Raw genomic sequence first — 56,771 nt, 5'->3', positions numbered from 1 at the left:
TGCGCGCGCGTCGGACGCCCGAGTTGCTCGGCCACCACCTGGTCGTGCGCGTAGTAGAAGCGCAGGTAGTAGGAGGGCACGACGCCCAGAGCGGTGATCAGCTCGGTGGGCAGCTCGCACTCCCCGGCCAGCTCGGCGACGTGCCGCTCGATCAGTCCGGGCAGCACGTCCACCCCGTCCACCCATGCGGAACGCTCCCACGACAGGTGATTGAGCCCGACATGTCCCAGCGTGAGCTCCGACGGCGCGCATCCGTGCAGCCGGGCGAAGAGCCGCTGGAACCCGATGGCCACGTTGCACAGCCCGACGGCACGGTGACCGGCGTCGAGCAGGGCACGGGTGACGAGGCCGACGGGGTTCGTGAAGTCGATCAACCAGGCGTCGGGGGCGAGGACGCGGACCCGTTCGGCGATGCGGAGCACTTCGGGGATGGTCCGCAGGGCTTTGGCCAGGCCGCCCGCGCCCGTGGTCTCCTGGCCGACGCAGCCGCACTCCAGCGGCCAGGTCTCGTCACCGTGCCGCGCGCGTTGCCCGCCGACCCGCAGTTGCAGCAGCACGGCGTCGGCGCCTTCGACGGCGTCGTCGAGGCGCCTGGTGAGCCTGACGCGGCCCGTCCTGCCGCGCAGCATCCGGGTGGCGAGGCCGCCGACGATGTCGAGGCGTTCTCTGTCGGGGTCCATGAGGACGAGTTCGTCGAGCTCCAGCTCGGCGAGGCCCCCGGCGAGCTCGGGCGTGTACGTGGAGCCGCCCCCGACGACGGTGACCTTCATCGCCCCTCCGTCCCGGAACCTGTGACGATGGCCTTCGCCGTGCCGGAACCCGTGGCAGAGCCCTTCGCCGTGCCGGAACCCGCGGCGGTGGCCTTCGCCGTGCCGGACCCCTTGGCCGCGGCCGAGATGCGGCGGGTGGCGACGGACTCCCTGAGCAGGCGGGTGCCGTGCGCCAGGCCGCCGGTCAGCACGGGGGCGTTGCCGAGCGCCGAGATCTCGACGTCCGGCGGGTGCCGCAGCATGCCCGCCAGCGCGGCGTTGATCTCGGGCAGGATGCTCTCGCAGGCCAGCCCGATGCCACCGCCGAGCACGACCAGCTCGACGTCGACGACCCGGGAGACGGTGGCGATCCGCAACGCGATCCGCCGGGCCTCCTCGGCGACGATGGCCGAGGCCAGCCCGTCTCCCCGGGAGGCGGCGGCGAAGATGGCCTCCGGCGTGGCGTCGAGCCGCAGCACGGTGTCACCGTCACGCAGGCCCGCGGCGATCCAGGCGCGAGCCAGGTTCATCAGGGCGTCCCCGGAGGGGCTGTCGGGCAGCTCGTCCTCCCCGGGCGCGGGATCGTCGACCTCGCCCGCCGCCCCGCGGTGCCCCCGATGCGCCCGGTTCCCCAGGATCAGCCCGGCCCCGACGCCGGCGCCGATGGAGAGGAACGCGAAGTCGGCGATGCCCCGCCCGGCCCCGAGCGCGTGCTCGCCGATGACCGCCAGGTTGGCGTCGGTCTCGACCTCGGCGGGCACTCCCAGCGCGGCCTCCAGCCCGGTCCGGATCGCCATGCCCTCCAGCGCGGGCCGGTTGCTCTGCCGGATGACCCCTTCCTCGGGATCCACGACGCCCGGCACCCCGGCCGCGACCAGCTCGATCCCCCCGCCTTCCGCCGTCAGGCCCCCCGCGCCCCCACCCGAGAGCCCCCCAGGGGCCAGGGCGTCGCGGACGGCCACGGCGGCGCGCAGGATCGTCGCCGGATGGGAGTCGTCGATGCGTTCGTCGTGCCTGGCCAGCATCGTGCCGCTCAGGTCGCACAGCGCGCCGCGGACGAAACGGGTGCCGATGTCCAGGGCCAGGACGTGGGCCAACGAGTGCACCGGCTCGAAGTAGACCGCGCCGTAATGCATCTCGCCCGGTGGTTCGGCCTGGCGGACCAGGCCGGCGGACACCAGGAGGTCGAGGGCGTTGGCCACGGTCGGCTTGGTCATGCCGGTGCGGCGGCTCACCTCGGCCCGCGAGATCGGCGGGTCGGCCCGGATGGCCTCCAGGACCACGGAGGCGTTGATCTCGCGCAGGGTGGTGAGCGTCGCATGCTGGGACATGACGCGAATTCTAGTAAAGACTCTTGCCCGAATGCAATAAAGACTCTTTACTGTATCTCGCAGCCCCCTGATCCGGAGGAACCCCATGGCACGACTCCACAACCTCCTGCTCGCCGCGGCCGTCACGCTCTCCCTCGGACCGGCCGCCACGGCCGTGCCCGCGGAGGCCGCCACGGTCGTCGATCCCTTCGTCCTCCAGGTCGGCGCCACGCTGCCCGCCCTGCAAGGCAGGATCGCCGCACTGGCCGCCGGCCCCGGCGGCGTGGTCGCCGCCGCCCACGACAAGGGCCTCGCCCTGTACGCCGCGGGCGCCTGGACCTCCCTGTCCGCCACGGCCGCCTACAAGGTCGTCTGGCGCGGCGACGACCTCGTCGCCCTCACCGCCAACGGCCTGCTGACGATCAGGAACGCGGCGAAGGACTCCGCCCCGAAGGCGGGGGAGGGCGAGCCGGCCGACGCCGCCAAGGGAGCGGCCGACCGGCTTCCGTCCGGGGTCGACCCGGCCACGGCCCTGCTGGTCGGCGGCGACGACCTGATCCTCGTCCACGGCGACCGCCTCTACCGCAAGGGCCCCGGCGGCTCGTGGCGCCCCGACCGGCTCCCCGGCCAGGCCACCGCCGTGGCGCGCGCCAGGTCCGGCGCCATCGCCGTCGCCACCGCCACCGCCGTCTTCGAGCAGACCGGCCGGTCGTGGACCCAGATCTCGCCCGCCGTCGGCACCACCCACCTGGCCTACGACTCCAAGGGCCGCCTCTGGCTGGCCGGCGCCACCGGCCTCGGGCTCAGGGACGGCGCCACGCTCAAGCAGTACGGCCCCGCCGAAGGTCTGCCCATGCTCGGCTTCACCGCGATCGCCCCCGGCGCCGGCGGCGACGTCTGGCTCGGCACGGCCAAGGGCGCCGTGCACTTCGACGGCACCACCTGGGAGTACCGCCAGGGCCGCCGCTGGCTGCCGGACGACGCGGTCGCCGCCATCGCCGTGGACGGGAACGCCAACGCCTACTTCGGCACCGCCACGGCCGCCGGCGTCATCGAGGCCCGCCGGACGACGCTGGCGGAGAAGGCGGCCGTCTACGAGCAGGCCATCCAGGCCAGGCACAAGCGCACCCCGTACGGCTTCGTCGAGGGCATCGGGCTGGCCAAGCCGGGCGATCTGACCCAGTACGGCCAGGGCGCCAGCGACAACGACGGCCTCTGGACAGGCATGTACGGCGCCGCCGAGGTGTTCAAGTACGCCGCCACCAAGGACGCCACGGCCAAGGCCAACGCGCGGAAGGCGTTCGAGGCCCTGAAGTTCCTCGGCGACGTCACCCAGAGCGGCACCAACCCGGCGCCCAAGGGCTTCATCGCCCGCACGATCCTGGAGACCACGGCCACCGACCCCAACATCAAGGACAACGAGCAGCACGACCGCGACAAGCAGAAGGGCGACGCGTACTGGAAGATCCTGGTCCCGCGCTGGCCCAAGAGCGCCGACGGCAAGTGGTTCTGGAAGACCGACGCCAGCTCCGACGAACTGGTCGGCCACTACTTCCTCTACGCGCTCTACTACGACCTGGTCGCGACCGGAGCGGAGAAGGACGAGGTCGCGGGCGTCGTCACCCGGCTCACCGACCACCTGATCGACCACGACTTCTCCCTGGTCGACCATGACGGCAAGCCCACCCGCTGGGGCTTCTTCAACCCGAAGGAGCTCAACGGCAACCCGTGGCGGAGGGAGGAACGCGGCCTCAACAGCCAGACGATCATCACCTTCCTCACGATCGCCGAGCACGTCGCGAAGGACCCGCAGAAATACGCGCAGGCCAAGGCCAAGCTCATCGACGAACACGGCTACGACCTGAACACCCAGGTGCCCAAGGTCACCGCGGGGGTCGGCGGCGGCAACCAGTCCGACGACGAGATGGCCTTCATGAACTACTACCACCTGCTCCGCTACGAGAAGGACGCCGGCCTCAAGGCCACCTGGGCCCGCTCCCTCTACGACTACTGGCAGTTGGAGCAGTACGAGCTCAACCCGTTCTTCAACTTCATCGCCGGCGTCACCCTGAAGGACCAGGTCTGGACCGACGCCTACGGCCCGTTCCCGCTGGAGATGAACGGCCCCTGGATCCAGCAGTCGATCGACACCCTCAAGCGCTTCCCGATCAACATGATCGACTGGAAGCAGAGCAACAGCCAGCGCCTCGACATCGTCAACCTCAGCCAGCACATCCGCCCGGACGCCGACCCCAAGAAGCTCGGCATGCTGCGCAGCGGCACCGTGCTGCCGATCGACGAGCGGGTGATCAGCCACTGGAACCACGACCCGTACAAGCTGGACCAGGGCGGTGACGGTTACGGCGAGAACGACGGAACGTCGTACCTGCTCCCGTACTGGATGGGCCGGTACCACGACTTCATCACCGAGAAGTAACCCCCCCGCAGCACGCCGGCGAACTCCCCGGGCCGCGAGCCGAACCTCTCGCGATCCCCGGGGAACGCCTCGCGACCACAGACCCGCGGTACGGCAGCCCAGCACTAGTGAGGACCGGCAGGGGACCCAGGGGACCGGTATGCCGTCGCGGCTGAACGGCGCCGACTCAACCCATGAGGCTTTCTCCCCCGATCCCCGCAGCCGCGAGCATGGCGGAAACGGAAACGATGGCGAGCAGGACGAAAGCGCACCCACTCGAAGCTGCCCCCGAGGAAGATTTCGGCGCGTTCATTTTGGCGGCGGTCTCGTGGTAAAGCTTCACAGCGGGGTCGTTCTCGTCGTCGTAGTCCCCGTTGTGGTAGCTGACCATCTTCGCGGCGCACAACGCGCAGAGCTTTCCCTCCGACACCTCATTGCCGCAACCGTTGCACTTCGCCATGCTCTCAACCTCCGTGTGGTCCGATCGTCGGAGCGTATCGATCTGTGCGAAGCCGTACACCGCATATGCCCTTCGCATATAAGTGACCGGGCCCGACGTCGATGGTTGGGGCGTCCGACTTGGAGCTCGGGGACGATCAGGACGAATCAGATCACCCGCGGCCACCCACTGGAAAGAAGTACGAGCGGATCCCCCGGCTCCGCGGCCGCCCGCCGAGACCGGGCGCCGTGGAGAGCCCAGCCGGCCGCGACGGACGTCATCCGAGTTGCTGGGCCAGGGCGACGATGATGCCCTCCGGGCCACGGACGTAGCAGAGCCGGTAGCTGTCCTCGTACTGCTCCAGCGTGCCGACCAGTTCGGCGCCGTGGGGCCGCAGGCGGGCAATGACGTCCTCGATGTCGTCGACGACGAACATGACCCGGCGAATTCCCAGGGTGTTCGCCGGCGCGACCTTCGGCTCGGCGCTGATCGCCTTCGGCGTGTGGAACATCGCCAGCTCGATCCCGCCGACGCCACCCGGGATCCGCAACATCGCGACCTCCTGCCGAACCCCGCTGAGCCCGATCACCCGCTCCGCCCAACGCCCCTCGATCGGCCCCCGCCCCTCCAGTTCCAAACCGAGTTCGACGAAGAACGCGACCGCGGCGTCAAGGTCCTCGACAACGATGAGAACGTTGTCCATCCGCTGAACCGTCATACTGCATCCCCTTCATCACACGGCCGGTTCTCGGCCACCGTCACCCCTGGGACGAAGCCGCCAACGCATTCTCGACAATCTCCACGCCTCACGTTCCGGCTCCCGGTCCGAGCCCGGCGAAGAACTCTGCCGCGAGCTTCAAATCGTCAACGACGAACCCACCTTGTCCCCTGCTCCGGCCGCCCAACAGATGCGAATGTCATCATGCGGGCGATGAACTCTGAATTCCCCGGAACCAGGCCGAATGAGGGACGCTGATTCCGCTGCCCCCAGCGCGGAGGCGGGCGGAGAGGTGGGCCGCGTCAACGCCGCCATGCGCTCCTCGCCAAGATATCTCGCACTCTCCGCTAACGACACAGGTCACCCGGCGTCGCAGGATTGCCTCTCGAACGAATCGACTTGATCGGGACAGGTGTGTGCGTGGGCGCGGTTGCCAGAGCCAGGACGCCCGGGTTCCCCGTCGCCCCGCTGGTCGTGTCGATCGCCGCGTTCGGCGGTCAGACGCGGTTCGACCCGGATGACTGAGATGACCCTGGTGGAGCGGTGGAGCGAGCGGCGCCGTACGAACGCGGGCCACGCCTCTGTGCTGACCCGGAACTCGGGAGCACGACCTACGGAGCCGGGGCACGGCGGTCGAAGACGCGCCGGCGGGAGGGACGTGCGGGCGCGATCGGCCGGGTGCTGCTCTCCGCCGTGCTGGGACTCGGCGTCGCCGCCGCTCCGGCGGCCGCCACGCCCGCGGACGCCGAGTGCAGCCTCGAACCGGGCGTGGTGAAGCTGCCCGGCGGAGAGCCCTGGGCGCAGACGCGGCTCGACATCAAGACGGCATGGCGGCTGAGCACCGGCGCCGGCGTCCGGGTGGCGATCATCGACAGCGGCCTCGACGTCAAGCACCCGCAACTGCCCTGGCTCTCCGACTACGTCGACTTCACCGGGACCGGTTACACCGACTGCGTCGGTCACGGCACCGCCGTCACGGGGATCATCGCCGGGCGCGTCTATCCAGGCGTCGCCTTCCACGGCGTGGCCCCGCGGGCGACCGTCATGGTGCTCAAGCAGAGCAGCCAGGCCGAGGGCCACGTCGCCACCCTGGCGGCGGCCATCGACAAGGCGGTCCAGCTCAAGGCCGACGTCATCAACATCTCGATCAAGGCGGCCGACAACCCCGCGCTCAAGGCGGCCGTCCGGAACGCCCTGGCGAGGGACGTCGTGATCGTCGCCGCCGCGGGCAACATCACCGACAAGAAGGAGGACGTGCCCGCCTATCCGGGCTCCTACGAGGGCGTGCTGGCCGTGGGTTCGGCCACTCCCGACGGGCGACGCGCCGACTCCTCCAACACGGCCACGCCCGTCGGCGTCCTGGGGCCGGGGGTCGGCATCATCGCCCCGTGGCCGGGGAGGTCGTACAAGCTGGACCTCGAGGGTTCCAGCTTCGGCGCCGCCTACGTGTCCGGGACCGCCGCACTGGTGCGCGCCCGCTTCCCGCACCTGGACCAGGAGCAGGTACGGCGGCGCATCATCGCCACGGCCGACGGCTCCATCGGCGAGGGCACGGGTGCGGGCATGGTGAACCCGGTGCAGGCGGTCAGCGCCGTGCTGCCCTTCGAGCCCGCGGGCCGCCCCTTGGTGGCCGCGCCGCCGCCCGATCCCATCGAGGCGGACGCGATCGCCAAGGTCCCCCCGGAGAACCTCGCGGCCCGGAACACCGCGCTGGCCGTGACAGCGGGAGCGCTGATCCTCACCGCCGTGGCCGGCACCCTCGCGCTGGTGCTGCCGCTCGGCAGAAGCCGTGGATGGCGCACGGGCCCACCGCCCCATGACGTCAGTTGACCGCTGATGCAGGCGCTGCCCGCAGCGCAGCGCCTGGATACGAAGGGAACCTACGATGCACCCGTTACAGCCAGACGATCCACCGAGGCTGGGCGACCACGACCTGTTGGAACGCCTGCCGGAGGGGCCGCGCGGGGCGGCCTTCCTCGGCCGCGAGTCAGAGGACGCGCCCCTCCGGGTGATCAAACTGCTGGCCGCGAAGCCGGACGCCGACGCGGAAGGCGTCGCGCGCTTCGCCAAGGTCCGGCGCCTTTCCAGCTCGTCCATCGCGCGGACGCTGGACGCCGGTCTGCACGAGGGCCACCTCTACGTCGTACGTGAGCACGTCGAGGGACGCAGCCTGGCCGAGACCGTCGCCGCCGACGGGCCGCTCGACCCCGACGGGGTGGAGCGGATGGCCGTCGGGACGTTGACCGCGCTGACCGCCGCGCACCTGGCGGGCGTCACGCACCGGGGACTGACCCCCGACAACGTCATCATGGGCGCCGACGGCGTCCGGGTGACCGACCTGGACCTCGGCGAGGCCGCCGGCGAGATCGGCTACCGCTCGCCCGAGCAGCTGAGAGGCGAGCCGTACGGCCCCTCCGCCGACCTGTTCGCCTGGGCCGCCACGGTGGTCTTCGCGGCCACCGGTAAGGCGCCGTTCGGTCAGGACGCCGACGAGGTGCTGACCGGCGCGCCCGAGCTGGGCACACTGGCGGAGCCGCTGCGGAACGTGGTGTCCGCGGCGCTGTCGAAGGACGCCAAGCAGCGGCCTGCCACGGACGCGGCGCTGTTGCGCCTGCTCGGCGGCCCGTCGGCGGACCAGGAGGTCACGGCGAAGCTGCCGTCGCCGGACGCCTCGGCTCACACCCCGGCGTTCGTTCCTCCGGCTCTGGCGGCGGCGGAAGGCGCCGCACCGCTCGAAGGCGTGCCGGTCCAGCCGCCCCAGCCCCAGCCCCAGCCCCAGCAGACGCAGCCCCAGCAGACATGGGAGCCGCCCAGGGCGCAGCAGCCCATGCGGGAGACGCCGCATCGGCCCAAGGTGTGGCAGGCGTCGGTCGTCGATCCGGCTGCCCCGCGCCGGAAGTTCCCGGTCGGCCTGACGGCGTCGGTCGCCGCGCTCATGGTGCTGTCAGGGGTGGGCCTGTGGGGCGCCAGCCGCTACACGGACACGAACCGGATCGACTCGGTCGGTGTCGCGGCCGAGGGCAAGTCCACCGACGGAGCCAGCGGGTCCGCCGACGCGGCCGGGAACGGGACGACCGGCCCCGGTGACGGGACGGTTCCGCAGCAGGGCGAGCCGGGCACCGACCAGGCCGACGTGGCCGTGCCGTGGGCCACGCCGTCCGACGCCGACCCGTACGGGGTGGGCCCGCTCATCCTGCCCACCGAGGAGCCGTCCGGCGTCCCGACCGCGCCCGTGTACAGCACGGTGCCGACGCCTTCGCCGCTGTTCACCCAGCCGGTCACCACGCCGCAGCCGACCACCCCGCAGCCGACGGCCTCACAGCCGAAGAGCCCCCAGGCGACCAAGACGGTCACGGCGACGCCGACGGCCAGGGACACCAGGACGCCGGAGCAGTCCCAGGAGCCGACCCCGACCCCCAAGAAGAGCACCGAACCCCCGACGCCGACCCCTCAGAAGAGCACCGAGGCCCCCACCCCGGCCCCCAAGAAGAGCACGGAGGCTCCGGCCCCCACCAAGAGCACCCAGCAGGCGCCCACTCCGCCGCCCACGACGGAGGCCCCGGCGCCGGAGCCGCCCGAGAGCGAGGCGCCGGCGGCGGCGCAGCCGGAGCCGAAGAACCCCTACACGCCCACCCAGGTGTGCGGGTCCGGCTTCTACGTGCAGCGTTCGCAGTCGTTCAACGGCGGTGAGACCTTCCAGCTGTACAACAGCGGCACCCAGCAGAACTGCGTGGTGACGATGAAGTACGCGGGCGTGGGCAAGGAGAGCCCGGTGAGCGCGACGCTCGACGTCCAGAACGGGGACAGCGCGACCGACAGCGGCGACTACAAGTACTACGCGGGGCCGGTCAAGCTGGCCGCCCCGGGCAGGTGCGTGAAGTTCTCCGGCAGCGTCGGTGCCGGGAGCACCGCCGCGGGCTGGGCCAACTGCGGCTGACCCGGTCCAGTAGGCACCCTGCTCGGACGGTTCCGGGCAGGGTGCGTCGCCGTTCCCCGAGGGGCGCCGCCGGTCAGTAGGGCCGGTAGCCGCCGCCTCGCTCCAGGGACGAGATGCCGGGGTGGCCGGCGAGGTTGCCGTACCGGCTGTAGGTGTACAGGACGCCCGCGATGATGTTGTCGACCGGGTCGAGGATCCTCTCGTGGCCGGGCAGGGCGTGCGCGTTGAACGTCGGCGGGACGGTCTGCATCAGGCCCTGGGACGGGACGCCGTTCTTGGCGTTGATGTCCCAGTTGTTGATGGCGTTGGGATTGCCGCCGGACTCGTGGTAGATGATCGTCCAGATGCGCTCGACATCCTTGGGGTCGTTCGGGTCCAGGTCGCTGACGTCGATGCCGCGCTGGCGCATGACCTCCGCCATCTCGGGCGACCTGATGACGGAGAGCGCCTGCTTGATCCACTCGACCACCTCGGCCTTGGGCGCGGGCGTGCTCGTCGCCGCCGAACCCCCGCCAGCCCCGGAGCCCCCGCCCGACCCGGACCCGCTGCCGGCCCCCGAGTCGCCGCCACCTGACACCTGCGTCCCGTCCTGGGAGGCCGCCCTCGTCCAGACGACCTTCTTGTCGCCCGGGTCGAAGTCCGGCCCTCCGGGCTCCGGGATCCCGGTGAAGAAGCCGAACCCGGCGTTCTCGCCGGGCCGGACGTGGCTGCCCAGCGTGGAACCGGCGGTCTTGACGGCCTCCTGGACCGTTCTGACCAGCCCCCTGGCCTGCTCAAGATTGGCGTTCACGATGCCGGTGAAGCACGGGTCCGCGAACATCACGGCCCTCGCGTCGGCCTCATCACTGTTGGGATGGTTGATCAGGTGGTTCACCATGTACCGCTGCGCGTAGCCGACCGTGTCGTCGCGAAGCCTCGCGATCTCCGGAGCGGCCCTCTCCAGCGCCGTGGCGACGTTCTTGAGCGCCGCGGCGCAGGCGTGGAGCGCGGTGTTGAACTCGCCGCCCGCCTTGGGGAACTGGGGCATGTAGCGCTTGAAGGCGTCCGCGGAGTCGCCGTCCCACCTCAGGTCGACCTCGTTGACGTTCTTGACGAGCGCGGAGGTCTCGATGGCGGCGTGGGACGCGCACGACTCCCAGGTGTAGGCGAGGTCCCTGATGACCTGAGGCTCGCCCGTGACCCACGCGAGCAGCTGCAGGAACTCCGCCCCGCCGGGAATCTCGGTGATGTCCGGCGCGAGGACGGCGATGACGTCGCTCATGCGCCCGAGGCCGTCGCCGCCGTGCGAAGGTTGGTCTCCACCTCGTCGAGCGCCCGCTCCACGCTCTCCAGCCTGCGCTGAGCGGTGCCCAGCTCGACGCGGACGGCGGCCCAGACGGCATCGACCTTGGCAGCCAGGTCGGTCACGCCCTCGACCATGCCGAACAGCCGCGGTTCCGTCACCGCGGCGGGCGTCTTGGACTTGCTGACCTTGAGGATCTCGTCGAGGGCGAAGTCCTTCGACGCCAGATGGATGCGCGTCCGGCACTCGTCGAGAGCTGTGTAGGAAACATCAACGACGCCTTTGCTCATGAAGATCGAGCATAGTGGAGATCATCACGGTTGGTCAGGCCCGATTTACTCCGCTTCCAAGGACGCCGTCTGGATCAGCCGGTCTCCCGATCTCCTGTCCACGAAGAAGCCACGTCCGGGCGGGAGAGGCTGCGGTCTCACCTTGCCGAACAGCACGCCCTCCTCCCGGTTGCCCGACATGATCAGCGCAGGGCTGGCCATCTCCTTGAGCCGCTGCACCGCCTGGTCGTACATGGCGCGGTTGGCGCCGCCCATCTGCCGCGCCATGATCAGGTGCAGGCCGATGTCCCGCGCCTGCGGCAGCAGTTCGGCCAGCGGTTGCAGGGGGTTGTTCGAGGTGGCGACCAGGTCGTAGTCGTCCACCACGATGTAGAGGTCCGACCCCTGCCACCAGCTGCGGTCGCGAAGCTGGTCGGGGGTCAGGTCGGCGGGCGGCAGGCGCTTGAGGAGCGCGAAGCGCACCTCCTGCACCAGCTCCGCGGCCGCCGCGCTGGAGACGGCGTAACCGATGCGATGCTCGGTGGCCGCGGTGTCCAGTAGCGACCGCCGGTAGTCGATCACGACCAGCCGGGCTTCCTTGAGGGTCTTGCGCGCGACGAGCCCCTCCATGATCAGCTTCAGCACGTTCGACTTGCCGGACCCGGTGTCGCCGAAGACGACGAAGTGCGGATCGGCCTCGAAGTCGAGCGCGACGGGGGAGAGCGTCGCCTCGTCGATGCCGATGGCGATGCGGTTCCCGCCGGTCTCCTCCGGGCCGGGCAGGGCGGCCGCCGGAAGCAGGGACGGCAGCAGCCGGACCGGCTTGGCCGCCGGGCCCTGCCACGACTCGCGGACGACCTCCACGAGCGAACGCAGCCCGTCGGCCAGGTCGTCGGCGCCACGCACCCCGTCGATGCGCGGCAGGGCGGACAGGAAGTGCATGCCGTCCTTCGTGAGGCCGCGCCCCGGCGTGCCCTCGGGCACCGCGAGCGACGCGCTGCGGCTGACCTCCGACTCGTAGGCGTCGCCGAGCTTGAGCTCGATCCTGGTGCCGAACAGGTCGCGGATGCCCGGCCGGAACTCCGACCACTTGTTGGTGGTCGCCATGACGTGCACGCCGTAGCCGAGCCCGCGCGCGGCGAGGTCGGTGATCACCTGCTCCAGGTTCTCGTACTCCTGCCGGATCGTCAGCCAGCCGTCCACCACCAGGAACACGTCGCCCCAGCCGTCGCCCTGGACGCTGCCGTCGGCCACCCTCTTGCGGTACGTGGCGATCGAGTCGATGCCGTGGTCGGCGAAGTCCCGCTCGCGTTGCTGGAGGATGCCCGAGATCTCGGCGATCGTACGGCGGACCCGGTCGGCGTTCTGCCGGTTGGCCACGCCGCCCACGTGCGGCAGCCCCTCCAGGGCCGACAGCGTGCCGCCGCCGAAGTCCAGGCAGTAGAACTGCACCTCCCGAGGCGTGTGCGTGAGCGCCATGCTGGCGATCAGCGAGCGCAGCACCGTGCTCTTGCCGCTCTGCGTGCCGCCCGCGATGCCGACGTGCCCGGCCGCGCCGGACAGGTTCAGCCAGTACGGATCGCGGCGCTGGTCGAAGGGCCGGTCGATGATGCCGATGACGGCGTGCAGCCGGCCCCGGCCGTCCCAGCCGGGCGTGGACAGCCCGAGCTCCGGCGTCACCGACAGGGCGGGCAGCAGGTGAGCCAGGGTCGGCGGCTCGGCCAGCGGCGGCAGCCAGATGCGGTGCGCCGCGGGGCCGCGTCCCTTCAGCCGGCCGACCACGATGTCGAGCAGGCTCGACTGGGCGCCGCTCTCCTCCGCCTCCGCCGGCGCCTCCTCCGCAGGCGTCTCGGCGGCGGGCAGCGGCGCGTAGGCGTGGCCGTACTCGATGACCTCGCGCGCCGCGGGCTGCCCGCTGTCGGTCACGTGCCGGGGGTCGGGCTGGTAGGCGGCGGAGACATACGCGGCCTTGAACCGGGTCATGCCGGTCGTCTCGAACTTCAGGTAGCCGTTGCCCGGCGCCGAGGGCAGCTCGTACGCGTCGGCCACGCCCAGCACGGCCCGGCTCTCCATGGCCGAGAACGTGCGCAACCCGATCCGGTACGAAAGGTGCGTGTCGAGCCCCCGCAGCCGGCCCTCGTCCAGCCGCTGGGAGGCCAGCAGCAGGTGCACGCCCAGCGAGCGGCCGAGCCGGCCGATCATCACGAACAGGTCGATGAACTCCGGTTTGGTGGACAGCAGCTCGCTGAACTCGTCGAGCACGACGAACAGCGTGGGCAGCGGCGACAGGTTGGCGCCCTGCTCGCGGGCCCGTTCGTAGTCGCGCAGCGAGGCGTGGTTGCCCGTCGCCCGCAGGAGTTCCTGCCTGCGTACCATCTCGCCGTGCAGCGCGTCGTGCATGCGGTCGACCAGGGGGAGCTCGTCCTCCAGGTTGGTGATGACGGCCGAGACGTGGGGGAGGGAGTCGAGGCCGAGAAAGGTCGCGCCGCCCTTGAAGTCGACCAGGACGAAGTTGAGGATCTCCGAGGAGTGGGTGACGGCGAGCCCGAGCACCAGGGTGCGCAGCAGCTCCGACTTGCCGGAGCCGGTGGCTCCGATCAGCAGGCCGTGCGGGCCCATGCCGCCCTGGGCCGACTCCTTGATGTCGAGCTCGACCATGCGGCCGTCCGCCCCGAGCCCGATGGGCACGCGCAGCCGGTTGCGTCCGGCGCGCGGGCGCCACGTGACGGCCGGGTCCAGGCCGCGAGGGTCGCTGATGCCGAGCAGGTCGGTGAGCGTCGTGTTGATCGACAGCATGTCCTCGCCGTCGCCGCCGCTCCTGGACGAGGCGCGCAGCGGGGAGAGCTGCCTGGCCAGCCCTTCCATCCACACGAAGGAGAGCCTGTCCGGCGCGCCCAGCCGCGTCCTGCGCTCCTTGCCCGCATGGTCGATCTTGACCATGTGCAGGTCGTCCTGCTGGACCTCCAGCCGCAGCGTGTTGCCCTCCTCGACGGCTCCGGTGGAGCCGGTCAGGTCGATGACGGTCACGCCCTGGATGGCGTCGCTGCCGAGCTGCGAGTCGTGCGGCATGTGCCCGCCGTCCACGATCACCACGTGGTACGGCAGCTCGTCCGACGGCGAGCCCGGCTGGAACCTGGGCCGCTCCTTGAGGTCGCCGCCGACGAGCCGGTCCAGCTCGCCCAGGTTCTCGGCCATCAGCCGGACGGGCCCGGAGGCGTCGGCCAGGTCGGGGTGGTGGACGTGCGGGAGCCACTTGACCCATTCCCAGTGGGGCATGCGCTCCTGGTCGGCGCAGACCATGATGCGCATGTCGTCGGGGGAGTGGAAGGTGACGATCTGGCCGATCATGGCACGTACGAGATCCCGCGTCGCCGCGAGGTCGCCGCTCAGCCGGATCCGGGCGAAGGAGGCCAGGGCGACGGCCACGGGCAGCCGGGCGAGGGTGGAGTGCGTGCGCATGAACCTGCGCAGCGCGCCGGAGGAGAGCGCGTCCAGGTCCTCGACGGGCTTGGAGTCGGGCGGGAAGAGCTGGATGGCCAGCTTCTGCACGCCGGTGCCGAGGCGGATCGTGCTGAAGTCCTCGTCGCGGGGGCGGCGTTCCCACAGGCGGGGGCCCATGGCGATCCACCACAAGGAGTCCGGCTCGGGTCCGCTCCACTCCAGGGCCTCGCGCTGCTGCTTGGCGGCCCGCCTGGCCTTCCTGCGGATCTGGCCGAGGTAGCGGAAGTAGTCGCGGCGGGCGCCGTTCAGCCGGTGCTTGCGTTCGCCCGACTGGCGTCCCATCTGGCCGATGCTCATGCCGACCATCGAGACGGCGAACAGGCCGCTGGCCACGTACATGACCGGGCTGGCGTTGGCGCCTCCCGCGGTGAACATCAGCGCCATCGCCGCGGCCCCGGCCACCATGGGCAGGTAGGTGAGTACCACCATGAAACCCTGGCCCTGAACCTCGGGGATCTCCGGCGGAGACTCCAGCATGACTTCTCCGCGAGGTGGCTTCGGGCCGGGGCGACGCTCCGGGCGCCGGACAACCACTTTGCTCACGCGACGTTCTTACCAGAAGTGACCCGCTATGGTCTGTGCTGTCCGTGATCCTTTTGGGACGGAGTGGACCGTGGGATCGATGGTTCAGAAGCCGCCGCTGCCCGAATCCCGGCCCCCCGCCGGGGAAGCCGCCGAGCCCGCTCAGGCGCCGTCGGGGCCGGTTCAGCAGGGCGCGCTCGCGCAACTGCCGTTGCCGCTGCCGACGTTGTGCAACGTCACGATCGTGGGGCCGAGCCGCAAGGCCGACCTGACGCTGCCGGCCGACATCCCCCTGCCGCACGTGCTGCCGGGGCTGCTGCGCATGCTCGGCGAGGTGGGCGGCGACGCGACGTCGTCGCCGGGATGGACGCTGCAGCGGCTCGGCGGCGCGCCGCTGGACCTGGAGCAGAGCCTCAGCGCGCTCGGCGTGCTCGACGCCGAGATCCTCTACCTGCGCCCCCGTGAGTCGATCCTGCCGGCCGCGATCTTCGACGACGTCGCCGACGTCGTGGCCACCGGCGTGCGCGAGGGGCCGGGCAAGTGGACGGCGGCCCACACCACGGCTGTCGGCGCGGCCGGAGCCACGGGGCTGCTGGTCCTCGGGGCCGTCGGCCTGGCCCTGGCGGGCCTGCCCCCGCTGGTCGGGCCGGTCGTCTTCGGAACGCTCGCGCTGCTGCTCATCGCCGCCGGAACCGTGTTGTCGCGGGCCATGGGCGACTCCATGGCGAGCGCGCTGATCGGTCACGCGGCGCTGCCGTACGCCTTCCTGGCCGGGCTGTTCACGCCCGCCGGGACCGGCAGCTTGGCCGGTGTCGGCGCTCCTCACCTGCTCGCCGCGTTCGCCTGCACCGCGCTCGCCGCCGCCGTCGCCGGGATGATGATTTCGCACGGCATTCCCGGCTTTCTCGGTACGTCCATCGCCGCGACCTGTGGCGCGGTCTGTGCTGCGGTGGTCATGTTGACCGGAACCGTCCCCGCGGGGGTGGCGGCCGTGGCCATCGCCGTGCTGCTGGCGCTGAGCCCGCTGGTGCCGACGTTGTCGTTCCGGCTGGCCCGGGTGCCGCTGCCGGCCATGCCCACGACGGCCGAGGAACTGCGCGCCGACAACCAGCGGCTCGACGCGGCGGCGATCCAGGAGCGCACCGTGATCGCCCAGCGTTACGCCACGGCGCAGATCGTCGCCGTCGGGCTGGCCGCGCTGGTCGCCCAGGCGCTGCTGGTGCTGCACGACGGCCTGATCGCGTACATCATGACCGTCGCGATCTCGCTGACGCTCATCATGCGCGCCCGCGTGTTCTCCGGCGTCGGCCAGCGGCTCTGGCTGCTCGGGCCGGGCATGGCGGGGCTCGCCATGACGGCCTTCGCGCTCAGCTCCAAGGGCGGGGTCATCGGCGCGCTGGCGGTGGCGGTCTGCGTGTTGTGGGCGTCCCTGCTGATGGTGGGCGTCGGGAGGGGGCTGGCCTCGGGCAAGCCGTCGCCGTTCTGGGGACGGGCCGGGGACATCCTGGACCTGCTGCTGATCGTCGAGCTCTTCCCGCTCGCGGCCGGCGTGCTGGAGCTCTACACCTGGGTACGCGGGTTGTCGGGCTGATACTTTGCTGGCCGTTTCGAGCGGAGGAGTGAGGCTGTGCAGGAATTCGGAGACTTCGCGAACATCGACATCGAGAAGCTGCTCAAGGGGGCCGACCAGCAGTTCGCCCGCATGGAGGAGTTCCAGAAGAAGATGGACTCCTTCGTCGGACGGGCCCAGGACGAGCAGGGGCTGGTCACCGTCGAGTGCGGCCACGAGGGCGTCCGCGAGTTGCAACTGCACCCCAAGGGCCTGCGGTTGTCGTCCGGCGAGCTGGCCGACCTCATCAAGACGGCGCTGAACGACGCCACCGCCGACCTGCAGCGGCAGGTCGCCGAGGGCATGAGCGAGACGTTCGGCGACTCCGAGGACAGCCCCATGACGTACCTCAGGAACCCGGACGCCGCGCTGAACCAGATCAAGGAGGCGGAGTCCGCTTACAACCGCACGTTCGAGGACGTGATGGGCGAACTCGACCGCATCCGGCGGCGGCTGGAGTTGTGAGCTAGGCCTGGCGCTGCGTGGGCAGGTCGGCGATACCGAGAGGCTCAGCAACAACCCGCCCAGGGCGGCGGACGACACCGCACCCGTGTGGGACATCTTCGCGAGCTGGTCGAGGGTGTGGGCCAGCTCCTTGTACACGCCGCCGGTCTTGGCCACCTCAAGGGTGAACTTCTCGGCCACCTTCTCCATCTCGGGCCGCGCCCGCGTTGCAGGAGGCCACGGCCATCGTGTACAGGGTCGTGCCGTTGCGGTAATGATCCATGGTTGCTACTTCTTCAGCGTGCTCTTGTCGGTGGCGTCCCTGATGACCTTGGCGCCTTCGTTGAGCTGGGTCTGCCAGCGGCCGAGCTGGTTCTTGGCGTGCTTGAGGTAGTCGGCGGCGGAGTTGCGGGCCGCGTCGTAGGCGCCGTCGAAGGCGAACTTGCCGACCAGGCCGAAGCCCTGGGTTCCCCGGCTCCACGGCGCCGTCGTCCGGCCGGTGCTCGCCGTCGTCCGCGACCTCCTGGACGTACGGCTCCTGGCCGAGTCCGGCGACGGCCGTCGTCGGAGCCTGCGACCTGCCCAGACGATCAGAAACACTAACCGCGTGAACGGTCAGCCGTACAGGTCGGCCGTCGCGGGCCCGCCGCGGGTCTCAGCCGATGCGTTCGTACGCGCCGCCGGAGTCGGCGGTCTTGACGCCGCCGGAGAACCTCACCCAGGACCCGGTCGGCGCGGCGTGGTAGACCGGCACGGTGTGCAGAGGGGTGATCTCCTCGTTCTTCACCACGCCCGCGCCCTTCACGTCCACCGCGGACCAGACCATGCCGCGCGTGCCCACGTCCTTGGTCTTGAACGTCACCGCGCAGGCGTTCTGCTTGCCGGGGTTGTGGAGCAGGTAGGCGACGCCGCCGGCGAACGCGGCCTGGCGCTGGACGGTGTAACCCGGGCCGCAGACGACGGCGGGCGTCTCGGGCGTCTCGGCCGCCTGGCGGGACGCCGAGGCGGTGGTGGCGGTGAAGACCGCCGTCGTGCCGAGCACGGTCGCGATGACCGCACCGGCCGTCCTCTTCGTGATTCTCAAGTTCTTCATCTCCGAAAGAGCGAAAAGGTGATTTGTCCGAGGGGCAATCCTGTGATGCCGGGTTCTTCGCGTCTTTAGCACAGAGCGCAGAATGTTTTGGCATTGAGCGCAGATTTCTTCTCGTCGACCGGACGGTTGTGATCGCTGGGACGGGTGGTGGTTAACATGCGAGTCGATGTTGTTTCGCAAGGGTTCGCCCTATTCATGTCGGCCAACCGGTATGCGAGACAAGGAAATGTCCACTTGGAGGTCCAGTGGCACTGTACGGAGCAAGTCCGACGCAGCTGACCAACGCCGCCGGGTACTGCGAGGACACCGCGCAGTACATCGAAGGCATGCGCCAGCGCGTTCAGACGATCAAGGGCGACCTGACCACCCAGGGGTGGCGGGGCGGCGCGGCCCAGAAGTTCAGCCACGCCCTCGACGAGTGGGACGTCGAGTTCAAGGCCGTGATCAAGATCCTTGAGGACATCCACGACCGGCTCAACATGGGCGCCGGGGTCTACCGGAACGCCGCAGACCAGAACTTGGATCTGTCGGGGTCCCTGGCCAGGGACGGCTTCACGGGCCGGATCGACAACGTCATCAACAGCAACTAGCCGGCCGACGCCACGGAGATCCCAGTGACCGTTCCCGATGATCACACATACGTCAAGTTCGGCAGCATGGAGCAGGCCTACGAGGAGCTCAAGAAGGTCGTGACCGAGCTCGACAAGGTCACCGACGACCTGTTCGCCGACATCAAGAAGGAGCTCGCCGCCAGCTGGGAGGGCGAGGCCGAGCAGTTCTTCAACACCAAGAAGGACCAGTGGGACGCCCACGAACGGGCCATGGGCAGGCAGCTCTTCGAGGCCGCCACCGCCGTCAACATCGCCAAGGGCAACTACGAGGCCGCCGAGCGGCGCAACATCGCCATCTGGACGGACTGACGCGCCTCCGCCTCCCGGTCGCCGCGGCTGAGCGGGCGCGCCCTGGCCGACGTCCAGCCCGGCGCCGCCCAGCCGTGGTGACCGGGGTCTCGTATCAGCAGGGGGGAGCCGATGGGCAACCAGGAACCCGAACCACGAACCGACCCGCTGGGCATCCCGCCGCACACGGCCGACAAGTTCCAGGGCGACGGCAGGGTGCACGAACCCTCCGTGATGCGGTCGATCGCCGAGGCCATGTCGAAGAATCTGCAGGCCATGGAGAGGCCGGGCGTCAGCGGGCGCGCCCTGGCCGACGTCCAGCCCGGCGCCGCCCAGTTCGGCGAGTGGATCGACGCCAAGGTGTTCGGCTCGACCGCGGGCAGGGACGGCGCGGGGCAGAAGTTCGGCCAGGTCTACGCCGAGTTCGTGAAGGCGTACAAGAGCGTCATCGCCGCGATCGAGGCGAGCGCCGCCAACCACGCCGAGGCGGACACCCGGAACGAGGGCGGGTGACCATGGCCGGCGTCGGCACCAAGCGTGAGACGCTCGTCATCCGGGGCGACCAGGTCCCCTCCGGCGAGACGGAGGTCCATCCGAAGGCGGAGATCCAGCGCCTGCTGGCGACGTCACAGCCGGACCTGGTCAAACTCGCCGGATCCACCTACATCAGCACGGCCGAGGCGGTCCTCAACGCGGTCGTCGGGATCGAGGACGACGCGGGCCGGATCCTCACCATCTGGAAGGGACCGGACGCCGATCGGGCCCGCATCGCGCTTGAGCTCCTGTACGCCACCGGCAACGAGCTGGCGCGCAAGCTCGCGGAGATGGGCCGCAGCCTGGAAGGCTACGCCGCCTCCATCCCCGTGGCCATCGCCGAGGTCGAAGGCATCAAACTGGACAAGAACGACCCGGACGTCCAGGAGGTCGTACGGGTCCAGCGGGCGCTGTACGGGCTCGACCGGCAGGGCGACGACGAGGCCAACGCCGTCGCCCTGCTGGAGAACATGCGGGCGCAGGCGGCGCTGCGGAAGCTCAACGAGAAGATCCGCGACCTGCATCTCGGCTCGGTCCCGTACGACATCACCTACGAGCTGCCGGCCGTCACGGTCCCGGGCGGCCCGCTCGCCACGACGAACGTCGTCTACGGCGGAACGGGCCGGAGCGACGGTCCCACGACCGGCGCGGGCGACCCGGGCGGGACGGGCACGGGCGAGGGGCGCACGACCGGCGCCGGCGACCCGGGCGCGCAGGACCAGATCCCCCGAGACGGTGAGGACGACGCCGCTCCGGGGACGCCCCCGGACAACCAGCCGGCCGGCGGTGACCAGCCCGCCGGCGGTGACACACCCGGACAACAACCCGGCGACCAGGCCGACAACACCGGCGCGGGCGCAGGGACGGGCACAGGCACGGAGGACGGCACCACCCCGCCGGTGATCGGCGCCCAGGACAGGACCGAGCTCGACGACGCCACTCCCGAGGCCGACCCGGTCCGGACCGAGAGCTCGGCCTACCAGCCCACGATCGGCGAGCGTCCACCCCTCGCGGTGACCCCCGACACGGCTGCGGCGCCGGTCGCCACGAACCAGCCCGTACCGTCGGTGATCGGTTCGCCGAACAGCGCGTACACACCCGGCGGGCGACTCGGGGTGATGCGCGGCGGCAGTGCGGCGGGCCTGTCCGGCACGCCGTTCCTCCCGATGACGGGTGGCGCGGGCCCGGCCGGGGACGCGGGCGGAGACCTGGAGCGCACCACCTACCTGTCGGAGGACAGGTCGGCCTGGAACGGCAACCATGACGTGACGGATCCGGTGATCAGGTGAGCGACCAGCAGAAGAACGGCGCCGGCGCGCAGCCGACCGGGCAGCAGCCCTACGGCCAGTACGGCATCCCGATGAGCACCCAGGTGCCGCTGCCGTCGTCGGGCATCGCCTTCACGGACGGCGCGCTCAACGCGGCGAGCGGCCAGATCAACGGACAGACGGCGATCATCGACACGCTGCGGGCCAAGTCCGGCCACATGGGGGTGCCCTTCCCCGCTTTCGGCGTGATCGGCTACGGGCTCACCACGGCCCATGACGGGGCGATCGCGGCCCAGTCCACCGCTCTGGAGCGAGGCAAGAAGGCGCTGCAGAGCTGGCAGGCCGCGCTGAAGGCGGCCGACGCCAACTACCACGAGGCCGAGGAGGAGAACGCCAACCTGTACCGCAAGGACGAGGACTACGACCCAACCGGCGGCGGAGTGCCGACCCCGAAGATGCCCGAATCGCCGGAGCTCAACATGCCGGACGCCGACCCGCCCGGTGGCGACCTCCCGGACGCCGACCTGCCCGTCACGGACCGGCCGGACACCGACCTGCCCGGCACGGACCCGCCGAACGGCGACCTGCCGGACGCCGACCGGCCCGGGAGCGACCTCCCCGGCACCGACCTGCCGGGGATCGACCGGCCGGACTCCGGCCTGTCCGGCGCAGGCGACCCGAACATGAAGGTCCCCGACATCGACTCGGCGATCAACTCGCCGCGGGACACGACCGGCCTTTCGTCGTACGACCCCAGGGCCCTGAACGGGACGCCGAACCCGAACCTGACCGACCTGAGCACCCGGCCGGGGACCACCTGGGGGTCGCCGACCGGCAACGGCGCGGGCTCGGGCGGTGGCGCCGCCGCCGGTCCGAGGGTTCCCGGCATGGGCACGTCCGGGGGGATGGGCAGCGGCATGCCGATGATGCCGATGATGCCGATGGGCGGCTCGGGCAACGGCCTCGACGAACGCGACCGGAAGGAAGGCTCGCTGCTGTCGGAGGACGAAGGCGTCTGGGAGGACGACGAGGACATCGCTCCCGAGATCATCGGCAAGGAGACGTAGATGAGTTACGAGGCGGACAAGGGCCTTTACTGGAAAGCGGCCGCCACCGCCTCGGGCGCGGCACTCCTGATCAGGCGTCCCTGGGCCTTCTACATAGTGCTCATGATCGGGCTCATGATCTCCGACCCGGGTCAGATGTCGGAGTCGTCCAAGACCTGGCGCACCACTGACCAGGGCGGGACGACGTCCGAACTGGACGCGCTGGAGGCGCAGCTCAAAGAGCTGCGGGCCACGCTCACCGGCTCGGGGGCCACCTGGGAGGGCACGGCACGGGAGCAGTTCGATCAGGCGTACGACGACTTCACCAAATCCTTGAACACTCTCAGGTCAACGCGGAACAGCGCCGGCGAGGCCGTCGACCAGACCGCGAAGTTGTACCACGTGGGGGCGCTCACCTGCGTCTGCGTCGCCGGATACCTGGTGCTCTACGCCATGACGCTGTTGGTGCTTCGCCACAGCGTCTACGGCAACTTCATCGCGTACGCGCTCGACCTCAAGGTCAGCAGGACCACCACCACGTCGATGAAAAAGGTGCTGATCAAGCACGGCATCGCGGTCACCATCCTCGGCACCCTGTTCTACCAGGCCGTCCAGGTGTCCGAGTCCAGCGGGAAGATGTTCCCCACGATGAAGGGCATACCGAACGAGCTCGACACCCTGAAGTCCGGCGACCTGCCGGAGTTCAGCACCGCCGCGCTCGAGTACAGCGTGGAGAGCCACTCGCTGATGCCCAAGCAGGACACGCAGGCCGGTCTCCCCCGTACCTGAGCGGACGGGCTTCAGGGCCGGCCGGGGAGGCGCTCGGACGACGTCTCCCCGACGGGCTTCCGCGCGGCGGCGGGGTCCAGGAGCGGGCCCTCCGGGATGAGCCGCAGCAGATGCGCGGGCACCGGCGCCACCTGGGCGGCGTCGTAGCCCAGCGTGCCGACGAGGTCGGGGGAGGCCAGCCGGAATCGTCTGCCCTCGTCGGTGATGAGGGAGTACTCGTGGATGGCGTCGGTCCGGCCTTCGCCCGAGAGCTGGCCGGCCAGCGCCGCGCCGCCCGGCGGCAGCAGCACCTGGTCGACGCGGTCGGGGTTGCCGCTGCTCGGCGGCTTCGGGATGGCCGGCGTCGCCCCGGTCGTCAGCCGTGCCCGGACCGAGCCCCTGACCGTGTCGGCGTACACCGCGCACAAGGGGGCGTCCGCCGCCGGGGCGCGGAAGCGCGGCATGGTGACCGGCAGCCCGCCGCCCAGGAGGCGAAGGGCCGACATCTTGGCGGCGTTGACGGTGGCGGCGTCCACGGTGATCGGGCGTACCCGGCCGCCGCCGTAGGCGATCTTGGTGTCCGGGTCCTGGAGCAGGAGCGTCGCCTGCGTGTGGGTGACGGGCGTGAGGCCGTCGGCGAGCAGCACGTACCAGCGTTCCGGCACGCCGGGCACGGCGGCCGGCGTGAAGACCTGCCCCACCCGCGCGGGCGAGCCGCCGGGGCCCGGCACCCGCTTGCCGCGCTGCGCGATCGCCGGCGCGGCGAAGTCCGGACCCGCGGGGATGGAGTTCACCCAGGAGATCGGCACGCGGCGCGGCGCCTGGTCGGTGAGCCGGCGCGGGCTCCTGACCAGCATGCGGTAGTTGTTCCACAACACCCAGTTCTGCTGCCCGTCGTCGACGAGCAGCGCGTCGGTGCCCACCGGCGTGCCGCCGACGTCGATCCCGCCCAGCAGCGTGACGTACGGGCGGCGGACCCCGGTCGCGTCCTGCTGTTCGACCACGCAGACCGTCCACGGAGATCTGACCAGCTTCTGGGGCTTCGGCAGCGAGTCGGGCGCGCCCGAGATGCCGACCTTCTGCCCCCGTGCGAAGCCGGCCAGCGACTCGGCCGACACCGTACGGACCTTGATCTCCTGGCTGTCCAGCAGGAGCCTGGCGGAGACGTAGTTCTCCACCGGCTGGAGCTTGCCTTCGGTCTGGTTGTAGACGTAGGAGGCGCCGGTCTCCTCCTCGACGAGCAACTGCCCCGCCTCCTTGAGCTTGGTGGCCCCTCCTGGGCTGAGCATGCCCCAGATCCCGAACCCGGCCGTGATCAGCACCAGCAGGATGATGCCGGCGAAGGTCGCCACGTTGTACCGCCGCATGGGGGACTCGGGCAGATCGGGCTCGCCCTGCAGCAGCGCCAAACCCAGGCGCTGGGTCATCAGTTTGTGCGCCTGGTAAAGATCCTTCCGGGTCTGCATGACGGATAATGTTACGCAGGTTGCGAAAGAAACTTAATGATGATGGATATCACGCTTTTATACGGCATGGCCGCCTAGTAGGCTTCTTGATCAACCACATGTGGGAGGCTGTCATGGCACCAACCGACAATGGTTGGCATTTGGAGCAGAGCTGGCCGGGTCTGGTCGCCGACAGGGACGGTGTCGAGTACGCTCCGGCGGAGCTGGTAAAAGTCGCCAACGCCCTTTGGGCGAAATTTCCCGAACTGTACGGCAGCGATCCGAACGCCCGGCTGACCACCGCCACGAAGCCAGCTCAGGGCTCCCACCCCGACGTGGAGGCACAGGGCGGATCGGTGCAGGTGTTCGCCGATCACCTCGCGGAGGTGAATCGCTGGGACGGCGGCAAGAGCTTCGGAGCGGCGCTGGTGCAGGGCCACAAGGAGTTGACCGCGGTCTACGAGCAGGTCAACGAGAAGCTCAGGATCGCGTTCGCGCTCATCGACGCCGGCGCGGGCAACTACAAGCGCGCCGACGCCGCGAACGGGGGCTGGAGATGGCCGTAGACGTGTCCGGTGACCACCCGATCCGCCCCAGCGGGGGCGCGTCCTTTGCCGTCGACGACGACGGCCGGAGCGTGAAGGGGGTCAAACGCGCGATCACAGGGATCGACGTGCCGTCCCTCCAGCAGGTGGCGGCGTCCTACCTGTCGGCCGCCGATCGGCTCACCTCGATGAACGAGGCCCTGGTGTCGGGCGCGACCGCGATGGCCAAGGTCTGGGAAGGGCCCTCGTCGGTGGAGTCGCAGCAGTCGCTGCGCACGCTGCACGCCACCATCCGGGAGCTGGCGGAGAAGTTCAGGGCGGTGGGCGGGCCGCTGGAGGCGCTCTGCAAGCGGCTGCTGGCCCACCAGGACTTCGTGGAGCACAAGGGCCAGGCGTGGAGCGACAACGACGAGACCTGGGACGACAGCATCCCCGGCTGGTACAGGACGATGAACGCCGGGTACGAGTGGGGCTCCTCGGACGAGCTGGCCGGCCAGCATCTCCGGCTGCTCAACAACGACCTGCGCCATGCCTACGAGCAGTGGCCGTTCAGCATCCACAAGGTCGTGCCCGACCTCAAGGACCCGACGGCTCCGACCCCTCCGGCGGAGACGCCCGACCGCACCGAGGGCGACGGCATCGATCCGGACTCCTTCACCCGTCCCGACGACCACTTCCAGGACGAGGACTTCGACGCCATCGACGATGCCTCGCCCGGCGGCCCGTCCGCGCCCGGCCTGCCCGGCGACCCCCTCAGCTCGGACGGCTATCCCGGCGGGATCACTCCCGACGGTTCCGGCACGGACACCGACCCCGGCGGAACCCACCCCGGCACCGGCACCCCCGGTGGCAGGGATCCCGGCAGCGCCGACCGCGCCGCGTACCCCGGCGGCGGCACCGGCCCGGACACCGGCGCCGGCCTGCCGGGTACGGGCGGCCTGCCGGACACCTCAGGCTCGACCACCCTTGAGGATTTCCGGCGCCCGGCCGGCTGGACCCCGGACGCCTCCACCTCCTTCCCGAACGGGAGCATCCCTCCCGCAGGCAGCGGCAACGGCGTCGGCGGCACCATGACCGGCGTCGGCGCCCTCCCGCTCAACGCCAGATCCGCGTCCGCGACCGGCAACGGCTTCCCGTACATGCCGATGGGCGGCGCGGGGGCGGCCGGCGAGCAGGAGGAGACGGAGAACAGCACCTGGCTGCACGAGGACGACGACGTCTGGGGCAACGACGCGGACGACGCCGTCTCCGGCAGAATCGGCTGACCGGACCGCTCGGGGACCGGCCCGGCTTCATGACGCGTCTTTCGCGTCGAGAACGTCCTGGCGGCGTTCAGCTCATTCGGGCTGTTCGAACCGCCCGTCGAGGCGTCCTTCCTCGTACGCCCGCAACGCGTCCTCCTCGGAGTAGAACGTGGGAAGGACGACGACCTGGCCGTCTTCCCGCAGCACCAGCAGCGGACCGGCCCCGAGCAGGGCGTCCTCCCAGTCGCGGGTGCGCAGGAACGCGGCTGTGGTGAAGACGAACAGCCATCCGTACGGCTTCTCGATGGCCGCCTCGTCGTTGAGGACGATCTCTTCCCGGTCGTACTGGGGCATGAGCTCGCGGGCGAACTCGAGGGCGATGCGTTCGGCTTCACTTCTGTCGATCACTGCGGTTCTTTCGTCAGGCGGTCTGGTAGAGCACGTAGGACGCGTATCCGCGATTATTTCGATTGACGGCGCTCATCCATCCGGACTGTCCGTCTATGTAGAGCAGGCCGGCATCGGTGTTGACGATGTTCCAGGCATGCCCCGAAGCGCTGGTGCGATGACCCACCAGTATTCCGCGGGAGCCGGGGATCTGCCGGATGAGGTCCTCCGCTTCCTCCAGTGAGGAGGTCATGCGCAACGGACCGCGTATGGCGCGGCCGGTGTAGAGGCGAGACCAGGTGCCGGCGTGCTCACCGATCAGTCCGGCGACGGCGGGCCGGCCGCCGAGGATGTCGTCGACCGCGAGAGCCACCTCAGCGCAGTTGATCAGGCCCCTCGGGTTGCGCTTCAGGGGGTTGATGTACGGCAGCAGGCGCTCGATCTCAGAGGCGCGAAGTGCGCGTCCGCCAGCCTGCTCAAGGACCGTTCTGACCATAATGTAGCCCGAACGCATCCAGCCTTTTTCCTCCTCCGTGAACGACTGGGGCACATAGAGCCTGCCCGTGTTGCGAGGGCGGAGCTCGGCGAGTGGAAGACGTTCGCTCCCGGCCCAGCCGCCGGGCGTGCGCAGATCCAAGGGCTCGTCCATCTTCGGGATCTCGGAGCGGAGCCAGGCCCGGAGTCGGGCCGCCGCGATGCCCGAGGTGTCGGCGGGGAGGAAGATCTTGAATCGCGCCGGTGACCCGATGGCGTTCTGGACGGACCGGTCGCCCTCCGTCGTGTTCTCCGCCGGACCGTCCGCGGCCAGCACCACCCGGTCGGTGAATAGAGCGAGCTCCTGCGCGAAGCCCGTCGTGCCGTCATGGGGACCGGCGAGCAGAATCGTCGCGCCCGGCGGCAGATCCGCGAAGATCAGCAGCATCGCCGCGACCGCCTCGGCCCGCAGGCGCCGGCCGCCGACCATCATGCCCCGCTCCACGTAACGCCCCTCGACCACGAAGACGCCCTGGTGGGCGGGCGTCGTGGAAGGCGCGGTGTCATGAGCCGGACCGCTGCTGACGCGAACGCCTGCGGCGGTCCTGTTGAGCATGTTCTGGAAGAGGGCCGCCAGATCCTGTGCCAGCTGGCTGGAGAATCTGATCGCCGGCGTGACCATGGTGCCCGACCGGGGCCGGGCGGACGTCTGGGTGAGAAAGTAGTGCGGGCCGTCGGGCGTCGGCAGCACGGCCGTCACGGTGAACGGGGCGTCAGTCCTGAGGGTGACATGATGCGGCTTGCCCGACAGATCCCCGACCGGCACGTAGTCGGTCGACAGGACGGTGACCCGTACGCCGGTGGGGCGTTCGGCCAGCAGGTCGGCGTCGTCGACGCCATCGAGAAGGTGTCGCATGAAGAACCCGTCGCCGGGCGCGGTATTCGGGGGGATCAGCACGCCGGGCACCCAGGCGAACACGTGCCCGGCGGCGGTGGGCCGTCCCGCCAGTTCGGCTTGGGCCTGCGCGATGAGGCTGAACAGCCCACGCTCGTACGCCTGTGCCAGATGGTCGTTCTGCAGGAGCTCGGCCGGCAGGGAATCCGATCCCAGCGGAGGCTGCCACGCGGGCACGCGGTACTCCGGCGTGGTCAGGTCCTCGGAGAACGCCAGCGGGATCAGCCCGGCCTCGTCGGAGCCGGTGAGGCTGTTCAGCGTGTTCAGGAGCCACTCGTGCCGGGCGTCGAGGCCGAGCGCTGCGAAGACGGCGCGTAACTCTTCCAGCTTGGCGGTCAGGTCGGCGACGACACGGGTCGGCAACACCGGCGCGCCCGGTTGGAACCGCCCGTCCACGGTCTCCCCGAATCGGGCGAGGAGCGGGTTGACGTCGAGCATCCGCCGTAGTGTCGCCTGGTCCGGCGCCAGGCCGTGACGCAGGAGGGCGTACAGCGCCCGGGTGGCCAGGCGGCCCTCATCGGGCGACTCGGTGGTGATCTCTTCGTAGACGACGGTGGGAACGGCCCGATGGGAGCCGGGCACGCCGTCGCGGGCCTCGATGAGCTCCTCCAGCGTGGCCTCGAACTCGTCGGCCTGCGCGCGTGTCTGGAACTCGTGGCGCAGCGCCCGCCGGCCGTCGCCGAAGGTCACCTCGGTCGTGCGTCCGTACGCTCCGGGGGCTTCGACCGAGCTGGCGATGCCCGTGGTCAGGCTCAGCCGCAACCTGTCGTTGCCGAACGTGCGCCAGACCACTCCGTCCCCGTCGACGTGCACGGCTGGACCGGCGACGCCCAGCACCCGTCTGACCAGCGCCTGGACGAGGACCTGCGCGGCCAGGTGGGCGGGGACCTCAAGCGCCCGGGACCCGTCGGCGAACGTGGAGACCACGCCCAGGATGCCTGAACGCCGTTTCTCCACGACGACGTGCCGGAGATTGTCACGCAGGCGCAGCGCCGGATCGATGGTCTGGCTCCCGGCCGCGGCCTTCGTGCCCGCACGTGTCGAGGGCGAACCTTGGTCAATGGCGGCGCTGAGCTGCTCCACCCTGCCAAGACGCAGGTACTGTCCCGGCGCGGCGGCCAGCACACTCTCCGCCCCGGCCGCGTTGCTGACGAGCGGGCCACCGGCGAGTGACCGGTGCCGCTCCACGATCAGATTGAACTGGGACAGCAGGCCCAGCCGTGCGAACTCCTCCTGCAAGCCCTTCAGCATGGTCTCCAGCGCGACGAGATCTGACGGCGAGAGCGGGTTCCTCGCCCACTCCAGGTGGCCGGAGGCGTCCTCGCGCAGGAACAGGTCGAGCAGCGGGCGGCCGCTCGACAGGACGTGGAGGGCCGGTCTGGTGACGAGCGGCGGGACGTCGGCCAGGGCGACGAGGTATCCGATCAGTACCGCCTCGCGGGTGCCGAGGAAGCCGGAGGAGGAGGCGGTGGGCGTCCAGTCGATCAGTATGTGCCGGTCGCCGGCCGCTCTGGCGGGGCCGACCAGGCCCAGGCGGTGGGCCAGTCCGGTCATCACCAGGGTCAGGTCCCTGCTCTGGGGGGTGGACTCCTCAAGGAGCAGGGCGGAGGAGCCGTCGGCCAGCGTCACCTTGGAGACGTTCGCGCCGAGGGGCTCCGGCTCACCCCGGACCCCCAGAGCCGCCAGTTCCGGATCACCAGGGATGCCCTGGGCCTCCGGTTCCGGGGCGTCCCGGGCGTCCCGGGCCTCCGGTTCCGGGGCGGTTTGGATGTCCGAGGCTTCCTGGGTGTCGGTTTCTTCCGTCCAGTTGATCAGGGCGTCGATGGGGTGTGGGGGGCCGGTGCGCGTGGTGAGGTCGGCCTCCACCGCGGCGATCTCGGCGGCCAGCCGGTCCGCGGCCGCGGTGTCGCCCGCCGCCAGGGCCTCGCGCTGCTTGCGTTCCAGGAAGCGCAGCTCGTTGCGGCGGGCGGTGACGCACTCGTCGCGCGTGGCCTCTCCCGGCGCGTGCGGGTGAGCGTGCTCGCCCTCCGTACGGAACTGGAGCACGTCGGTGATCTCGTGCAGGACGAGCCGGGCCACCTGGTCGGGGGCGACGCGGGGAGCCAGGGTCACCACGTGCGGGTCGCCCCGCGTGCTGGCGTTCGTCGCCGTGGTCTCGCCCAGGTAGCCGCCCTCGACCGGCCCCACCTGGAACTGGAAGTGCACCCGTCCGAGCAGGTCGGATTCCAGGACGAGGGTGTCGCCGCCGTCCCAGATCACCCGCCAGGCCCCGGCGACCCCGCCGAAGTCCTCCAGCAGCACGTCGTTGTTGAACGCCTGCCTGGCCTCGTCGACGGTGAGGTCGTCCTCTCCGGCGGCCCGGCCGTCCGCGACGAACGCGGAGTCAGGGAGGGGGGAGCCGTGGGTGGAACGGGGAGCGCCGCCCGGCCCGTTCTCCGCGTCGTCGGGCTTGTTCTTGGCCGGCCAGGCCGCCGGATCCGCGGCCCGCAGGATGCCGCGCCTGTTCAGCTCGTTCCTCAGGTGCTCGGCGAGGCTGGGGGCCTGCTCCGTCTCCGCCTGCCGCTCGGGGCGTCCGGCGGGGTCGGCGGGGTCGACGGAGGTGGCAGGGTTCGTGTCCGTCCCCGGCATGGTGCGCTCGTGCAGGGCCAGCAGGTCCACCCCGTGCTGCTCGGCCATCGCGATCAGGGAGGACGGCAGTCCGGCGAAGCGCCGCCCGAATCCTCCGTCGTCCCCCTGCGCCGTCAGGCGGCCGTCGGGGGTGGCGACGTAGGTCAGGGGCGGCCCGTACGGAGGCCGGAGCGTGACCAGGACGTTCTGGTTCCGATCGCGGGCGTCCACTTGCGCCTGCCTGAGCCCCCCGTACGAACGAACGGGCCGCCCGGTCCCGGAGCCGACCGGCCCCGGCAGGGCGGCGGCGGTAGCAGGAGTGGCCGGCCCGGGAGCCTCGTGGCCGACAGCCGGCGGCGGGTTCTCGGCCTGTTCGGCCAGCTCCCGCATGACCTCGTCGAAGACGATCACATCGGCGTGGCCCGTGGCGACGCGGACGGCCCCCTGCGGCGGCCTCTGCCCGGATTTCGGGGCCGGCGAGACCTCGACGCGTACGGTGTAGTCGACCCGGAACCTGACCGAGCTGCTGTCGGCCTTCTCGAAGACGCTGGTCTCCCTGCGGTTGCCACCGCCGACCGACGCGCCGTCGCCGCCCTGGCTGCGGTAGCTGCCGCTCATGCCGAACTTGAGGTCGAACGGGAGCCACCTCCGCATGTCGTTGCTCCCGACGGCGATCCCGGCCGGGAACCACCGGGTACGGTCCGAGCTCGCGGACGTGCCCCACTGCCTGCGGTCGACCTGCCCGATCTCGAAGTCCTTGTGACCTTGGGCGATCGTCATGGGCTCGGACAACACCGCTCCGACGTGCACGCGGGCCACCCTGCCGTGCGCCAGCGGCACTTCGAGCACCATGAGCCCGTCCTCGGCCGTCATGAGCTCGAAGTTGGTGTTCCGGTTGTTGCCGGTCAGGATCCGGGCGAGCGTACGGGACTCCTGGCGGGAGAGGTCGAGGTCCATCGTCGCCTTCAGGTGCCGTTCGACGGCCTTGGCGAGGTCCTTCACCCGCGTGCTCTCGACCATGAAGTTCTCGGGCACGGGGAAGGGCCGCGGATCGGCCACGGCAGGTTGCGGAGCGGTGCCCGTGCCCGTGCCCGCGACCATGCCGGGCGGGATGAGCCGGTCGATGGTTCCCGAGACGCGCCGGGAAGCCTCCCCGACCAGCGACGCGTCCTCCGCAGGCGACGTGGACCTCACCCGCCGTACGTCGACCACGAGCCTGATGCCCTGACGCACCTCCGCCCTGGTCCCCTCGAACGACGCCGCCCGCTGTACCCGGGTCTCTTGCAGGTTGCTCGCGGCCGAGGCGCCGCGTCCGCGGTCGGTGCCCGTGGAACCCGACTCCGTGCCGTCTTCCGTGTCCTTGCCGCCGAAGGTGCCGGTCAGCGCCGAGGACTCGGAGACGTTCTCCTCGTGCATGGTGTAGAGCTGGAGGATCTGCCCCACGTCGGAGACCTCGCCCCGATATTGGACGTCATCGCCGAGCACGGCCCGTACGGTGACCTCAAGGGTGTCCGTGACCCCGTCGCCCCTGACGGTGTACTCGGCGGGCGGGGAGTCCGGGTCGAGCAGAGTGTCGATCTTGCCCAGCCAGCTGTTGCCGGAGAAGTCGGCCGACAGCGCGCGCCACAGGTCTGTGTCCTGGGCGAGCGCGCCCGGGGCCACCGCCTCGACCGCCTTCGTGATCTCGTCCAGCAGCTCGACCTCGGCGCGCGGCCGGTCCTCCGGATGGAGGCTGACCCCCTTGACGGTGCTCATGCCGATGGCGTCCTGGTACGTCGGCGCGAGCACGGCGGGCACCTCGCCGTTCTCCAGCCGCTCGGCGGCCGCCAGCAGTTGCGCCTTGACGTGGTCCTGGAACTCCGGCCGGCTCAGCATGCGGTCGATGGTCTCGGCGTCCAGCTCGCCGGGCCGGCCCGGCGGAACCCCCGGCGGCATCATCTCGGCCAGCGTCTCGGAGGAGAACAGTTCGAGGAGCGCGGCGAGGGCCCTGCCGGTGTCGTGCCCCCGGCTGAGCGGGACGCCGGGCAGGGTGGTCAGGCCCGGGACGCCCGACGGATGGGCGTCCCTCGCGCTCTCCAGGTCCTGGAGGTATCGGGTGATGAACCTGACCGCCACCCGGCGGCCGAGCTTCAGGTCGCCGTTCATCACCCGTTCGGCGGCGTCGACGAGCTGGTGCAGCGGCAGCTCGACCTCTCTGTTCGCGTACAGGTCGAGCGCGTCGCGTTCGGCGACCAGGTAGACGACGGTGCCGTCGTTCCGCGTGATCGTCTTCGCGCCGATGCCGGAACCCAGGGTCACTTCCGCGGCGACGTCCATCACGAAGGAGTAGTGCCTGCCCGTGTCGATGCTCAGTCGCTCGGGGCCGGAGATCAGCTTCCGCTCGTTCGAGGTCGTACGCCCCCACGAGGCGGTGCCGCTCCCATCGCCCGCCCGCTCACCGGGCGCCGGCACTCCCATGGAGCCCCCGACGTCCCGCGGTTTGGAGATCCGGGTGGTGCTGCTCTGGGAGCTGAGGGTGAGGTTGATGTCGCCGACCAGGATGTCGGTGGCGGACAGGAAGCGCGACCGGCCCGGCGTCAGGTGGAGGCGGACCGGCTGGTGCCGTGCCGTCCCGGTCGCCGTCTGGGCGTCCACCCCGGTCCGGTGACCGGAGGTGAACACCTCGGGGTGGCTGATCAGGCTGCGTACGTTGAAGAACGCCGCGAGGTGCTGGAACGCGGGCGAGTCGCGGTCGAGCGAACCGTCGAGCAGGTCCGCGACGGTCGTCGCGATGTCGCCGACGTCGAGGTGGGCGACGGTGGCCCGCCGGAGCACCGACGTCGAGGTGGGGTGCCGCGGCCCCGGCGGACGCGGGTGCCCGTCGGACGACGGCGCGAGCGGGAGCAGGTCGGAGGGGAGCACGATCCGCGCGTCCCCGGCCCGTCCCTCCGCCACGGGCCGTCCGGGGTTCGTCCCGGTCAGCCGCTCGACCTGGACGATGTGCGGGATGCGGAAGACCGCGCTCTGCCCGGTGCCCTCCAGGAGTTTCACCTGGTTGACAGTGCTGCCCGCCGTTTGCTCCACCTGGCGGTTCCGGCCGAAGCCGCCGGAGAGGTTGGATCCCCCGAGATCGAGGCCGGGGTCGTCCTTAAGGGAGAGGCCGCCGCCCAACCCCGCTCCCCACGACCCGGTCATGTTCCGGGACGAGGTGTAGGTGTCGGAGCCGATGTCCAGGTTCACCACCGGCTCGGCGCCGGTCACCCCCTCGTAGACGGCGTTGTCGAAGTCCTGTCTCAGGCTGATCCGCAGGGTGTGGTGCTCGGCCGGGCCGAGGGGGTTGTGGTGGACCAGGTTGACGATCAGGCCCGCCTGGGCCGCCTGGTCGTAGCCGGTCTCCAGGCGTTCGGCGGAGAACTGCTCGGCGACCAGTTGCTCGTTGGCCATCTGGCTCGCCCTGACCGAAGCGTCGAGGGAGTAGTGGGGGACGCCGTTCCTGAGCTTCGGCAACACGCCTTCGCGGCGTAGATACTCCTCGACCTGTTCCCGGATCGAGTCCATGCCGGTGATCCGCTGAACCAGCGCCGGGCCCGCGCCGCGCGTCTGTCCCTCGCCCGTCCCGTACCAGGTGGGCAGTGCGCCGACTCTGCCGGGCGGATCGACCTTGACGGGATCGCCTCTGAGCACGACGTTGCCGTCCGCGTCGCGCCCGACCTCCGCTGCCGGGTCGACCGGCAGGCCGTAGCGGTAGGCGTCCGGTTCGGGGATGCGGAACAGTCCGGTGCTCGGGTCGGAGACGAGGGTGATCGGGTCCTGACCGTCCATCTGGATCGTCACCGTGTGCACCATGTTCAGCAGGTAGCCCTGGGTCTCACCCGCCCATCGCTGCACGCTCGGATGGATGGCCACGCCGGTCACACTGGTGGACGCGGATGCCGCTCTGCTCACATCGCCGCGGAGGGTGAAATCTACTGCAGGGTTGTCGACGGACTCGTCGGCTGTCTTCGAGGTCACCCCCATAGCCCCCCCGAAGCCCGTGTCGTGGCTGTCGGAGTGGCTCTGGGCCGCCTGGGAGGATCCGACGCGCAGCCGTTCCTGGTGGTGCTTGGTGCTGGGGCCGCCGACACGTGTGTCCCCGGGGAGCACGGTCGTGCGTATCGTCATCACGCCATGGATCCGGCCGTTCACGATGATGGCCCGGCGCAGCCCCGCCGGATTGTTGACGGCCATGCCGAGGTTGCTGGGCAGGTCCTCGGTGATCGCCGTGACGACCTGGTCGCGGGCGACGGAGCTGCGCATGACCTTCGGCAGCCGTCCGGTCACCCGCTCGGCCAGATCGAGCAGGCCGGTCATGCTGACGACGACGTGCTCGGGGAAGGGGGAGCGTCGCCGGTCGGCCTCGGGAAGCCGGAGGGGCCTGTCACTGGGATCGAGGAGATAGGCGTGCGAGAGCCACAGGCTCTGACGCGTGGTCTCCCCGGCGGGCAGCGAGACGGTCCCCGGGGTACCGGACGCGGTGCGCAGTTCCACGTTCCAGCTCGCCTTGGCGGTGAACATGGTGGCCGTGCCGCGGTTGTCCTCGACGTTGCCGCCCAGCCAGTTGTCCTGAGCCGCGGTGGAGACGGAGTGAGCGCCACCCCTGCCCCACTTGAGCCTCATGACACCGTGGTCGGCGATGCGTTGGAGGGTATCCGAGGACGTGCTTCGCATCCAGTGCCGGCCCAGGTCCACCATGTCCCGGTCGAAGGTGAACCCCCTGGAGCGGCGGCCGGTGGCGGACGCCCTGCCGCCGCCCTGCGGCAGTTGTCCGAGCATGGTCTCGGAGTGGGAGGCGGCCGGCTTCACCACCTCCATGAGGTCGTCAAGCGTCAACCGGATCCGCAGTTCCGCGCCTGCGATCCCGTTCAGGCGCAGCAGCAGGCCGTCCGGCGCGACCGCGGTCTGGAAGGCCTGGCGGATCGCCCGCCTCAGCTCCTCCTGGGAGAAGCGTGCGGACAGGCCCTGGTCCGTGAGCAGCTTGTTGACCAGCTCGGTCAGCCGGGCCAGGTTGGCGATCGGGCCGGCGGTGTAGGCGGCCAGCAGGGCGTGCGGCGGCGGCAGCGCCTCCCGGTGTGCCGAGTCGTAGGCGTCCGATCGGCTCCTCAGCTCGTGCAGGGCGACTTCGACCTGGAGCGTTCTGGGCTTGTCCGGCCTGTTCACCCTGTTCAGGGCGGTCAGTGTCGCGTCGGCGGCCTCAAGTGCCTGGTTCGCGGCGATCGCGGCGGCCGCGTACCGCTCGGCTGCCCGCGTGTGGTACCTGGCGGCGGACTCCGCCTGCTCGGCGGCCAGCACCTGCTGACGCGCGCGCTCGGGAGCGCCGTCGTCCTCGTTCAGGCCGTGCAGGAAAGCGTGATTCCAGGCCTCCCGAGCCTTGTCCCAGGACTCTTCGGCATGGTCCCGGTGACGGCTGCTGAGTTCGAGGTTGTGCGCCCAGGCGGCCTCCAGCCTCCTCTCCTCCGCCTCGACCTCCGCCCTCAGCTCCGACAGCGCGGTGGGCGGGAACTTGGGCACCGAGAGGGCGGGCGGTGTCGCCGGCGGCAGCGCGGCGACCGCATCCTGGTACGCCTCCATGGCCGCGGCGGCCGCTCGTGCGCCGGCGTTCAGCGCGGCGTGGTCGACCGGCTCTCCCGAGGCCACGCTCTTCAGCATTTCGGCGAGCACCACGTGGGCGTCGCGGGCGGCGATCGCCAGGCGTTCGGCCGCCTCGTGCAGCGCGCCGAGCCGGGCGAGCTCCGCCGCGGTGGCCCGCCACCTCTGTGCGCCCTCCAGGTCCTGCCGGGCCAGCGCCTCCGCCGCGAGCACGTACGGCGCGCTCGCCGCCTCGTTGTAGGCGCGCACCGCCGCGCGCTGCGCCCTGACGACCCCGTCGAACCCCTCGATGGTGGTACGCAGCGCCGTGGCGGCGGCCCGCCGGTCCGACACGTGCTGGAGGAGGTCGCCGAGCGTGTCGTCGATGGCCTGGGCGGCGCGCGTGTTCGCCACGAGGTCCGGCGTCGTGAGCTGACGGTAGTACCCCTCGTGGGTGGCGCCCAGGCGGAGCAGCTGCGAGGCGAGCACGTGCGGCGGGGCGATCAGGATGCGCCGCGCCTGAACCGTCTCGTCGAAGAGCAACTGGTAGGTCTCGGCGGCCCGTAGCGCCGAGTCGGCCGCGCTCTGGCGGTCCGCCGCCGTGCCCGGTGAACGTCGCGCCGGGCTGGTGAGCTCGGCGGCGGCCGCCCGCAGCGCGGCGATGTGGGCGCGGAGCACGTCCGGTTCGGTGGCTCGGGGCAGCGCGGGAACGAAGACGGCCGGGTCGGCCTGCTCCTCGTACCGCAGGCGGAGCTGGTGGGCCGCGTGCAGCGCCCTGGCGAACTCGGTGCCCTTCCTGCCGGGAGCGCCCGCGGTGTGCACGAGCGACTGGGCGCTCTCGTACGCGGCCCTCGCCCGGGACACCGCCGTCAGCAGCGAAGAGGTGCCCATGTCGGTCACCGTCATCGCCAGGAGCCGGAGGTCGGACTCCACGCGCAGGAGCCGGTCGATCTGCTGCGCCAGCGCCTGGTCGAGATCCTGTACGAGCTGGGCGACGGCCTGGTCGTGGCGGGTCAGCAGGTCGATCAGGTCGTTCGTCGACTGACGGGCCGGCGCCGGTCGCGCCCCGCCCTCTTCCAGCTCGCCGCGGGCCTCCAGAATCCTGCGTACGGCCTCCCGCTCCTCCTCCAGGGCGGATCGTTGGGTGCCGCTCGTCAGGTCGATCCGGCGGTTCAGGAACGCCAGCTCGCGGTGGCGGGCGGTCAGGCACTCGTCGCGCTCGTTCGGCTGGGTGATCAGGCGGCGCATCAGGCCCTGGCGAGGCTCGTTCCTGGCGTGCAGGGTGTCGGCGATCTCGTGCAGCATCAGCCTGGCCACCTGGTCGGGGGCCACGCGCGGGGCCAGCCGCACCTTGTTGACGCCGTCCGCGTACAACACGGTACGGCCGAGCCTCCGCCGGGAGACGTGGCCCACCTCGAAGGTGAACGTCTGGTCGGGGAGGCCCGCGACCTCGACCACCAGCGTGTCGGGGGCGGTCCAGCGCAGGCCGGTGATCTCCGTCCCTAGGTCGGAGGCGAGGATCTCGACCTCGAACGCCGCCCTGGCCTCCGCCACCGTGAGCACCGGCACACCGCGGTCGCGGCCGTTCGCGACGAACCTGGTGTGCTTGATGGGACGTCCGCTCACGAGGGCATGGGCGTCCCTGGTCCGGCGAACGGCGCCGATCAGCCTGGTGACCAGGGCGGGGCCGGAGGTGGCGGGCTGCTGGGCGGGGACGAGGGCCGGGGCTGGGTCCGGCTGGGCCTGCGGGGTGGGGCCGGGGGTGGCCGCCGTCTCGGCTGTGGTGAGGGTGCCGGTGTCCTGCGAGGTCAGGGCGGGGTCGGGTGCCTGGGCGGCACGAGGCTCCCCGACGCTCCGCGGGTCCCCGGCCCGCGCGGTCTCCGGGGTGCTGGTGGTGTCCGGGGTGACGTTCTCGGGGGAGGCACCGGCCGTGTTGGGGGTGCCGGTCCGGTCGGGAGCGGGCGTCGCGTCCGGGGTGGCGGTCGTGTCTGGAGGGGGCGTCGTGTCCGGCGTGGCGGTCGTGTCTGGAGCGGGGGCCGCGTCCGGGGTGGTCGGCGTCTGGGAGGCCGTGGTGTCGGAGACGGGGGAGGTGTGCGGCGTTTCGGCGGGCGCCTGGTCCGTCGTGGGCGCGGCCTGCTGATCGGCGGCGGGGGCGTCCTGCGCGGTCGGCTGGGACGCCGGTCGCGCGTCTTGGCGCGGGTCCTGCGATCGGTCCTGCTGGTCTTGCAGGTCCTGAGGCTGGGCCTGCGGTTGGGATTGAACGTGGGGGGCCGGGGGAGTGGGGGTGTCCTGGCGGGGTTCGGTGTCGTTGGTGTGCTGGGGGCGGGGGGCCTGGGGCGTGTCCGGGGTGGCGTCCGGCGTCTGTACGGCTCGGGCCGCCTTCGGCGCGGGCTGCTGGGGCGCCGCCGGTTCGGTGACCGTGCTCGTACGGTCCCGCCTGCCCCCGCCCGGGAGGTCGCCCTGCGGCAGCACAGGGCTCCCGGAGGTGTCGGGCGAACCGGCCTGGGGACTGCCCGTGGACGAGAGGTCACCGAGAGAAGGGCCCGCCGTGGTGGCGGACCCGTTCTGCTGGGCCGCCATCGCCTCGTTGACCACGTTGCTCAGCGAGGTCACAGGGGTGACGGCCGCGTGCAGGACCTCCAGGTTGGTCGGGCTGAGGGTGTTCGTACGTCCCGCGCCGCCGAGGAAACCGCCGTAGAAGCCTTCCGCGCCCGGCAGCGCGAACTGGTCGTAGACGGCGTAGTTGGCGACGATGCTGCCGGCGGGCGAGGCGACCATGTTGTTCAGGCCGGTGTTCAGCGCGCGTCCGGGGAAGCGCAGGAACGCGTTGCCGACGCCGCGGTTGTCGCCCGCCATCCGGTTCAGCCGCGAGATGCCGGGCAGGTCGTTGGCGAAGCGCGACATCGGATCGCCGAGCTTGGTGCCCGCGATCGCGCCGGCGCCCGCGCCGATCGCCGCCGCCTTGACCTTCTTCCAGTCCCACGAGTCGCGGGTGCCCATCTTGATCTGCTGGTACTGGGTGGTGAGGTCGATCAGGAGCTCTTCGGAGATCTCCTCGAACAGCTCGTACGCCAGCGCCTTGTTGAAGAACGAGCCCGCGCCGGCTCCGGCGAGCTTGCTGACCTGGCCGCTCGCGGTGACCGCGCCCGACCTCGACGCCACCAGCGCCAGGCGCTGCATGATCATGGCGATCCTGGTGCCTCCGGCGGTGCCGACACTGCGCAGGATCAGGCTGGCGAGAGGGAAGAAGCCCGCGGCGATCAGGGCGATGAACGCGGCGATCACCGCGATCCAGAAGGCGACGTTGATCGAGAGCTTGGTGTACTGGGTCTCGCGGGCGAAGTTGTCGACCATCTTCGCGTAGGAGAAGGACTCCTGGGCCTTGGCGACCACGCCGGCCTTGTCGTCGTAGAGTTTGGCGAGCCGCTTGAAGATGGCCGGTTTGGCGGGCGACTGGAGGCTGCCGTTGAGGGTCTGCACCGTGGCGGCGGTCGGGTCGAGGGTGCCGATGAGCAGGTTCATCAGCTTGACGTACTCGACGCGTAACTCCCAGAGTTTGCTCTCGCTCCCCTCGGGCCAGCTCTGACCCGCCGTGAGCAACGGGATCAGGTGGTGGACCACCCAGCCGGGCAGCGCCTCCGTCTGCCAGACGGGCTCCACGTCCTTGGTGGCGATCCCGCCGTCGAACGCGCCGGTGCCGCCCGCCGGCTTCCGCGCCTCGTCGGTGGCGTTGGTGACGTCGCCCTTGCCCGCCATCATGCCTTTCGGTAGGCGTTCGACAGGCCCAGGTCGATCGCCTGCTCGGTGGTGAGGGTGTTGGAGACCGTCGCGCGCAGCAGCGGCCCGGAGCCGGAGATCTCCTTGATCAGATCTTCGGTGTCGCGCAGGAATCTCTCGGGGCCCCCGCCCGCCAGGTACTGCCTGCTGAAGGACAGGCCGTCCGGCCCGTCGCCCTGGGGACGGGCGGCGTTCAGCGCCCGGATCCGCGCCGCGATGGCCGGCAAGGCGGTGCCCAGGTCGGTCGCCATGGCGTCCCACTGGTTCAGGCTGTTGCTGATCGGTTCGCGGATGTGCACGTCCGCCCGGTCGTCGGCGCTCATCGGCGGCGTCTTTCTCCCGGCAGCGGACCGGAGAGCTGATCGAGCACGGCCTCCAGGTCGCCCTCCAGATGGGCGCGTAACTGCTCGGGCGGCACCACGGGCTCGAAGAGGTCGACCAGCTCCTCCAGGGCTTTGGCGGTGGCCCGCCGGATGGTGTCGGTGATCGCGTCGGCCAGCCCCCTGGCGTTGGGCCGACGGTACAGCCGGGGGTCGAGATCGAGCCTGATCAGCTCGCCGCGTACGCTCACCGTGGCCGAGACGAGCCCGTCAGCGGATCTCTCCGTGACCCGGATCGCCTGGGCGCGGGCGTTGAGCTCGCTCGCGTCGCGCTGCATGCGCATGAAGGTCTCGCGTAACTCGTCGGCGTAGGCCTGGAGCCCTACTATGTCAGCGTCTTCGGTCAAGGCCCCACCCCCCTAACTGGGGTGAATATAACAACAACATCATCTGGCTCGAAAGAGATCATCAGTGATGTTGTTCACCGGGCGCCCCGATCATCACAGCCTGCTCGCCGAGCGCTGAGACCTCCTCCCGCCGCACCCAGGCGCGGTACACGCCGCGCTCGATCCGTTCCAGGCCGAGCCCGGCCGCGTGCAACGCGTTCCCGCCGGTGTACTCGACGAGCAGCTCCGCCTCCCGTTCCGCGTGCACCAGGAAGGGGGCGCCGCGCCACTCGCAGACGGTCGTCACGTGCCAGACCGCCGCGCAGCCGGCCGCGGGAACCTCGCGGACGAACCGGCCGGGCGCCACCTCCTCGAAACCGTCCGCGGGGGCCGGGGCGTACAGGCGCATGAACAGCCGGCCGTCGACGAGCTCGGCCGACGCCTCGTAGTCCGTCCCGTCCCAGCGGGCGCGGTACGACTCCCCGTTCACCGGTCCGCCACCATCAGCCAGCGGCCCAGGTCGGCGTCGTACCTCGCCTGGACGCGCTCCTCGCCGTCGGACCCCAGCTCCACGATCTCGGCGCCGTGCGGCAGGCCGACGCCGTCGATCTTGTACTCCCTGATGGTCTCGGCGGCGTTCGGCACCAGGCCCATGCCGGCGAACGGCGGCTCCTCGATCACCCAGCCGGCCATCGCCGTCCGGCCCCGCTCGTCGACGCCGCCGTACGGGGTGCGGTAGAGCTCCACCCCGATCGCCGGCCAGCGCAACAGGTTGACCGCGCCCTCCGCGGTCAGCGCGTCCTCCTGCAGCAGCGCGTCGGCGAGCACCGAAGGGGTCGCGATGTGGGCGACGTCGAGCGCGTGATGGCAGTAGCCGGAGATCCGCGGTCGCTCGCTCTCCAGCAGTTCCTGGAGCTGTGCCACCTCCAGCAGCTTCTGCACGATCGGGAGGCCGCTGTCCGGCTCCGCCGCCAGGTCGTGCTCCAGCGTGGGCACCGCCAGCCTGGCGACCGTGCCCGGTTCGAGCAGGAACGACGGCTCCAGACCCGGATTGACGGCCAGGCCCCAGCGAGGATCGGGCCAGCCGGCCGCCAGCTCGACCAGCGACAGGATCCGGAAATGCCGCACGGCGCCGTCCGTCGCCTCGCGCATCGCCTCCGCGGAGGTGTACGCCGCCACCCACACCCGATCGGCGCCGGGGAACGTCGGCCAGGTGATCGGCTCCTCGCCCCCGGCGGCGGCCTGGCTGACCGGGCAGGCGAAGTCGGCGTACCGCAGCAGCGCGAGACAGGTGGTCAGGTCCTGCCGGCCGTGCGCCTCCTTGAGCCGCTCCTCGAACGCGGTCGGTGCCTGCATGGCGACACCCTAGTGGGTTGATCCGCGTTCCCTGTAGGTTGCGCGTGTGACGGATCGGCCGATTGCCCGCACCCGCGACGAGGCTCTCGTGTACCTCGACCTGAACCCGTGCGCGTGCGGCTCGGTGGAGACCGCGTGGGACAGCGGCGTGGTCAGCGTCGAAGGCTCGCTGGCCACGTGCTACTCGGGTGCCTGTGAAGACTGCGGCGCGGCGCGGGAGTACCTGTTCTCGCTGCCCGGGCGCGAGGTCATGCCGGCCGGCTGGCCGACGTTCGGCGGCGCGGAGCCGTCCGAGTTGCTCGACGCCGGGGAGTGGATGTGGCTCGCCGACCTCACGGCGGGCAACGTCCCCGACGACCCGGAGAACGCCCGCCGGGCGCTCTCCATGGCTCGTTCGGCCGTGGAGGAGGTGCTCAAGTTCATCCCCGAGGGGCAGGACGACGTCCCCGCGGCGGCCTTCTGGTCCGCCCGCGGACGGGAGGTGCGCGCCGCCGAGCCCCCTCGGTTCCGCCGCGACCGCCTGATGGTCGTCAGGGACACCTACCGCGACCTCGCCGACCGCTGACCTTCCCCGGGGGCCCGGTCAGGCGATGCCGGCCGGCGGGTGCGTGCCGTCCCGGTCGTCGTGTCCCGCGAGCGACCGGCGGCGGTGGTCCCTCGGGCTGAGGTCGTAGGCGGTACGGAACGCGCGGCTGAACTCGGCGCCGTTCCTGAAGCCCCAGCGCATGCCGATCTCGCCGATCGGATCGTCCCTCAGCCGCGGGTCGGCCAGGTCGGCGTGACAACGTTCGAGCCGGCGCCGGCGAATCGTGGCACTGACGGTCTCGTGCCGCTGCTCGAACAGCGCGTGCAGGGTGCGTACGGAGATGTGGTGGTGCGCGGCGATGCTCGACGGCCCCAGATCGGGGTCGCCGAGATGCTGGTCGATGAAGGCGTCGATCCGCGCGGCCAGGATCCGCTGCCGGCTCTCGGCCGGCAGTTGGCGGCCGGCGTCGAGGCGTCCGGACAGGAAGGCGGCGGCCAGGTCCACGCCGATGGTGCCGAGACGGGGCAGCTCGGCGGGGTGGCAGCCGCTCGCGTGTTCGAGCAGGCCGGTGAGGTAGCGAGCCAGCATCGCCCCCGAGCCGGTGGCTGCCCGGAGCCTGGTGGCCAGCAACCGCTCCATCTGGCCGCGGGTCAGCGGCAGCGCGTCGCGCGGCAGGAACAGGAGCGTCACCCGGGTCGGCCGGTCCGTGCCGAGGAACTCGGTCACGTACGGGGAGGAGGTGTCGAACAAGCCCATGTCGCCGGTCTGTAACAAGGACTCTTTGCCGTGCTGCCGCAGCCGGTTCGCGTTGTTGTGCACCAGGAACAGCTCGTAGCCCTCGGGGTCGTGCCGGCTGATGTGGGCCGGGGTGCGCCGGCCCTCCAGCGGGGACATCGTGAAGTCGCCCACGCGCACGCGCGACAGGTCGATGGACCGCACCCGGCCGTGGAAGTCGTCGGCGTGCTCGCTGGACAGCGCTGTGGGGACGACCTCGTGCGCGGCGATGTGCGCCCACCACTCCAGGCGATCCTTCCTCGGGATCGCGTCGGTGGAGAGGGAGACCACCGGGCTCGGTCTGACCGTGCGGTGGATCCAGGAACTCCGGTACGGATGATCGCACACCGCGTCTACGCTGTCGGCCACCGTCCAAGGGTCCACAACCCCGGCCCCGGCCGCAAGACCGACAGCGCGTCGGACTCTACCGGCCGCCCGGACGGCCCGACGGGCGCTGTTCCTCGGTGGTCGTCGGGCGGGGCAGGGGATGGCCGGGACGGACGAGGCCGGAGTCGTACGACACCACGACCACCTGCGCGCGGCTGCTCAGCCCCAGCTTCGCCATCAGCCGGTTGAGGTGCGTCTTGACCGTGCCCTCGCTCACCGACAGCCGTTCGGCGATCTCCTTGTTCGACAGCGCGTGCCCGACCAGCCGCAGCACCTCCGTCTCGCGCCCGGTGAGCCGGTCGAGGGCGGGGGAGGGCAGCGGGGCGGGCGGTTCGGTGAACGCCTCGATCAGGCGCCTGGTCGCGGCCGGGGCCAGCAGGATGTCGCCCGCCGCGACCGTGCGGATGGCGGCGATCAGGCGTTCGGGCGGCGTGTCCTTGAGCAGGAAGCCGCCGGCGCCCAGGCGCAGCGCGTTGTAGACGTACTCGTCGAGGTCGAACGTGGTCAGGATGAGCACCTTGGGCGGCGGGTCGTGCGCGGCGGCCAGGATGCGCTCGGTCGCGGTCAGGCCGTTGACGCCCGGCATCCTGATGTCCATGAGGATCACGTCGGGCCCGAGCGTGGCGGCCAGGCGCACGGCCTCCTCGCCGTCGGCGGCCTCGCCCACCACCTCCAGGCCCGCGGCGCGGAGGAGCGCGGCCAGCCCGGCGCGGATGAGCACCTGGTCGTCGACCACGAGAACCTTGATCTCGCACCTGCCTCACGGTCGTCACGGCGGCCGGTCGCCCTCAGCGGGTGAGGGGAGCGGGAAGGTCGCCAACACCTCGAACCCGCCTTCGGGCAGCGGTCCGGCGATGATCGATCCCTGGTAGAGCCTGACACGTTCAGTCATGCCGATCAACCCGTGGCCGCCGGAACGCGGGCCGTCCGCCGCGACGGCGGCGCCGTCGTTGCTGACGCGTAACGTCAGCGTGGCCGGACCATAGCCGATGTGGATCTCGACCCGGCCAGGGGCGGCGTGCTTGAGGACGTTCGTCAGCGACTCCTGGACGATGCGATAGGCGCACAGGTCGAGGCCGGACGGCAGCGGCCGGGCGCGGCCCTCGACGGTGAGCTCGGTGCCGACGCCCGCCGCGCGCATGCGTTCGACCAGCGGATCGAGGGCCAGCAGGCCTGGCGCGGTGGCGTAGAGGCCCTCGTCGTCGTCGTGGGCCTCGATGCGCAGGATCGACAGCAGCCGCCGCATCTCGGTCAGCGCCTCGTGGCTGGTGTCGGCGATGACCCCCAGCGTGGCGTGGGCGGTGGCCGGGTCGCTCAGCGCCACGTAACGCCCCAGCCCGGCCTGGACGGAGATGACCGACATGTGGTGGGCGACGACGTCGTGCAGCTCGCGGGCGATGCGCACCCGTTCGCGGGTGACGGCCCGCCGGGCGGCGGCGCCCTGCTCGGCGCGGAGCTGCGCGGCGAGGTCGGCCAGTTGCGCGGTGCGCTCCGACAGCAGCCGTACGCTGGCCCCCGCGCCCACGCCGCAGGCCGCCACCAGGACCGACTGCGCGAGCGCCGACCACGTCGCCAGGCCGGGCTGTTGCGCGGAGGCGTACGTCCACTCGATGACGACCAGCACCGAGCCGGCCGCGCACCAGCCCCACGACCGGTGTGCGGCGACGGAGTAGAGGGCCACCAGCGGGCCGATGCTGTTGAGCCCGTGGTGGTAGCCCAGCACGTGGTAGACCAGCGACGCGCCCACCGACCCCAGCAGCACCGGCACGGGCGCCACCCGGCGCAGCGCCAGCGGCGCGTTGACCAGCAGGGTCAGGCCCATCGACAGGGCGTCGCCCGGCCGGCCCCGGCCCGGTTCGAACGCCTCCCACAGCCAGGTGCCGACGACCAGCGTGAGAGCCGCCGCGCCGTCGAGCAGCAGGGGGTGGACCGCGACCACCCGCCGGAGGAGGGATGAGGCGGTGAAGGGCACCCGTCACGCTAACCCCGGCGCCACCCCCGGCGCATCAACCCGGGGGTGGACATCGACTGCCGCGGAAGTTGCAGTCCCGCGCCGTCCGGCTGGGCGTACACCTCGCGGGCCTCGCCGCGCGGCCCGAGCACCTCGACGGGCCGGCCGCTGCGTACGGCCTCGGCCGCCGCCTCGGTCTCGGTCACGGACGGCCCCGGCTCGGCGGCGGCCCGCCAGGCGGGACCGGCGTCGGCCCAGAACCCCGCTCGGTTCGGGGTAGGGGGCACGGGCTGTCGGCGGGGGCGGCGTCTTGTTACAGTGGCGGAGGTGCGCCGGGAAGTCTGGTCGGCAGATCTCTTCGCCGACCCTGGAGGTAGCACGTGATGAGCCGCCCCCCGGCGTGGCGGACGACCGTGGCCCGGCTCGCGCAGCCCCTGATGGCGGCGTGGCCGTTCGTCATGATGGCCGTCGTGTCGGCCGTGGATCTCCTGGCGGGCCCGGAGTACGGCTACCTGTCCCTGCTGGCGCTGGGGCCGGCGTTCGCGAGCCTGTCGGGCGGCGTGCGGCGGACGCTGCTCATCGGCCTCATGGCCCTGGCCCTGTCGCTGCTGCTCGGCCTGTACGACGGCCTGATCGGAACGCGCCAGAGCGCCCTGAGCCTCATGTCCGTCACCGGCGTGACCGCGGCCAGCGCGCTCGCGGCGATCGCGCGCCAGCGGCGCGAACGCGAACTGGCCGACGTGCGGTCCGTCGCGGAGGTGGCGCAGCGGGTGCTCCTGCGGCCGGTCCCGCGCCGGGCCGGGCATCTTCGCGCCGCCGTCTCCTACACCTCCGCCTCCGCCGAGGCCAGGATCGGCGGCGACCTGTACGAGGTGGTGACGGCGCCCACCGGCGTCCGCGCGATCGTCGGCGACGTGCAGGGCAAGGGGCTGGAGGCGGTGGAGAGCGCCGCGACCGTGCTCGGCGCGTTCCGCGAGGCCGCCCACGACGAGGCCGACCTGCTGTCGGTCAGCGGGCGGCTGGAGCGGGCGCTCAACCGCCGGCTGTCGGGGGAGGAGTTCGTGACCGCGATCCTGGTCGAGGCCGACGCCGGCGGCACGCTGACGCTGCTCAACTACGGTCATCCCGTCCCGCTGCTGCTGCGTGCCGACGGGACGGTCGTGGCCGCCGAGCCGGACGCCCACGCGCCGCCGCTCGGCCTGTCGTCCTTGCAGGTGGAGGGGCCGAGCCCGTACCAGGTCGCCTTCGGGCCGGGGGACCAGATCCTGCTCCACACCGACGGCGTCATCGAGGCCAGGGACGCCTCGGGCCGGTTCTACCCGCTCGCCGAGCGCATGTTCCTGCTCGCGGGCGACGACCCGGAGGAGGCGCTGGAGAAGCTCCGCCTCGATCTCGTGGCCCATGTGGACGGACCGCTGCACGACGACGCCGCCATGCTCCTGCTGCGCGCCCGCTAGGCCAGGTCGGGGCCGACGTACGGCCCGGCCCCACCGCAGCGAGCCGGTCGGCCCATTCCGGTGCTCGACGGGGAGGCCGGCGTCCTGACGACGGCCACGCCGAGCGCGCCGCTGTCGTGCGAAGAGGGTTGTTGTCCAGTGGCCAATAGACTCCGGGTCATGCCACCCAGACGCAGGCGCAGCCCTGCGGAGTCACGCGCCGAGCTGCTGGCCGCGGCGGCCGAGCTGATCAAGGAACGCGGTCCGGACCACGTCAGCCTCCGGCAGATCGCCGAGGCCGCCGGTGTCGCCCATGGGCTCGTGTCCCACTATTTCGGCACCTATGCCGCCCTGGTCCGGGAGGTGCTGCGGGCCGAGAACGACCGGATCGAAGCAGAGGTGCGCGAGCGCATCCAGGCCGAGGACGGTGTGCCCACCGCCGCGGGAATCATGGACGTCGTGTTCGACACCCTGGCCGACGAGCGTTATCTGCGCCTGTTCGTCTGGACCGAGATGCACGCCGACTACCGGGGCGCCACACGGCCCGAGCTGGTGGAGCTGGTCGACACGATGGAGTCCGGGATCCGCGCCGCGCTCGCGGACCGGCCCGCGGTGCCGAGCCGGTCGCGTATCGAGGCGGTGGTTCTGGTGGGCCTGGCGGCCTCGTACGGGTTCGCCATCGGCGGCCGGTCGTGGCTGGCGGGCCTGGGCCACGATCCCGACGACCCGGCCCGCGAGGCGGAGTTCCGTGTCCAGCTCGTACGGATGCTGGGCGCCCACATGGTGGAGGAGTCCGGGCTGGAGCCTGCCGGCTGACTTGTTCTCCAGTTGGAGAATAGGATGGTCCCGTCACTTCGATCACACGGACAGGACCGCCCACATGACTGAGCACCCCGACCTCGCCCCGGCCCGGCCGGTGCGTCCCTCGGACGAGGACCGCGACCGGGCGGCCCGGCGACTCCAGGAGGCCGCCGCCGCGGGCCGGATCGAACTGGCCGAGCTGGATCAGCGGCTGGGCGAGATCTACACGGCCCGGACCCAGGGCGAGCTCGCGTACGCGGGCCGCGACCTCCCCGAGCCCGTCCGGACGGACTCACTGGTGGTGCCGGACGAGCCCCACTCCCGCTTCGCCGTCAGCGTGTTCGGCTGGTTCAGCCGTAAGGGCCGCTGGGTCGCTCCGCGCGTGTTCACCTCTCTGTCGGTCTTCGGCGGTGGCGAGATCGACCTGCGTGACGCCCGCTTCGCCAGTCGGGAGATCCGGGTGCGGGCCTTCGCCTTGTGGGGGTACACGGAGGTTGTCGTCCCCGACGACGTCGAGGTCGAGGTCAAGGGGTTCGGCCTGTTCGGCGCGTTCGACCGGAGCGCCGTCAACAGGAGGCAGGGGGCGCCGCGGATCGTCCTCAGCGGCCTGGCCCTGTTCGGCGGTGTCGGCACGAAGGCCAAGCCGTCCGTCGCCCGCGACTGAGGACCGTGCCCGGAAGAACGCCGGGTGCGGACGCCGCCCCGCGACGCGTACCGAGTGGGACCGCCACCGGCCGCCTGGGCGGCGCACGTCAGCCGCGTGCTGGCCAAGCTGGGGCTGGTCAACCGGGGGCAGGCGGCGATCCTCGTCCACGACGCCGACCTCGGCTGACAGCGCCGGCGTGGCCGGTTGGTGATCTACATTGTAAAGGCGGCGGCCCGCAGGTGTCACGTCGAACCCATCAGAGACCAAACCCGCGCCCGCCGATCGATCAGCCCGCCAGGGCGGCCTTGAGGGTGGTCATGACGACGTCCCGGACCGGGCGTGGCGTGGGCAGGAACGTGGTCAGGTCACCGCCGTGCGCCTCCAGCAACCCCGCGCCCATGTTGGAGTAGGCCGACATGGTGTGCTCGGCCTGGTAGGGCTCCAGCCCGGACAGCCCGGCCCGTGCCTGGCCGAGCGAGACCGGCCGGTATTCCACGTTCCGCCCGAGCGCCGCCGCCAGCGCCGCCGCCAGGTCCTGGCCGTCGACGGCGTCCACGCCCTCCAGTTCGTACGTCCGCCCCGCGTGCCGTCCCGGCACCCCGGCCGTCAGGTCGGCCTGCGCCTCGGCCGCCACGCGTACGGCCACGGCCGCCAGGTCGTCGCGGGCCACCGCCGACAGCCGCCCTTCGCCGAGCGGCGCGGCGAGCCGCCCCGACACGCCGGTTACGAGAATCATGGGACCACTCCTGTCGTTGTCCTCGGATGAACAGGATCAGCATGGGCGTCGCCAGGCGCCCACCATAAGGAGGCACTTTCATGTCAGCCGCGCACACGGACGTAACTCCCCAGGTCGGCGGCCCGTGCGGGGAGGACGACTGCGGGATTCGCGACGTGCTCGATCGTCTGGGCGACAAGTGGACGGTGCTGGTGATCGTGGAGCTGGCCAAGGGGGTACGGCGGTTCGGGGAGCTGCATCGGGCGATCCCCGGCATCTCCCAGCGGATGCTGACGCTGACGACGCGGCGGCTCTGCCGGGACGGGCTGATCGACCGGACGGTGTATCCCACGATCCCGCCCCAGGTCGAGTACCGGCTGACGCCGATCGGTGAGAGCCTGGCCAAGGCGATCGCGTCCCTGGCCGGCTGGTCGAGCGAGCACAAGGACGCCATGGCGGCGGCCAGGCACCGCTGGGACGCCGCCCACTCCGGCGAGGCGGGCTGAGGTCCGTCCCGGCCGGGAAACTCGGATGCGGTGCCGCGCGGCCACGCCTAGGCTGTGCCCGCGAGGCGCCGGCTCGACCGCCGGCGCATCAGGAAGGGCGTGAGGATGACCGGTCAACTGTTCGCGATCTGCTTCAACGCGACCCGTCCCGCGGAGCTGGCGCGGTTCTGGTCGGGGGTCGTGGGCTGGGAGCCGGCCGACGGCCCTGACGACGACATCGTGATCCTGCCTCCTGATCCCACCGGGTTCCGAGTGCGTTTCCTGGCGAGCCAGGAGCCGAAGACCGGTCAGAACCGGGCGCACTTCGACCTGACGAGCACCTCCCCGGAGGATCAGCGGCGGACGGTGGCCAGGGCGCTGGAGCTCGGCGCCAAGCACATCGACGTGGGCCAGCTTCCGGAAGAGGGGCATGTGGTGCTCGCCGATCCGGACGGCAACGAGTTCTGCGTCATCGAGGCGGGCAACAAGTTCCTCGCCGACACCGGCGTCATCGGGGCGCTGGCCTGCGACGGCACCCAGGAGGTCGGCTACTTCTGGAGCGAGGCGCTGCGGTGGCCACTGGTCTGGGACCAGGACCAGGAGACCGCGATCCAGTCGCCGAGCGGCGGCACGAAGATCACGTGGGGTGGTCCTCCGGTGGCGCCGAAGACGGGCACGAACAGGCTGTCCTTCGAGCTGGCGCTTCCCGCCGGCGCCGACCGGGAGGCAGAGATCGCCCGCCTGATCTCGCTGGGTGCGACGCGCGCCGGCAGCGGCGAGGACGACGGCGGCCGGGTGCTGATGTTCGACCCTGACGGCAACGAGTTCCACGTGCAGAGGCCCCGGTAGCACGGCTCCCTTCCGTTCTGACGGTCGTCGCGGCCGATCAGCCCTGCCAGGCCCGGCGGAAGCTCGCCCAGGGCCCAGCCGGGCAGGGCCTCGGGTTCGCGCAGGTCGCGCAGGTGCCGGAAGATCGCGATGAGGGCCTCCTGCACGGCGTCGGGCCCGCTGTCCAGCGCGATGGGCCCGCAGACGCCCCGGCACCCTGACCGCCGCCGTCCTGCTGGCCGACGCCGCCGCGCACCTGTACTGGCTGACCGGCCGGACCTGGCCCGCCCACGACGTCGGATCCCTCTCCCTGGCGGTGCTGAACTTCGAGGTGCCCTTCACCCCCGTGTCCTGGTGGCGCTCGTCGTCGTGCTCGCCACGGGGGGCGGGGGCCGTCCTCGCGTGCTCGCGAGGACGGGGCGGCCTGCCAGCCCGTCTCGTCACGGGCGCCGTCGCCGCCGGCACTCTGGTACGCGCGGTGGCCGGCGCCCCGCGCTGACCTGCGGGACGGTCATCCGTCCCGCCCCGGAGATCTCGGACGAACCAGGCTTCAGCAGGTTGGAGCCTCGGGTCAGACGGCCCCGGCGCGGGCCGCCGCCACCGCCGCCGCGGCGGCCCGGTCGGCGGCGGCCTCGTCGAGGGTCTCCCCGGTGTTGAGCAGGGCGTAGTACAGAGGCGCGGAGACGGCGGCGATCACCCGGCGCGGGTCGGCGCCGGGCGGCAGTTCGCCGCGCTCGATCGCGTCGGTGACGCAGCCGGACCATTCCTCGATGCGGACGGCGTAGAAGCGGTGCAGCGCCCGCGCGGCCTCCTGGTCGCAGAGCGAGGCGGCGATCAGCGCCTTGAACAGGCGTCCTTGGCGGGGGTCGGTGAGGGTCTTGACGACCAGCCGGGCGTTGTCGCGCAGATCCTCCTCCACGTCGCCGTTGCGGGCGCGGGGGAGTGAGGTGTCCGCCATGTCCTTGAGCAGGTCGGCGGCGAGCGCGCCGGGCGTGCCCCAGCGCCGGTAGACGGTGGTCTTGCCGACGTTCGCCAGGCGGGCGATGTCGCCGAGGTCGAGCCCGGAGAAGCCCTTCTCGACCAGGGTGTCGCCGGCGGCCCGCAGGACGGCCTCGCGGACGCGGGCGGTACGCCCACCAGGACGGACGGCACCGGGCGGTGGGACGGCGGCCATGACGCACTCCCCTTCACGCGAACACTTATCGGGACTCCAGTTCCCTTAACGCGGGTTCTGGTGCTACTGTCCTCTCATCTTAACGGAACTATGGAACCGTTTGCGGTGGCGTGCCGACCGGCGCGCCTGAGAGAAAGCCCTGTCATGACCACCACCACACCCCTGCCGTCCTCCGCGCACCGGACCCCGCCACAGCACCTGACCGGCCGCCTCCGCCTCGTCCTCGCGGTGCTCCTGGTCGCCCAGTTCACGCTGGCCGTCGACTTCTCGATCCTGAACGTCGCCCTGCCCGCCATCGGCGACGACCTCGGCTTCTCCCTGGCCGGCCTCCAGTGGATCGCCACCGCCTTCGCCCTGTGCGCGGCCGGGTTCACCCTCTTCCTCGGCCGCATCGGTGACCTGATCGGCCGCAAGCGCATCTTCCTCGGCAGCCTGGCGCTGCTCGGCGCGGCCTCGCTCGCCGGCGGGCTCGCCCCCACCCCCGAGATCCTCATCGTGGCCCGCGTCGCCCAGGGTCTCGCGACCGCCGCCGCCACCCCGGCCGGGCTCGCCCTGCTCACCACGTCCTTCCCCGAAGGGCCGCTGCGGCAGAAGGCGCTGGGCCTCAACGGAGCCCTCATGTCCGCCGGGTTCACCGCGGGGGCCGTGCTCGGCGGCGTCCTGACCGACCTGCTCTCCTGGCGCTGGGCGTTCTTCATCAACGTGCCCGTCGCCCTCGCCGTGCTCCTCGTCGCGCCCGCCGTCATCTCCGAGTCCCGCCCCGCCGACCGTCCCCGGCTCGACCTGCCCGGCGCGCTCAGCGTGACGCTCGGGCTGCTCGGCGTCGTCTACGGCCTGACGCAGGCCGGCGAGCGCGGCTGGACCCATCCTCTCGCCCTGACCGGGCTGCTGGCCGGTGTCGTCCTGCTCGGCCTGTTCTACCTGGTCGAACGCCGCGCCGCCCAGCCCCTCGTGCCGCTGCGCGTCCTGCGCAGGCCGACCGTGGCCTGGGGCAACCTGCTCGGTCTGCTCGCCTTCGTCACCGAGACGTCCCTGGTGTACCTGCTCACCCTCTACCTGCAGAAGACCCTCGGCTTCACCGCCCTGGCCGCCGGGCTGTCCTTCGGCGTGCTCGGTCTGGGCACCGTGGCCGGCGGCCTGCTCGCCCCGAAGGCGATCAGCCGTACCTCGACCGTGACCGTGCTGGTCGGCGGCGGGCTGCTGCAGGCGGTCAGCACCGCCGTCCTGCTGCTGCTCGGCGAGACCTCGGCCTCGATGGGGCTGCTGCTGCCCGCCACCTTCCTGGGCGGCGTCGGGAACATGCTGGTCATCGTCGGCTTCATGGTCACCGCCACCACCGGCCTGGCCGACCGCGAGCAGGGCCTGGCCACCGGGCTGGCCTCGATGTCCCAGCAGATCGGCATCACCATGGGCACCCCGATCATGTCCGCGATCGTCACCGCCGTGACGGCCGGCGCCGTGACCGGCGCGGCCGTCCTGCACGGGGTCGCCGTCGCGATCGCGGTCAACGCCGCCCTCGTCCTGCTCGGCGTCCTGGCCGCGGCGGTCTTCCTGCGCGGCCGGCGCGACCGCGCGCACGCCTGACCCGTCCTTCCCCCTCCTGTCACGGAGCACATCATGGATCTTCAGCTCACCGGCGCGGCGGCCCGCCTGCCCGGCTCGCCTCCCGTACCGGCCCGGGTCCACCTGCCGGAGGGCCGTCATCCCGCGGGACTGCTGGTCTGGGCGCACGGCGGCAGCTGGCAGCGCGGCTCGGCCGCCGCGTGGCACCACGCCACCGCGGCCCTCGCCGAACGGTCCGGCTGGGCGGTGATCAGCGTCGACTACCGGCTCGCGCCGCGTCACCGCCACCCCGGCGCCGTGCGGGACGTTCTCACCGCCCTCGGCTGGGCCCACCGCGAGGCGGCCGGAATGCCGCTCGCCGTGGGCGGCGACAGCGCGGGGGGCACGCTCGCCGCCTGCGCCGCCCTGGCCGCCCGCGACCGTGGCCTGCCGCTGGCCGCGCAGGTGCTGGCCTACCCGCCGTTCGACCCCGACTGCGCGAGCCCGTCCTATCATCGCTCGCCCACCGCGTTCCCGCAGGCTGTGACGCTGCGGCGGGCCTGGCGCGCCTGGCGCGGCGACCGGCCGGCCGCCGTCCACGACGCCGACGGCGTCCGGCTGTACTCGACGCACCGGGAGGCGCCCACCCTGGCGGGGGTCGCGCCCGCCGTCCTCGCCGTCGGCCGCGACGACCCCGTGCACGACGACGTCGAGGCGTACGCGCACCGGCTGCACGAGGAGGGAGTCCCGGTACGGCTGCTGCGCCCGCCGGGCGCCGTCCACGGCGACGTGCTGCGCCCCGACCGTCCCCTGCTCCCTCTGCTCGCCCGGGCCCTGCGCGGGCTCACCCCGTCCGTCAAGCGAAAGGACTCCCGATGACGGTCGACGTTCCGCCCGCCCCGCTTGAGGCCCTCGTCCGCCACTTCGCCGACCTGCGCGACGGCACCCACGCCGGACACGCCACCCGCCAGGGCAAGCAGGACGCCTTCCGGCAGGCCGTCGCGCTCCTCGACGCGCCCGCACGGCAGGTGCTGGCCGAGTTCGACCGGCACCTCCTGCTGGGCTCCGGCACCATCGAGGCCGCCGGCCCGCACGCCGACGCCGCGGGCGGCAGCTTCGCCACCTGGTCGCTGTCGTGGCCGGCGCAGCGGACGGCGGGCGTCGCGCCGATCACCCTGATCGCCCATTACGGCGCCGGCTTCCACCACCCGCACCTGCGGGGCGCCACGGTGGGGGAGTGGCCGCTCAACGTCACGGACGCGGGGCAGGCGGCGGAGCTCGTCCCCGTCCTGCGGGCCATCGCCACCGCCGACCTGCACAACCTCGTGTTCCAGCGCGACTGGCGCCTCGTGCCCGCCATCCACCCGTGACGTCGCCGTCAAGCCGGAGGCGTGGCGGGCCCGCGCGCGCCGCCGGGTCGGTCGAGCACGTTCAGCCGGTGCGGGCGGGGGCCGTCCTCCTTCGGGCCGGGCCGGGTCCTCCCTCCGGCCGCGCGGACCGCCCTGGGGGAGGAGTCCGGGTCGTCGTCACCGGTCGACAATCGGCAGTGCGGCCTCGGAGATCATCGGGGCATCCGGTGGCCGTCACAGACGCCCTTCGCGTATCCCGCGACCTGACCGCAGGAGTCCATGTGACCCGTCTTCGTCCCGCACTCAGCGTCGCGCTGCTGGCCGCGGCCTTCGTGGGGTCAGTGTCCCTGCCCGCCCGGGCGACCGAAGGCCAGTCGTGCAACACCGGCCCGAACGGTCCGGCCTGCCATTCGCCCGGCTGGGGAACCAAGTAGAGAGGGAGGATCGTCATGCGTCACGCACGTCGTCTCGTCGTCGCCTCGTTGCTGGCCGCCGCGTGCATGATTCCCGCCGCCGTCCCGGCCCAGGCCGCCGAGTGCTACCAGATCTACAACAACAACTACCAGCTCCTCATCAAGAAGGGCTGGAGCCACGAGAAGGCCTCCGCCGAGGCCAACGCCGTCTATGAGGAGTGCCTGCGCCTCAACGAGAACCCCGCGTCGGACCATCCGACCGACTGACACGACGACGAACCGCCCACAGGCTGCTTCTCCGGACAGCGGAACGTGTGGAGAAGCAGCCTCTCCGGACCCTGGCCATGGGGGTTCAGATTCCGTCGCTCCAGACGTACCAAGGGCCCTTGAAGTGCTCGTACCTTCCCTCTTGAGGGTCCGGTACCCGATCCGGGCTGTAGGCGAAGCCGTAGCTCCTCCCGTCCATCGTGAGCGATGTGACCAGGAACCTCGCTCCCCCCGAGATCTTCTCCACTTCGCCCACCCGGTACAGGCCCCACCAGCGTCGGCTGGCATAGTCGTCGCGCACCGACCGGGCGTGGCGCTCCAGGCTCGGCTGCGACAGGGCGAAGCGCGCGTGAAGGGGCGCGTCGACCTTGACCAGCAGCACGGTGCCCAGCACCAGCGCCAGCGGGACGACCATCCAGGACGCCCGCGCCCGCCTGCCCAGCAGCCATGCCCAGCCGATGGCCAGCACCAGCCAGTACAGCGCCAACACGAGCGCCCAGAAGGACAGGCCGGGAGTGCTCGCCTCGAAGAGCGTCAGGAGCGAGGCGAGTCCGACGGCTCCGGTGAAAAGCCGGGTGCGAGTCAGACGCATGGGGTGATCTTGCCCGATGACGGGATCACGCGCATGGACAATGCACCACCCAGCCCATGATGTAGGCCACATTGTGCACGATCTGCACGTTCCGCCCCAGGGGTTCTGCACACCGCTGTGCGAGCATGCCCGCCATATCCAGATACGTGATGATTGTCGTGTTGGCCGTGCTGATAGCGGGTTGCGGTTCGGGGGCGAAGACCGCTCCCGAGGTCGCCGCATACGTCAGGACGTATCTGCAGGCGCATCCGGACGTCAGGCGGATGGCGACGAAGGGCGTCCAGAGCGCCACCGTGGTCACCAAGGGGCAGGACCAGGACGTCGCCGCCGATCTGGGCGAAGGCTTGCGCGGGCGGTTCATCCGGACGGGCGGTGCCGGGTACATGCGGATGCTGGGGGAGGAGGTGGCGCCGGGCAAGGTCTGGGACAAGATCACCGAAGAGCGCGAGCCGTACAACCTGTTCGGCATCGGCATGGTGGCGAACCAGGCCATGGCGATGGTGAACAGCCCCCGGGTGCACGAGATGCTGTCCGCCCGGGGACGGGTGATCGGCCCCGCGTCCGACGGCGGGATCGACCGTTACACGGTCGCCATCGACGTGCGGGCGGTGCTCGACGCGCTGGACCTCGGCGCCTTCCTGGACGTGTACGACCCCCTGCCACTCATGCAGACCACCGAGGACGAGTACGCGAAGGTGCGCGCCGGTGACCGGGCGGCGCAGGCACGGCTGCGCGGCACGTTGCTCAAGGAGTTCGGCCCGAGGGCCACGTACGAACTCTGGCTCGACGAGCAGGGGCGGCCGGTGCGGCACCGGCTGACCGCGAAGACGCCCGTGGAGATCACCTTCTCCGACTGGGACCACACCACGGTGACCGCTCCTCCGGCCGACCAGGTCCGGGTCCTGACCGACTAATGGGACCTACCGGGTCGGCCTCGCTGGCAGACTCGGTGCCTGGTAGCCGCTGGTGAGTGAGCACTCTCGTCGACCGGACTTCGAGTCC

The 56,771-nt window shown here is 71.4% G+C and carries 49 protein-coding genes (1 of these 49 running past the window's edge); 26 read left to right on the top strand and 23 right to left on the bottom strand.

Annotated features, from left to right (window positions below; genetic code table 11):
- Nucleotides 1-770, bottom strand: partial view of a 6-phospho-beta-glucosidase gene (locus ACIHAD_RS38905; RefSeq protein WP_397359773.1) — the 5' portion only. The gene continues 454 nt to the left of window position 1, outside the view; 770 of the gene's 1,224 nt are visible here — the first part of the coding sequence; the start codon lies at nt 768-770; its stop codon lies off the left edge, out of view.
- Nucleotides 767-2,080: an ROK family protein gene (locus ACIHAD_RS38900; RefSeq protein WP_397359772.1), complete on the bottom strand. Its 1,314-nt coding sequence runs from the start codon at nt 2,078-2,080 to the stop codon at nt 767-769. The genes ACIHAD_RS38905 and ACIHAD_RS38900 overlap by 4 nt, the downstream gene beginning before the upstream one ends.
- Nucleotides 2,081-2,165: 85 nt before the next feature.
- On the opposite strand from ACIHAD_RS38900, the gene ACIHAD_RS38895 reads away from it, so the two are divergent.
- Entirely contained in the window at nt 2,166-4,496 is a 2,331-nt protein-coding gene (locus ACIHAD_RS38895; protein WP_397359771.1) for a hypothetical protein, read from the top strand.
- 166 nt (nt 4,497-4,662) lie between these two features.
- Here the strand turns inward: ACIHAD_RS38895 and ACIHAD_RS38890 are convergent, their stop codons facing one another.
- Nucleotides 4,663-4,935: a hypothetical protein gene (locus ACIHAD_RS38890; RefSeq protein ID WP_397359770.1), complete on the bottom strand. Its 273-nt coding sequence runs from the start codon at nt 4,933-4,935 to the stop codon at nt 4,663-4,665.
- A gap of 256 nt (nt 4,936-5,191) precedes the next feature.
- Nucleotides 5,192-5,617, bottom strand: coding sequence for a VOC family protein (locus ACIHAD_RS38885; RefSeq protein ID WP_397359769.1), 426 nt, complete (start codon nt 5,615-5,617; stop codon nt 5,192-5,194).
- A gap of 693 nt (nt 5,618-6,310) precedes the next feature.
- Here ACIHAD_RS38885 and ACIHAD_RS38880 point away from each other — a divergent pair.
- Both ACIHAD_RS38880 and ACIHAD_RS38875 read left to right on the top strand, forming a co-directional pair.
- Nucleotides 6,311-7,462 carry a S8 family serine peptidase gene (locus ACIHAD_RS38880; protein ID WP_397359768.1) on the top strand — a complete coding sequence of 384 codons (1,152 nt, stop codon included), beginning with the start codon at nt 6,311-6,313 and terminating at the stop codon, nt 7,460-7,462.
- 55 nt (nt 7,463-7,517) lie between these two features.
- Nucleotides 7,518-9,569: a hypothetical protein gene (locus ACIHAD_RS38875; protein WP_397359767.1), complete on the top strand. Its 2,052-nt coding sequence runs from the start codon at nt 7,518-7,520 to the stop codon at nt 9,567-9,569.
- Nucleotides 9,570-9,642: 73 nt separating this feature from the next.
- Here the strand turns inward: ACIHAD_RS38875 and ACIHAD_RS38870 are convergent, their stop codons facing one another.
- Genes ACIHAD_RS38870 through eccCa form a run of 3 tightly spaced genes read right to left on the bottom strand, consistent with a single transcriptional unit; the run spans nt 9,643 to nt 15,098 of the window.
- Complete coding sequence (locus ACIHAD_RS38870) at nt 9,643-10,830, bottom strand: transglycosylase SLT domain-containing protein (RefSeq protein WP_397359766.1); 1,188 nt, start codon at nt 10,828-10,830, stop codon at nt 9,643-9,645.
- Nucleotides 10,827-11,141: a hypothetical protein gene (locus tag ACIHAD_RS38865; protein ID WP_397359765.1), complete on the bottom strand. Its 315-nt coding sequence runs from the start codon at nt 11,139-11,141 to the stop codon at nt 10,827-10,829. The genes ACIHAD_RS38870 and ACIHAD_RS38865 overlap by 4 nt, the downstream gene beginning before the upstream one ends.
- 45 nt (nt 11,142-11,186) lie before the next feature.
- Nucleotides 11,187-15,098 carry a type VII secretion protein EccCa gene (eccCa, locus tag ACIHAD_RS38860; protein WP_397359764.1) on the bottom strand — a complete coding sequence of 1,304 codons (3,912 nt, stop codon included), beginning with the start codon at nt 15,096-15,098 and terminating at the stop codon, nt 11,187-11,189.
- Between the two features lie 145 nt (nt 15,099-15,243).
- Between eccCa and eccD the strand changes: the two genes are divergently transcribed.
- Entirely contained in the window at nt 15,244-16,734 is a 1,491-nt protein-coding gene (eccD, locus tag ACIHAD_RS38855) for a type VII secretion integral membrane protein EccD (RefSeq protein WP_397359861.1), read from the top strand.
- A gap of 36 nt (nt 16,735-16,770) precedes the next feature.
- Nucleotides 16,771-17,217: a YbaB/EbfC family nucleoid-associated protein gene (locus ACIHAD_RS38850; RefSeq protein WP_397359763.1), complete on the top strand. Its 447-nt coding sequence runs from the start codon at nt 16,771-16,773 to the stop codon at nt 17,215-17,217.
- Nucleotides 17,218-17,484: 267 nt separating this feature from the next.
- Here ACIHAD_RS38850 and ACIHAD_RS38845 read toward each other — a convergent pair whose 3' ends face one another.
- Both ACIHAD_RS38845 and ACIHAD_RS38840 read right to left on the bottom strand, forming a co-directional pair.
- Entirely contained in the window at nt 17,485-17,796 is a 312-nt protein-coding gene (locus tag ACIHAD_RS38845) for a hypothetical protein (protein WP_397359762.1), read from the bottom strand.
- Between the two features lie 55 nt (nt 17,797-17,851).
- Entirely contained in the window at nt 17,852-18,280 is a 429-nt protein-coding gene (locus ACIHAD_RS38840; RefSeq protein ID WP_397359761.1) for a hypothetical protein, read from the bottom strand.
- A 254-nt stretch (nt 18,281-18,534) separates the two neighbouring features.
- On the opposite strand from ACIHAD_RS38840, the gene ACIHAD_RS38835 reads away from it, so the two are divergent.
- The 6 genes from ACIHAD_RS38835 to ACIHAD_RS38810 all read left to right on the top strand — a co-directional run bounded on the left by ACIHAD_RS38835 (nt 18,535) and on the right by ACIHAD_RS38810 (nt 22,825).
- Nucleotides 18,535-18,879 (top strand): WXG100 family type VII secretion target, encoded by a 345-nt coding sequence (locus ACIHAD_RS38835; protein ID WP_397359760.1) that lies wholly within the window; start codon nt 18,535-18,537, stop codon nt 18,877-18,879.
- Between the two features lie 24 nt (nt 18,880-18,903).
- Nucleotides 18,904-19,209 carry a WXG100 family type VII secretion target gene (locus ACIHAD_RS38830; protein ID WP_357701773.1) on the top strand — a complete coding sequence of 102 codons (306 nt, stop codon included), beginning with the start codon at nt 18,904-18,906 and terminating at the stop codon, nt 19,207-19,209.
- A 111-nt stretch (nt 19,210-19,320) separates the two neighbouring features.
- Nucleotides 19,321-19,701 carry a hypothetical protein gene (locus tag ACIHAD_RS38825; RefSeq protein ID WP_397359759.1) on the top strand — a complete coding sequence of 127 codons (381 nt, stop codon included), beginning with the start codon at nt 19,321-19,323 and terminating at the stop codon, nt 19,699-19,701.
- Nucleotides 19,698-21,011 (top strand): hypothetical protein, encoded by a 1,314-nt coding sequence (locus tag ACIHAD_RS38820; RefSeq protein ID WP_397359758.1) that lies wholly within the window; start codon nt 19,698-19,700, stop codon nt 21,009-21,011. The genes ACIHAD_RS38825 and ACIHAD_RS38820 overlap by 4 nt, the downstream gene beginning before the upstream one ends.
- Nucleotides 21,008-22,057 carry a hypothetical protein gene (locus ACIHAD_RS38815; RefSeq protein WP_397359757.1) on the top strand — a complete coding sequence of 350 codons (1,050 nt, stop codon included), beginning with the start codon at nt 21,008-21,010 and terminating at the stop codon, nt 22,055-22,057. Before ACIHAD_RS38820 ends, ACIHAD_RS38815 begins: the two co-directional genes overlap by 4 nt.
- Nucleotides 22,058-22,825 (top strand): WXG100 family type VII secretion target, encoded by a 768-nt coding sequence (locus ACIHAD_RS38810; protein ID WP_397359756.1) that lies wholly within the window; start codon nt 22,058-22,060, stop codon nt 22,823-22,825.
- An 11-nt stretch (nt 22,826-22,836) separates the two neighbouring features.
- On the opposite strand, the gene eccB is transcribed toward ACIHAD_RS38810, so the two are convergent.
- On the bottom strand, nt 22,837-24,270 hold the full coding sequence (eccB, locus tag ACIHAD_RS38805) for a type VII secretion protein EccB (RefSeq protein ID WP_397359754.1): 1,434 nt from the start codon (nt 24,268-24,270) through the stop codon (nt 22,837-22,839).
- A gap of 113 nt (nt 24,271-24,383) precedes the next feature.
- Between eccB and ACIHAD_RS38800 the strand changes: the two genes are divergently transcribed.
- Complete coding sequence (locus tag ACIHAD_RS38800) at nt 24,384-24,815, top strand: hypothetical protein (protein ID WP_397359753.1); 432 nt, start codon at nt 24,384-24,386, stop codon at nt 24,813-24,815.
- Nucleotides 24,806-26,059 carry a hypothetical protein gene (locus ACIHAD_RS38795; RefSeq protein ID WP_397359752.1) on the top strand — a complete coding sequence of 418 codons (1,254 nt, stop codon included), beginning with the start codon at nt 24,806-24,808 and terminating at the stop codon, nt 26,057-26,059. The genes ACIHAD_RS38800 and ACIHAD_RS38795 overlap by 10 nt, the downstream gene beginning before the upstream one ends.
- 72 nt (nt 26,060-26,131) lie before the next feature.
- Here ACIHAD_RS38795 and ACIHAD_RS38790 read toward each other — a convergent pair whose 3' ends face one another.
- The 6 genes from ACIHAD_RS38790 to ACIHAD_RS38765 form a co-directional block, all read right to left on the bottom strand.
- Nucleotides 26,132-26,446 carry a YrhB domain-containing protein gene (locus tag ACIHAD_RS38790; protein WP_397359751.1) on the bottom strand — a complete coding sequence of 105 codons (315 nt, stop codon included), beginning with the start codon at nt 26,444-26,446 and terminating at the stop codon, nt 26,132-26,134.
- Nucleotides 26,447-26,459: 13 nt separating this feature from the next.
- A complete protein-coding gene (locus ACIHAD_RS38785) occupies nt 26,460-39,803 on the bottom strand; it encodes a toxin glutamine deamidase domain-containing protein (RefSeq protein WP_397359750.1) in 13,344 nt (4,447 codons plus the stop codon).
- Nucleotides 39,800-40,144, bottom strand: coding sequence for a hypothetical protein (locus tag ACIHAD_RS38780; protein WP_397359749.1), 345 nt, complete (start codon nt 40,142-40,144; stop codon nt 39,800-39,802). Before ACIHAD_RS38780 ends, ACIHAD_RS38785 begins: the two co-directional genes overlap by 4 nt.
- Complete coding sequence (locus ACIHAD_RS38775) at nt 40,141-40,548, bottom strand: YbaB/EbfC family nucleoid-associated protein (RefSeq protein WP_397359748.1); 408 nt, start codon at nt 40,546-40,548, stop codon at nt 40,141-40,143. The genes ACIHAD_RS38780 and ACIHAD_RS38775 overlap by 4 nt, the downstream gene beginning before the upstream one ends.
- 61 nt (nt 40,549-40,609) lie before the next feature.
- The gene (locus ACIHAD_RS38770) at nt 40,610-41,017 is read right to left on the bottom strand and encodes a hypothetical protein (protein WP_397359747.1); all 408 of its coding nucleotides are present in this window, start codon (nt 41,015-41,017) and stop codon (nt 40,610-40,612) included.
- Complete coding sequence (locus ACIHAD_RS38765; RefSeq protein WP_397359746.1) at nt 41,014-41,883, bottom strand: SseB family protein; 870 nt, start codon at nt 41,881-41,883, stop codon at nt 41,014-41,016. The genes ACIHAD_RS38770 and ACIHAD_RS38765 overlap by 4 nt, the downstream gene beginning before the upstream one ends.
- Before the next feature lie 46 nt (nt 41,884-41,929).
- On the opposite strand from ACIHAD_RS38765, the gene ACIHAD_RS38760 reads away from it, so the two are divergent.
- Complete coding sequence (locus ACIHAD_RS38760) at nt 41,930-42,448, top strand: hypothetical protein (RefSeq protein WP_397359745.1); 519 nt, start codon at nt 41,930-41,932, stop codon at nt 42,446-42,448.
- Between the two features lie 18 nt (nt 42,449-42,466).
- Here the strand turns inward: ACIHAD_RS38760 and ACIHAD_RS38755 are convergent, their stop codons facing one another.
- From ACIHAD_RS38755 to ACIHAD_RS38740, 4 genes are read right to left on the bottom strand one after another with little or no spacing between them, the layout of a single operon-like run.
- Nucleotides 42,467-43,552: a helix-turn-helix domain-containing protein gene (locus ACIHAD_RS38755; RefSeq protein ID WP_397359744.1), complete on the bottom strand. Its 1,086-nt coding sequence runs from the start codon at nt 43,550-43,552 to the stop codon at nt 42,467-42,469.
- Between the two features lie 55 nt (nt 43,553-43,607).
- Nucleotides 43,608-44,306: a response regulator gene (locus ACIHAD_RS38750; protein ID WP_397359743.1), complete on the bottom strand. Its 699-nt coding sequence runs from the start codon at nt 44,304-44,306 to the stop codon at nt 43,608-43,610.
- 33 nt (nt 44,307-44,339) lie between these two features.
- Nucleotides 44,340-45,509 (bottom strand): sensor histidine kinase, encoded by a 1,170-nt coding sequence (locus ACIHAD_RS38745; protein WP_397359742.1) that lies wholly within the window; start codon nt 45,507-45,509, stop codon nt 44,340-44,342.
- A gap of 41 nt (nt 45,510-45,550) precedes the next feature.
- On the bottom strand, nt 45,551-45,808 hold the full coding sequence (locus ACIHAD_RS38740; protein ID WP_397359741.1) for a hypothetical protein: 258 nt from the start codon (nt 45,806-45,808) through the stop codon (nt 45,551-45,553).
- 96 nt (nt 45,809-45,904) lie between these two features.
- Between ACIHAD_RS38740 and ACIHAD_RS38735 the strand changes: the two genes are divergently transcribed.
- The 4 genes from ACIHAD_RS38735 to ACIHAD_RS38720 all read left to right on the top strand — a co-directional run bounded on the left by ACIHAD_RS38735 (nt 45,905) and on the right by ACIHAD_RS38720 (nt 48,590).
- Nucleotides 45,905-46,978 carry a PP2C family protein-serine/threonine phosphatase gene (locus tag ACIHAD_RS38735; protein WP_397359740.1) on the top strand — a complete coding sequence of 358 codons (1,074 nt, stop codon included), beginning with the start codon at nt 45,905-45,907 and terminating at the stop codon, nt 46,976-46,978.
- 159 nt (nt 46,979-47,137) lie between these two features.
- Entirely contained in the window at nt 47,138-47,773 is a 636-nt protein-coding gene (locus ACIHAD_RS38730) for a TetR/AcrR family transcriptional regulator (RefSeq protein ID WP_397359739.1), read from the top strand.
- A gap of 64 nt (nt 47,774-47,837) precedes the next feature.
- A complete protein-coding gene (locus tag ACIHAD_RS38725) occupies nt 47,838-48,422 on the top strand; it encodes a DUF1707 domain-containing protein (protein ID WP_397359738.1) in 585 nt (194 codons plus the stop codon).
- A 24-nt stretch (nt 48,423-48,446) separates the two neighbouring features.
- Entirely contained in the window at nt 48,447-48,590 is a 144-nt protein-coding gene (locus ACIHAD_RS38720; protein ID WP_397359737.1) for a hypothetical protein, read from the top strand.
- 100 nt (nt 48,591-48,690) lie between these two features.
- On the opposite strand, the gene ACIHAD_RS38715 is transcribed toward ACIHAD_RS38720, so the two are convergent.
- A complete protein-coding gene (locus tag ACIHAD_RS38715) occupies nt 48,691-49,140 on the bottom strand; it encodes a hypothetical protein (RefSeq protein WP_397359736.1) in 450 nt (149 codons plus the stop codon).
- 80 nt (nt 49,141-49,220) lie between these two features.
- Between ACIHAD_RS38715 and ACIHAD_RS38710 the strand changes: the two genes are divergently transcribed.
- Complete coding sequence (locus tag ACIHAD_RS38710) at nt 49,221-49,625, top strand: winged helix-turn-helix transcriptional regulator (protein WP_397359735.1); 405 nt, start codon at nt 49,221-49,223, stop codon at nt 49,623-49,625.
- Between the two features lie 105 nt (nt 49,626-49,730).
- Complete coding sequence (locus tag ACIHAD_RS38705) at nt 49,731-50,453, top strand: VOC family protein (protein WP_397359734.1); 723 nt, start codon at nt 49,731-49,733, stop codon at nt 50,451-50,453.
- 550 nt (nt 50,454-51,003) lie between these two features.
- Here ACIHAD_RS38705 and ACIHAD_RS38700 read toward each other — a convergent pair.
- Nucleotides 51,004-51,606 (bottom strand): TetR/AcrR family transcriptional regulator C-terminal ligand-binding domain-containing protein, encoded by a 603-nt coding sequence (locus tag ACIHAD_RS38700; RefSeq protein ID WP_397359733.1) that lies wholly within the window; start codon nt 51,604-51,606, stop codon nt 51,004-51,006.
- Between the two features lie 144 nt (nt 51,607-51,750).
- Between ACIHAD_RS38700 and ACIHAD_RS38695 the strand changes: the two genes are divergently transcribed.
- From ACIHAD_RS38695 to ACIHAD_RS38675, 5 genes are all read left to right on the top strand, one after another.
- A complete protein-coding gene (locus ACIHAD_RS38695; RefSeq protein ID WP_397359732.1) occupies nt 51,751-53,190 on the top strand; it encodes an MFS transporter in 1,440 nt (479 codons plus the stop codon).
- Nucleotides 53,191-53,223: 33 nt separating this feature from the next.
- Nucleotides 53,224-54,027 carry an alpha/beta hydrolase gene (locus ACIHAD_RS38690; protein WP_397359731.1) on the top strand — a complete coding sequence of 268 codons (804 nt, stop codon included), beginning with the start codon at nt 53,224-53,226 and terminating at the stop codon, nt 54,025-54,027.
- On the top strand, nt 54,024-54,518 hold the full coding sequence (locus tag ACIHAD_RS38685; protein ID WP_397359730.1) for a hypothetical protein: 495 nt from the start codon (nt 54,024-54,026) through the stop codon (nt 54,516-54,518). Before ACIHAD_RS38690 ends, ACIHAD_RS38685 begins: the two co-directional genes overlap by 4 nt.
- 260 nt (nt 54,519-54,778) lie before the next feature.
- The gene (locus ACIHAD_RS38680) at nt 54,779-54,931 is read left to right on the top strand and encodes a hypothetical protein (RefSeq protein ID WP_397359729.1); all 153 of its coding nucleotides are present in this window, start codon (nt 54,779-54,781) and stop codon (nt 54,929-54,931) included.
- 15 nt (nt 54,932-54,946) lie between these two features.
- On the top strand, nt 54,947-55,177 hold the full coding sequence (locus ACIHAD_RS38675; protein ID WP_397359728.1) for a hypothetical protein: 231 nt from the start codon (nt 54,947-54,949) through the stop codon (nt 55,175-55,177).
- Nucleotides 55,178-55,262: 85 nt separating this feature from the next.
- Here the strand turns inward: ACIHAD_RS38675 and ACIHAD_RS38670 are convergent, their stop codons facing one another.
- Nucleotides 55,263-55,769: a hypothetical protein gene (locus tag ACIHAD_RS38670; protein ID WP_397359727.1), complete on the bottom strand. Its 507-nt coding sequence runs from the start codon at nt 55,767-55,769 to the stop codon at nt 55,263-55,265.
- A 149-nt stretch (nt 55,770-55,918) separates the two neighbouring features.
- On the opposite strand from ACIHAD_RS38670, the gene ACIHAD_RS38665 reads away from it, so the two are divergent.
- Entirely contained in the window at nt 55,919-56,683 is a 765-nt protein-coding gene (locus ACIHAD_RS38665) for a hypothetical protein (RefSeq protein ID WP_397359726.1), read from the top strand.
- The last annotated feature ends 88 nt before the right edge of the window (nt 56,684-56,771 follow it).

Source organism: Nonomuraea sp. NPDC052265, assembly GCF_044547985.1.
In the GTDB taxonomy this organism is placed as follows: Bacteria; Actinomycetota; Actinomycetes; order Streptosporangiales; family Streptosporangiaceae; genus Nonomuraea.
Note: the sequence above shows the minus strand (reverse complement) of the source record. Positions and strands in the feature narration are given on the sequence as shown.

What these genes read in the sequence shown, in the direction of transcription:
- ACIHAD_RS38900 (WP_397359772.1), bottom strand. Translation starts at nt 2,080, where the DNA reads ATGTCCCAGCATGCGACGCTCACCACCCTGCGCGAGATCAACGCCTCC.
- ACIHAD_RS38895 (WP_397359771.1), top strand. Translation starts at nt 2,166, where the DNA reads ATGGCACGACTCCACAACCTCCTGCTCGCCGCGGCCGTCACGCTCTCC.
- ACIHAD_RS38890 (WP_397359770.1), bottom strand. Translation starts at nt 4,935, where the DNA reads ATGGCGAAGTGCAACGGTTGCGGCAATGAGGTGTCGGAGGGAAAGCTC.
- ACIHAD_RS38885 (WP_397359769.1), bottom strand. Translation starts at nt 5,617, where the DNA reads ATGGACAACGTTCTCATCGTTGTCGAGGACCTTGACGCCGCGGTCGCG.
- ACIHAD_RS38875 (WP_397359767.1), top strand. Translation starts at nt 7,518, where the DNA reads ATGCACCCGTTACAGCCAGACGATCCACCGAGGCTGGGCGACCACGAC.
- ACIHAD_RS38870 (WP_397359766.1), bottom strand. Translation starts at nt 10,830, where the DNA reads ATGAGCGACGTCATCGCCGTCCTCGCGCCGGACATCACCGAGATTCCC.
- ACIHAD_RS38865 (WP_397359765.1), bottom strand. Translation starts at nt 11,141, where the DNA reads ATGAGCAAAGGCGTCGTTGATGTTTCCTACACAGCTCTCGACGAGTGC.
- eccCa (WP_397359764.1), bottom strand. Translation starts at nt 15,098, where the DNA reads ATGCTGGAGTCTCCGCCGGAGATCCCCGAGGTTCAGGGCCAGGGTTTC.
- eccD (WP_397359861.1), top strand. Translation starts at nt 15,244, where the DNA reads ATGGTTCAGAAGCCGCCGCTGCCCGAATCCCGGCCCCCCGCCGGGGAA.
- ACIHAD_RS38825 (WP_397359759.1), top strand. Translation starts at nt 19,321, where the DNA reads ATGGGCAACCAGGAACCCGAACCACGAACCGACCCGCTGGGCATCCCG.
- ACIHAD_RS38810 (WP_397359756.1), top strand. Translation starts at nt 22,058, where the DNA reads ATGAGTTACGAGGCGGACAAGGGCCTTTACTGGAAAGCGGCCGCCACC.
- eccB (WP_397359754.1), bottom strand. Translation starts at nt 24,270, where the DNA reads ATGCAGACCCGGAAGGATCTTTACCAGGCGCACAAACTGATGACCCAG.
- ACIHAD_RS38800 (WP_397359753.1), top strand. Translation starts at nt 24,384, where the DNA reads ATGGCACCAACCGACAATGGTTGGCATTTGGAGCAGAGCTGGCCGGGT.
- ACIHAD_RS38795 (WP_397359752.1), top strand. Translation starts at nt 24,806, where the DNA reads ATGGCCGTAGACGTGTCCGGTGACCACCCGATCCGCCCCAGCGGGGGC.
- ACIHAD_RS38785 (WP_397359750.1), bottom strand. Translation starts at nt 39,803, where the DNA reads ATGATGGCGGGCAAGGGCGACGTCACCAACGCCACCGACGAGGCGCGG.
- ACIHAD_RS38780 (WP_397359749.1), bottom strand. Translation starts at nt 40,144, where the DNA reads ATGAGCGCCGACGACCGGGCGGACGTGCACATCCGCGAACCGATCAGC.
- ACIHAD_RS38765 (WP_397359746.1), bottom strand. Translation starts at nt 41,883, where the DNA reads ATGCAGGCACCGACCGCGTTCGAGGAGCGGCTCAAGGAGGCGCACGGC.
- ACIHAD_RS38735 (WP_397359740.1), top strand. Translation starts at nt 45,905, where the DNA reads ATGAGCCGCCCCCCGGCGTGGCGGACGACCGTGGCCCGGCTCGCGCAG.
- ACIHAD_RS38730 (WP_397359739.1), top strand. Translation starts at nt 47,138, where the DNA reads ATGCCACCCAGACGCAGGCGCAGCCCTGCGGAGTCACGCGCCGAGCTG.
- ACIHAD_RS38725 (WP_397359738.1), top strand. Translation starts at nt 47,838, where the DNA reads ATGACTGAGCACCCCGACCTCGCCCCGGCCCGGCCGGTGCGTCCCTCG.
- ACIHAD_RS38715 (WP_397359736.1), bottom strand. Translation starts at nt 49,140, where the DNA reads ATGATTCTCGTAACCGGCGTGTCGGGGCGGCTCGCCGCGCCGCTCGGC.
- ACIHAD_RS38710 (WP_397359735.1), top strand. Translation starts at nt 49,221, where the DNA reads ATGTCAGCCGCGCACACGGACGTAACTCCCCAGGTCGGCGGCCCGTGC.
- ACIHAD_RS38705 (WP_397359734.1), top strand. Translation starts at nt 49,731, where the DNA reads ATGACCGGTCAACTGTTCGCGATCTGCTTCAACGCGACCCGTCCCGCG.
- ACIHAD_RS38700 (WP_397359733.1), bottom strand. Translation starts at nt 51,606, where the DNA reads ATGGCCGCCGTCCCACCGCCCGGTGCCGTCCGTCCTGGTGGGCGTACC.
- ACIHAD_RS38695 (WP_397359732.1), top strand. Translation starts at nt 51,751, where the DNA reads ATGACCACCACCACACCCCTGCCGTCCTCCGCGCACCGGACCCCGCCA.
- ACIHAD_RS38690 (WP_397359731.1), top strand. Translation starts at nt 53,224, where the DNA reads ATGGATCTTCAGCTCACCGGCGCGGCGGCCCGCCTGCCCGGCTCGCCT.
- ACIHAD_RS38685 (WP_397359730.1), top strand. Translation starts at nt 54,024, where the DNA reads ATGACGGTCGACGTTCCGCCCGCCCCGCTTGAGGCCCTCGTCCGCCAC.
- ACIHAD_RS38675 (WP_397359728.1), top strand. Translation starts at nt 54,947, where the DNA reads ATGCGTCACGCACGTCGTCTCGTCGTCGCCTCGTTGCTGGCCGCCGCG.
- ACIHAD_RS38670 (WP_397359727.1), bottom strand. Translation starts at nt 55,769, where the DNA reads ATGCGTCTGACTCGCACCCGGCTTTTCACCGGAGCCGTCGGACTCGCC.
- ACIHAD_RS38665 (WP_397359726.1), top strand. Translation starts at nt 55,919, where the DNA reads ATGATTGTCGTGTTGGCCGTGCTGATAGCGGGTTGCGGTTCGGGGGCG.